Consider the following 55,291-nt stretch of genomic DNA (forward strand, 5'->3'; position numbering starts at 1 on the left):
CTCGCGCTGATGCGGCGACTGCTCCGCGACCGGCCGGGAATCTCCGGTGTGGTCAGCTTCGACGTCAACTGGCGTGAACAACTGTGGCCGGACGGCGACCCGCGGATGGTCGTGGAACTGGCGAATCTCGCCGATCTGGTTCTCGTCGGCGCGGACGAGGCCCTGCGCGTTCTCGGCACCGCGGATCCGCACGAGTTGCGGCTCATCCTGCCCGCCCCGGCCACCGTCGTCGTCAAGGACGGAGCGCACCGGGCGCTGGCCGTCGACCGAAGTGGCCGCAGTGTGGCGGTTCCCGCGCTGCGCGTCGACGTCGTCGAACCCGTGGGAGCGGGCGATGCCTTCGCCGCCGGATACCTCAGCGGGGTGGTGCGCGGCGAGGGCCAGGCGCGGTGCCTGCGCCGCGGGCACATCGGTGCCGCCGCCACCCTGACGGTGGCAGCGGACTCGGCACCCCCGCCGCCCGCCGAACTGCTGGACGAGCTGCTCCGGTGCTCCGAATCGGACTGGGCGGCAACGAGCGTCACCGCCGACGGCTTCTCCCCCCGAGGAAGTGGAGTGAACGGATGAGCCAGAGTGTCTCCCGCGCCCTGCACCTGCTGGTGCAACTCGGCAACGGTCCCGCCAACCTCGACCAGCTGGCCGAATCCACCGGGGTCCACAAGACCACCGTGCTCCGGTTGCTGCGAACGCTGTCCGACGAGCGGTTCACGTTCCGCGACAACAGCAACCAGTATCACCTCGGTTCCCGCATCTTCGAGCTCGCCGCGCAGGCCACCGATCAACGGGAAGTGCGGCGCATCGCGTCGCCGCACCTCGTCGCGTTCAACCGCGAATACGGGCGCACCACACACCTCGCGGCGATGGAAGGAGGTGACGTGGTGTACATCGACAAACTCGAATCGCACGATCAGATCAGGATGTACTCGCGAATCGGACTGCGCGCCAATCTCAATTCCACCGCCGTCGCGAAGGTGATTCTCGCCGACCTGCCGGATTCGGAACTGCGGCCGATCGTCGACTCGATGGACTTCTCGGCCCGCACCGCCAACACGATCACGACGCCCGAACGCTACCTCGACGAGATCCGTCTGGTCCGGGAGCAGGGCTGGGCGCACGATCAGGAGGAGAACGAGCCGTCCGTCAATTGCATCGGGGTGCCCATCCGCGGCGCGTCCGGCCGCGTCGTCGCCGCCGTCTCCGTCTCGGTGCCCGACGTCGTGCTCAGCTACGAACGCGTCCTCGACCTGCTCGAACCCCTTCAGGCAGTGGGGGCGCGGATCTCCCGCGACTGCGGATACCGCGCCCAGCCCTGACCGTCCCCCGTCCACCCGAAAAGTAACGACACACAGGAGAATCGATATGTCCGACACCACCGTCATCCGCACCGAAGGCGCCCCCGCCCCCGCGCACACGTTCAGCCAGGGCATCAAGAAGGGCAACATGCTCCAGGTGTCGGGGCAGGGGCCGATGGACCCCGTCACCAACCAGTACATCGCGGAGGGCGACGTGCGCGAGCAGACCCGTCGCACGCTCGAGAACGTCAAGGCGATCCTCGAAGCCGGCGGCGCGAGCGTGGAGGACGTGTTGATGTTCCGCGTCTACCTCACCACCCGCGACGACTTCGCCGCGATGAACGACGTGTACGGAGAATTCATCGCGGAGAACGTGCCGAGCGGACAGCTGCCGTGCCGGACCACGGTTTTCGTCGACCTCCCGCACGAGGTCATGCTCGTCGAGATCGACGCGCTGGCAGTGACCGGCTAGGTCGCTACGCGGTGACGAGGTGCCGGCAGCTCATCCGCGGCGACATGGGCAGCTCGGTGAAGACGGGCTCGGACGTGTCCGCCGTCGGCACCTCCAGGTAGAGGTGGCTGCCGTCCGCGACGACCCCCTGCGGTTGCAGGCCGATCAGCTTGGCCACCACGTACGTGGCGCTCAGGCTGGTGACGTCGCGGATGATCCCGAGCCGCAGCAACGACCGCGTCTCCGCGATCGCCTCCTGCTCACCGGCCCGCAGGACCAGCCGCAGTCCGGGTGACACGGCCTGCGCCGCCACGGACACCGCGATGTTGTCCAGGTCGTCGGAGCCGACGGCGGCCAGCGCGAGAGCTCGGCTCACACCCAGTCGCTCGAGGAGTTCACGGTCACCACCGTGCCCCACGACGGTCGGGATGTTCATCGACCGCACGAGCCGCAGGTTCTTGGCGTGGGGGTCGCGTTCGACGCCCACCACCGCGACACCGAGAGCCTGTAGTTCCCGGCAGAGCCGGAGCCCGACCTGGCCGAGGCCGACGACGATGACGTGGCCGGAGCGGGGCAGGACGCGGCTGCCCACCAGGCCGACCAGCCGGGGGCCGAGCAGGCGCTCGATGATTCCGGCGGTGAACATGGCCGTGAAGACGACGGTGAACAGCATCGCCACCGAGGCGAACACCGCGTAGGCGGGGCTGCCGTGGGTGTCGGTTCCCGGACCCACGGTGGTCACCACGCGCACCGCCTCGTTGAACGCGTCGAGCGGTGCCACGTGCTGGCCGAGCATCAGCCACAGCCAGTCGGCGAACAGCACTGCGAGGAGCCCGGCGAGCCCACCGAGCAGGATGCGCGTGCCGATGTCGTGCGAGCGCAACAGTCCGGTCGCGCCGGTCGCCGCGGTGCGCCACCAGCTCCGCCGGGGCAGGTCGACGTGGGCGCCCTCGGGGTGGCCGTCGATCATGCGGACCGTCAGCATGTGCTCGCCCGCGTGCCGGGCCGCGACGAGTTCGGGTTCCAGGCACGGACCGGCGAGCGTGGGGGCGGCCAGGTCTGCAGGTGACGTCACCTCGCACTGCGGAAGGAGCTGCGACAGCTGGTCCGCGACCGTGCGGTCGAAGATCGTCACCACCAACGGGATCGACGCCGAGATGTGCGCCGCGGCCAGCGCGTAGCGCAGTGCGACGACGTCGTCGCGCACCAGTACGGCCATCCCGCAAGGTTCGTCCGCCATCGCCAGGCGGAGCTCGTCGTCGTCGGGGGCGACGAGATGGCGTACGTGAAAGTCCCTTTCGCGGAGGGACGCACAGACCCGTCGGGCCACGGTGGTTTCGCCGATGACGAGATATGAGTCGTTCACGTGTGGTCCTTCCGGCTCGGGATCACGAGAGCGTACCCGAGTAGAACCGTAGATCCCACACGAGAATGCCTACCGGTGAGTAGCCGGCAATGTCCTGGAACACGTTATCGGCCAATGATTTTGCGAAACGTCAGCCTACTCGTCGGTAGGAGCGGCGCCCTGTATCGCCAGGACGAGTCCGATCGCGGCGATCCAGACCAGGCCGCTCGGAGCGGCGGTCAACGTGGTAGCGCTCTCCCGTCCGCCACGCGACGATGGAGGTCGACGATCATCGCCGCAGTGCCGGGAACACCTCCGCGGTGACCGTGGTTGGGTGAGTCATGAGCCTCGATGCGAATGACGACCGGCGCCCACTTCTCGACCTCGTTGCCGCACACAACCGTGCGGTCCTCGCGACGATCAAACGCGACGGGCGCCCGCAATTGTCCAACGTGATCTATGCCTGGGACCCCGGCACGCAGACCGCGAGAGTGTCGGTGACGGCAGATCGGGCCAAGACCCGGAACGCCGCCCGCGACCCGCGGGTCTCGCTGCACGTCAGCGCGACCGACTTCTGGAGCTACGCGGTCGTGGAGGGAGACGCGGAACTGAGCGCGGTCGCGGCGGATCCGCACGACGCGGCGGCGGACGAGCTCGTCGACGTGTTCCGGCTCGCGTCCGGAAAAGAGCACGACGACTGGGAGGAGTTCCGCCGCGCGATGGTGTCCGAGCACCGGCAGGTACTCCGGGTCCGCGCGACGAAGGTGTACGGCATGGCCCAGTTGCCCTGAGTGTGCAGAACGTAGCTGTGGCAGCCGGTCGGAGCCGGTGGGACGATTGAGTCATGCGCAGGAGACGGTGGCCGGCGGCACCGCCGCCTGCCACGGAGGGAATCGTGGTGCACGGGCCGGTGGAGCTCGTGACGAGCCGCGACCTGAGCTTGCGCCTGGCGGAGGTCGTCGCGCACCCGACGGGCATGCTGCTGCGCATCGAGCTGACGGCGAGAGGCAGATCCGCTGATCTGGCGCGCCACGAGACGCGTCCACTGGACGATCCCGACGACCCGTCGGCTCGGTGGTCGTATCTCGCGGTGAACGTGCATGTCGACGATATGGAGGGTGTCGCTGATCCACGCCACCCGCATTCGACGTCGAAGTCCGATGCCGCTGACGCGTCCGAGTATCATTCCGCGCCGCATTACTGGATCAGCGACTACCCGGAGTCGGGAACGATCACGCTGACCGCGGGGTGGAAGGAAATAGGACTCCTGCCGAGAACGCGGACGATCACTCTCGGCCCGAATCCGAGTATGCGACCCACCCGGTAGACATACGAACGTGCCCTTCGGCGCCGTGGGAGCGTCGAAGGGCACGTTCGTCCGGCGAGGGGAACGCAGATCAGGGCAGGGGAACCCAGGTGCCGAAGAACCAGAATCCGTGCGGGCTCGGCGCGGGTGCCTGCTGCTGCGGAGCGTGCTGCTGCTGCGGCTGAGGCTGCGGTGCCTGCTGCTGCTGGGCGGGGACGGGTTGTGGCCCACCGGGTCGGCGCTGGCGACGCCGGCTCCGATGCCGAGGGCCGCGAGGGCGATACCACCGGTTGCGACGGCCTTGGTCACGACGGACTTCATGCGGTTCCTCCTGGAACGTATCGGATGCGGTGTCAGAACTTCCTGACACAGACCAGATTGCTGCCCGTCCCTGCTGAAACTCTTCGCTCAGTCTGTCAATCTCCTCGGTGTCAGCGCGGCTGCTCCGCCAGCTTGGCGGCGATCACGCCGTTGAGCCGTTGCAGACCGCTCGGGGTGAGGCCGTGGATCTGGCCCTCGATGCTGCGCACGACATGCGTGTCGCTGAGGACCTTCTCGCTCGACTGGATCAGAACCGTTCCGGCGCCGGTGAAGTCGAACTGCCGTTCCTCCCCGGAGTTGATTCCCATCATGTGGGCGCCCGCCGCGAGGAAGTTGCTGATCCACCCCTGGTCGTAATGGTGGCTCGGGGACGGGCAGTCGGCCCACCCGACGAGCGCCTCGGGGTCGATCCGCAGCGGCGGCTCGGCGAACATCACCGGGCCGTTGGACGACGCAAGGAACTTGCCGGTCCCGATGAGCGTCAGGAAGCCCGGCACGATGGACTGGTTCAGGGCCAGACCCGGCTCGAACGCAAGGAGATTCGACGCCCGGATCGTGAGGTTGCCGTCGTCGAGGTCGTACGAGTTGATGTCGTAGCCGCGGTCGCCGATGATCAGCTTCCCGAATCCTTCGGCCACCGCATAGTCGCCCATGTACAGCGGCGCGGAGAACTGGTTGGCGACCATGTGCAGTGCGGCGCCGTGCAATCCGTGGGTCAGTGCCTGGAACTGCATCTGCCCGTAGTAGGCGATCATCGCACCCTTGCGGATGAACCAGGGCGCGGTGAGGTCGATGCAGAACGCGTAACTGTTGTCGGGAATGTTGTCGCTGGCGCCGAGAGTAGACGGATTGTGGATGGCGGTCACAGTTTCTCCTCCGAAGCCTGAACGTAGACGATGCCCTGACCGGTGCACTGCAATTGCATCGCTTCCCCGACGCCGCGGCCCATGGCCTCGCGCCAGCCGACGGCGGATTTCAGTTCCACCTGGACGCTCCCATACGTGCCGACGAATGCGTCGGGGTCGACGAACACCGGATTCGGTCCACCCACAGGGAGTTCGATGAAGCCGCCGTGCGCGAGGAGGACCGCCGACCCGTACCCGGACAGCTGCGTCGTGAACATCCCGGTACCGGCGAGGGCGCCTGCCGCAGCGCCACGCAGGGCGCCGAGCATGCCGCGTCCGCCGCCGCCGCCCTGACTCGTCACGGAGATCACCGAACTCTGCAGTCCCGCATTGTGAGCGAGCAGCCGGGACGCCTCGACACACAGCGCACCGCCCTGCGACATGTCGACGACGTGCACCTCGAGCCCGGCGTGGCCGTAGTGCACCTCGCCCTGCCCCTGCGCGAGCATCGTGCGTTCGTGCTCGCCCTGCATCATGCGTCCGGCCATCCGGGTGAATCCACCCATGCCCGCCATCGACTGGGAACCCGGCACCTGATGCGGCGAGAACTGGACCTGACCCGTGTAGAACAGCATCGCGCCCGTGCGGGCCACCACACCGCCGGCGGCGCCGACGTCGACCTTGACGACCTTCGAGTTCACTTTCGAGAAGACCATGGGGCTCACCGCTCTGCCGGTTGAATGGAGACGACGCCGTGACCGTCCCACCTGAGGGAGAAGGCCTCACCGTTGCCCTGGCCGACGGCGTTGCGCCACGACACGTCGGTCACGAACGACTGCGTCACCTGTCCGCGCGCCGAGACGAACGCGTCGGGATCGACCACCAGCGGGTACTGCGGCGACACCTCGAGATGGATGAGCGGCCCGCCGGCCGACAGCAGCGCCACCTGTCCCTGGCCGGAGACGGTCGTGGTGAACAGGCCCTGACCGCCGACCCCGCCGCGCAGTCCGGTGAACGTGACGTTGGTGTTCAGGTTGCCGCTCAACGCGAGAAGCTGCTGCGACTCGACCTGCAGGGTCTCGTTCGCCAAGTCGACGACGGAGACGTACTGACCGCCCACCGCGAGGTACACGACACCGTGGCCGGAGCATTCCATCAGCGACAGCGCCTCGCCCGTGGCACGCCGCTTCATCCCGGCGAGCACCCCGTCACCGCCACCGAAACCTGCCGACTTGAAACTGACATTGCCCTCGTAGGCGATCATCGAACCCTGTATCGCCCGGATGGTGGTTCCGGCGAGCTGCGCCTCCACCACCTTCTTCGACTTGTCGAGCAGCCGCCCCATGGGTGCCCTTTCCAGTGTCGAGCGGCAGTGCCCGTGACCGAGTCACGAGCACTGCCGCTGGATGTGAGTACAGGCAGAACCTAGCCGACGGACACCGGGTCCTGCTCGTCCACGTCGTCTTCCACTGCGCCGGCCGCTGCAACGGCCTTGCGGTTGCGGACGATGCTGGAGATGAAGGCGGCACCGATGAGGGCGACGCCCACGAGTCCGGTGACGTTCTCGTTGACGTGGTAGCCGATGGACACCAGCAGGATCACGGCCAGTGCGCCGATGGCCCAGTGGGCGCCGTGCTCGAGGTACACGTAGTCCGACAGGGTGCCCTTGCGGACCAGGAACACCGTGATGGAACGGACGAACATCGCGCCGACGAAGCCGAGGCCGAGGGCGATGATGATCGGGTCGGACGTGATCGCGAACGCGCCGATAACACCGTCGAAGGAGAACGACGCGTCGAGGACCTCGAGGTAGAGGAACAGGAAGAACCCGGCCTTACCGGTGGCCTTGGCCAGCTCGGTCGGTCCGCCCTTGGACCCTTCGACCAGTTCTCCGTCTTCGTCTTCCCCCGGAGTGTTGAACAACTCACCGAGACCGTTGACGGCGATGTAGGTGACCATGCCGAGGACGCCCGCGATCATCACCGTGGAGACCGTGTCCGCGGGGGCGATGTACGCGGCGGTGATCAGCAGCAGGGCGCCGGCGATGATGACGGCCAGCTGGTCGAGCTTGCCCGCGCGGGCAAGGGGCTTCTCCAGCCAGGACAGCCAGGTGATCTCCCGCTCTTCCAGGATGAAGCCGAGGAACAGCATCAGCAGGAACATGCCGCCGAACGCCGCGATCTGCGGGTGCGCGTCGGTGAGCAGCGTTTCGTAGCTGGCGCTGCCGTCGGGGAAGTACGCGGCACCGTCGGCAGGCGGGTTGAGAGCCAGGTCGAGGGCGGCGACGGGGCCGAGGCCGGACGCGAGCCACACGATGACGAGGGGGAAGACCAGACGCATACCGAACACCGCGATGACGATGCCGACGGTGAGGAAGATCTTCTGCCAGAACTCGCTCATCCGGCGGAGCACGGTGGCGTTGATGACGGCGTTGTCGAAGGACAGTGAGATCTCGAGGATCGACAGGATCACCACGAGGAGGACGGCCTGGGGGCCTCCGTAGAGCGCCGCAACGATGATGGAAATCACCGTCACGGCGAAGGAGAGACCGAATATTCGCAGAACCACGAAGCGTGGCCTTTCTCTAGTGGGCATGCAGGGTGGCTACTGCAGGTGGACGAGCACCGGGGGAGGGTTTCACGTCAGGGCCGTGAAACCCTCCCCCGGCTGGAGAACGTGACGACTGTCAGACGTTGACGCCGTAGTCGCGGGCGATACCGGCCAGCCCGGACGCGTAGCCCTGTCCGATGGCGCGGAACTTCCACTCCGCACCGTTGCGGTACAGCTCGCCGAAAACCATAGCGGTCTCGGTCGACGCGTCCTCGGACAGGTCGTAGCGGGCGAGCTCGGTGCCGTTGGCCTGGTCGACGACGCGGATGTAGGCGTTGCGGACCTGACCGAACGACTGCGAACGGGTCTCCGCATCGTAGATCGAGACGGGGAACAGGATGCTCTCGATGTTCGCGGGGACCGCCGCCAGGTTGACGTTGATCACCTCGTCGTCACCCTCGCCCGCACCGGTGGTGTTGTCACCGATGTGCTCGATCGAGCCGTCGGGGGAACGCAGGTTGTTGAAGAACACGAAGTGCTGGTCCGACACGACCTTCTTGTCGGCACCCGCACCGATGGCACTGGCGTCGAGGTCGAAGTCGGTGCCGGTGGTCGAGCGGGCATCCCATCCGAGTCCGACAGCCACCGCGGTCAGGTTCGGCGCCTCCTTCGTGAGAGAAACATTGCCGCCCTTGGTCAAGCTGACGCCCATTCAGGGGTCCTTTCGAGAGGAGGTGGGTGGACCCTCGACAACTGTCGAAGTTCCGGGTTCGTCGTGCAACACCACGATAATGAATTTGTCCGACTTGTCCCATCCCGCGAACTGTCCACAGGTTTGTGCACAGGCAATTCCGGACCACTCGGGGTTGTCGGCCCGACCAGTACGATTCAGGACGTGACGAGCGGATGGGCGGGACGCTTCCGAGGAAGAGCCCGGGGCGACGACTCGGCTCGTCGCGCCCACGACACGATGGTCGCAGCGTTTCTCGATATGGACAACCGGCAGAGCATCGCCGCCGCGGCCGTGGACGCCTCGGAACAGCTGACTCCGGAACGCGGAATCCGGCGGGCCTGGGAACCGGTTCGCGACGGGTGCTACCAGGCCGCGACGGCGTATCTGGCGGCCGAAGACCAGTTCGAGAACGTGCAGTCACCCGCCGCCACCGCCGCGTACGAGCAGGTGACGCGGCAGTTGGTCGCGGCAACCCAGACCCTCGACGAGTTCTATCGCACACATCGCGGCCATCTCGAGGAGTCGACCGCAATGCTGGCGGCCGTTCCCCAGGTTGCCCAGCAGGCGCTTCAGGTCTCCTCCGCCGCGCAGCAGCGGGTGCAGACCGAGGGCGCCGCGTACGCCGGCTACCCGTCGGTACGCGACCGGGGAGCGGCACTCGACGCCGCGGTCGTGGCGCTGCAGGGCGCCCGTGGCGCCAATCCGATCCGCGAAGCGGCGGCGCGCGTGCGGGAGGAGTCGGCGGCGCTGGAGAAGGCACTGGCCGCGGCCCCGTCCAGAGAGCAGGACGCCGCTCACGCGGTGTCGTCGGTGACGACGAGGATCGCCGCCGTGCAGACTCGGGCGGAACGCCTCGCGCCCGCCTACTCCGCGCTGCTGCGCGAGTTCAACGCGGCCAGTTCGGCGGATCTCGTCCACAACGACCGCGAGAGCCGCAGGCACATCGAGCAGGCGCAGACCGATCTGCAGCAGGCGCAGAAGGCTCTGACCGCGGGTAATCCCGAGGGGGCGCTCGAACTGACCGCCGCGGCGCGGACCCATCTGGTCGACGCCGAGGCGAACGTCGACGGCGTCACCGATCGCCTGCGGTTGCTGCGCGCGGTCCGCGAAAACCCGCGGGCCAAGGAAAACGAGATCAGATTTCGTCTCCGCGACGCCCAGATGTTGGCTGTCAATCGTGGGCTCGTGCGGGAATGGGGGTCGGTCCTCGACGCTCAGCTCGAGCGGATAGACCGAATTGCAGGGACACTGACCGGGAGGCATCCCGACTACTGGGCATACGTCGCCCAGCTCGATGCCGTGTCGGCGTTCATAGCCGAGGTGGTTCAGAAGATGAGAGGACACACAGGACAGCGATGACACGGGGGGACGATGAGCATTAGCGAAGAGATGATGCCGGCTGCGGTAAAGCATGTTCGGCACTTCCACCACCTCGATCCCGAGACGCACGGCCGGCTGTTCCTGCACGCTCCGCAGGCGCTCGGGCCGGACGAGGATCGTACGGTGCTGGCCGTCGCGCTGGGCGCGACGCTGTACGTGCCTGCGACGAGGTCCGACCTCGCGGACACCATCCTTCGACGGTCCGGTGACGGTGTCTGCTCGATGGTCCTGGACCTCGAGGACGCGGTGGCCGACGACCAGGTGGAGGCGGCGCTGCTCAACGCCGTCGACGCGCTCGACCGGCTCGCAGTCCACGGTGGTGCGCGGATGCAGTTGTTCGTCCGGGTGCGGGCCGCCGAGGACCTTCGGCGGATCGCCGATCTGCTGACCACCGGCGTCGAGGTGTTGTCCGGATTCGTGATTCCGAAGTTCGGTAGTGCGACGGGACGTGTATTCCTCGACGAGCTGGCCGCGGCATCGGAGCGGCTCGGCAAGCACCTGTATGCGATGCCGGTGCTCGAATCGCCCGCACTGGTGCACCGCGAGACCCGCGACGACGAACTGGCGAAGATCGGCGCACTGCTCGTCGAACACCGCGAGCGGATCCTCGCCGTGCGCATCGGCGCCACCGACATGTGTGCCACGTTCGGCATCCGCCGCGACCGCGACCTGACGATCTACGACGTGCGGGTGGTCGCGGACGCGATTGCCGGCATCGTCAACTTCCTGGGCCGCGCCGACGACACCGGACACGTCATCACCGGTCCCGTGTGGGAGTACTTCGCCGACCACGAGCGGATGTTCCGGCCGACCCTGCGCGCCACGCCGTTCGAGGAGCACAACGAGGTGCGGTTCCGCCAGCAGCTGGTCAGCCGGGATCTGGACGGCCTGCTGCGGGAGATCGCCCTCGACCGCGCCAACGGTATCCAGGGCAAAACCGTCATCCATCCGACGCACGTCGCGGCCGTGCACGCGCTGTCCGCGGTGACGCACGAGGAGTACCACGATGCGCTCGACATTCTCGGCGCCGAGAATGTCGGCGGCGTCCAGGCGTCGGGGTATCGCAACAAGATGAACGAAATGCGCCCGCACCGCAGCTGGGCCGAGAAGACACTCGTCCGGGCGAAGGTGTTCGGCGTGACAAACGAGGGAATCACGTTCGTGGATCTACTGACCGCATTGGCCGTCCGATGAGCTCACCCACCGCCGTGCGCGCGGTGCCCTGGGCCACGGAACATCTGGGGCTGACGCTCGCCCACGTGGGTTCGGACACGGGGCTGACCATCCCCGAACTCGTCGAGCCCGGCCTGCGGCGCAACCCGCGGCGTGCCCATCTGCTCGTCTCGACGGTCCTCGGCAAGCACGTGCCCACCGACCCGGCTGCCGTGATCGGCGCAGGCGACCGCCTCGGTGATCTCGTCGCCGACCTCCTCGGCCCGGACGCAGATCCCGTCGTGCTCGGATTCGCCGAGACCGCAACAGGTCTGGGGCATTGCGTCGCGGCCCGGCTGCGCGCCCGGTGTTACCTGCACTCCACGCGCCGGGACGTCCCCGAGATCGGGACGTCCGCCGGGTTCGAGGAGGGGCACTCGCACGCGACCAGTCACCAGCTACAGCCGACGTCCGTCGAGTTGTTCACGGGCGATCGTCCACTCGTCCTCGTGGACGACGAGATCTCCACCGGCGCCACCGCGGTCGACGCGATCCGAGCGCTACACCGGCAGAACCCGCGCAGCCGTTACGTCGTGGCGTCGCTCGTCGACATGCGCGAGCAGGACCACCGGGACGCTGTCGACGCCGCCGCCGCCGAATTGGGGGTGCAGATCGACAGTGTGAGTCTGGCGGTGGGACGCACCGAGCTTCCCGACGGACTGATCGACTCGGTCGGTGCCCTCCCTGATCCGGTGCTCAACCCCGTCGGTGAGCGAACCGGGACCGTCGAGCGCGCCGACATACCTTGGCCCGCAACAGTTCCGGAGGGCGGGCGTCACGGGTTCCTGCAGGAAGACACCGAGGAGTTCGATGCGGCCGTCGCGTCGGCGGCTGCGGTGCTCCGTGACCGGCTCGACCCGCAGCGCCCGGTGATCGTCGTCGGACACGAGGAGCTGATGTACCTCCCTCTGCGAATCGCGGACGCGCTCGCCACGTCCGGTGTCCGGGTTCGTTTCCAGACGACCACGCGGTCGCCCGCCTACGTGCTCGACCAGCCGGGGTACCCGCTGCGCCGCGGATTCCGTTTCACGGCCCCCGAGATCGGGGAAGAGCAGCCGCGTTTCGTCTACAACGCGCAGTGGCCGGACGAGGACGCCGTCGTGGTCGCGGTGATCGACGCTGCGGCCGACACCGACCGGCTCACGGAAGCCGGCGGACTCCTCGACGTCCTCACCGCGTCGGGGACGGATGTGCTCCTGGCCGTCGTGTCCGGCGCCGACCCGCGGTCGCTGCGCGCCGCGCGTGCGGGAGCGTCGACGTGACGGCGCCGCTGACCGGCCCGGCGTTCGGTTCGTACGCCGCCGACGAGGTGGGCTGGCTGCTCAAAGACCTGTCGCACGTCGAGCTCGAAGCCGATGTCGCCGAGCGGGAGCGCCGCATCCAGTCGGGTGAAGCCCACTACGCGGAAACGCTGCCCATCGAATACCAGCCCGATGCGGAGTACCGCGAGCTGTTCGAGAAGGTGCTGCAGGACAGCTCCATCCGGCTGGCGCGTGCCGTGGGGACGGTCACCGACCTCGTGCTGGCCGAGCGCGGCCGCGACGTCACTCTCGTGTCCCTGGCGCGGGCGGGAACCCCGGTGGGTGTGCTCATGCGCCGCTGGGCGCGCGACGTCCACGGGTTGACGCTGCCGCACTACGCCGTCTCCATCGTCCGGGACCGGGGGATCGACGCCGTCGCGCTCGACTACCTTGCACAGCATCACGACCCGACGAACGTGGTGTTCGTCGACGGATGGACGGGCAAGGGTGCCATCGCCCGCGAGTTGTCGCAGGCACTCGCCGAGTACCGCGCCGCCGGGGGCGCCGAGTTCGACGACGACCTCGCCGTCCTCGCCGATCCCGGGCACTGCGTTCGCACGTTCGGCACCCGCGACGACTTCCTGATCGCCTCGGCGTGTCTGAACTCGACTGTGTCGGGCCTGGTGTCGCGGACCGTCCTCAACGACACGCTGATCGGCCCCGGTGACTTCCACGGCGCCAAGTTCTACGCGCACCTGGCGGGCGAGGACGTGTCCAATCACCTCCTCGATTCCGTCAGCGCCTCCTTCGGGGATGTGCGTGAACACGTTCCCAGCGACGTCGAGGACTTGCTGCGGTCGGACCGCACCCCCACCTGGGACGGCTGGAAGTCCGTCGAGGCGGTTCGGGAGCAGTACGGAATCTCGAGTGTGAACTTCGTGAAGCCGGGCGTCGGCGAAACCACCCGCGTGCTGCTGCGCCGGGTGCCGTGGCGGGTGCTCGTCCGCGACCTCGACGCCCCGGAGCACGCGCACATCCGGCTCCTCGCCGCCGCGCGTGCGGTCCCCGTCGAAGAGGTTCCCGGCCTGGCCTATTCGTGCATGGGCCTGATCAAGGATGTGACATGACCGCGCTGATCGCGACCGACCTCGACCGGACCATGATCTACTCGCGCGGGGCCATGGAACTCGCCGTCACCGAGAGCGACGTGGCCGAGCGGCCCGGCGACGAGGACCTGCTGTGCGTCGAGGTGTACGACGGCAAACCGCTGTCCTACGTCACGTCGGCCGCCGAGGCCATGCTGCGGAAGCTCACCGCGTCCGCCGTGGTCGTGCCCACCACCACGCGCACCGTTGCCCAGTTCCAGCGCATCGACCTGCCGGGGGCGCCGTGGCGGTACGCGATCACGACCAACGGCGGCAATATCCTCGTCGACGGGGTGCCCGATGCGCGGTGGCGGTCGGGTGTCGACATCGCGATGGCCGACGGTGGAGCCTCGCTGGTGGAGGTCGGCGCCGAGTTGAGCCGACGGATCGACGACGGCTGGGTGCGTTCGTCCCGGGTGGCCGACGAGTTGTTCTCCTACCTGGTCGTGGACCTCGACGCGATGCCGGCCGGCTTCGTCGAGGAGTGGAACGACTGGTGCGCGGATCGGGGATGGGGAGTGTCCCGGCAAGGCCGCAAGATCTACACGATGCCCGACGCGGTGTGCAAGAGTCGTGCGGTCGCCGAGGTCCGTGCAAGGCTCGTCGACGACGGAGTGCTCGAGGCGGAAGCGCCCGTGCTGGCGGCCGGGGACGGGGCTCTCGACGCCAACATGCTCAGTGCGGCCGACGCCGCCATCCGCCCCCGGCACGGCGAACTCGAAACCATCGACTGGCAGCATCCGACCCTGTCGGTCACCGGAAGCAGCGGTATCGCCGCTGGTGAGGAGATCCTGCGCTGGTTCGCGGACCGTGTCGCGCGGGGTGCGGGGACGACGGCCGTCGGCTCTCTTTTGTAGGTTGTAGGCAAACAGACCAAACGGGACAAACCCGACGCTCCCACAGTGAAGGAACTACCGCAGTGTCCACTCCGCTAGCCAAGGGTCAGAACGGCCCGCTGAGCGTCGACGACGTCATCGTCTCCCTCGAACTGACGGCCGCCGCCGACCTGTCCGCGCTGCTCGTCACGGACTCGGGGAAGGTCCGCTCGGACGCCGACTTCGTCTTCTTCAACCAGCCGGCCGGTCCCGGCGTGCAACTCGTCCCCGGAGCCACCGGACAGGCGGCCTCGCTGAAGGTGTCTCTCGGCGCGGTGCCTGCCGACATCGCCCAGGTGCGCGCGGTCATCACCCTCGACGACGCCACCAGTAACTTCGGCCGCTCGGCGCCGCCGACCGCCCGGGTCTCGGACGGCACCGGAAACTCGCTGTACGAGTACAAGATCGAGGGACTGAACTCCGAGTCGATCGTCATCGCGCTCGAGCTGTACCGACGCCAGGGCGCCTGGAAGGTGCGGGCCGTCGGGCAGGGCTACGCCGGCGGGTTCGCCGCACTCGTCACCGATCACGGCGTGTCCGTCGACGACGCTCCCGCACCCGCCGCCGCTCCTGTCCAGCAGCCGCCCGCTCCCGCACCGGCACCGCAAGCCGCCTACCCGCCGCCGGCCGCACCGGTTGCGCCCCCGGCTCCCGCTGCACCCCCCGCGCCCGCTGCTCCGGCCGAGGTCAGTCTCACCAAGTCGCGACCGGTCAGCCTCTCGAAGGGCCAGAAGGTGACGCTCCGCAAGGACGGTGGCGTCGCACTGACGTACATCCAGATGGGGCTCGGCTGGGATCCGATCGAGAAGCGCGGCATGTTCGGGAACCGTTCCGCCAACGTCGACCTCGACGCGTCGGCGGTCCTGTTCGCGGACAACAACATGGTCGATGTCGCCTACTACGGGCAGCTGACGTCGAAGGACGGGTCGATCCGGCATCAGGGCGACAACCTCACCGGTGAGGGCGCAGGCGACGACGAGGTGATCCTCGTGGATCTCACCCGCATTCCGCCGCACATCTCGACCATCGTGTTCATCGTGACGTCGTACCGCGGGCACACGTTCGAGCAGGTGAAGAACGCCTTCTGCCGCCTGGTGGACACCACGTCGTCGGCCGAACTCGCCCGGTTCACGCTGCAGGGCGGGATGCCGTTCACGGGAATGGTGATGGCCAAGGTGTACCGGGTGGGCGGCGAGTGGAAGCTGCAGGCCATCGGTGAGGGCATTCAGGCCAAGCACGCCGGGGAGGCCGCGCCTCAACTCGCCCGCTTCCTCGGCGTCTAGGGGCGGCGGTGACGGTCCACCTCGTTCCGGGGCAGAACGCTCCGCTGCCGTCGCGCGAACTGCGTTTCCGCGCGGTCGATGCGACGCCGATCGACGTCTCCGCGCTGATCGTGGGCGGCGATCTCCGCGTGCTGTCCTCGGACCATTTCGTGTTCTACAACCAGCGCCGCGCCGCCGGGGTGGAACTCGACGCGGACGGAACGGTCCGGCTGCAGCTGGACGAGGTGGACGCCGCTGCGGTGGCCGTGCTCTGCGTGGTCAGTGTCGATCCGGCGTCCCCGAACGGTCCGGCGACGCTGGCCCGCGAGGGGCTGTCGGCCACGCTCGCCGACGAAAATGGTCTTCCCCTGGTCGTTTTCGACGTCCCGCTGGTCGGTTCCGAGGCGGCCGCGATCTGCCTCGAGATCTACCGGCGCGGCACCGAGTGGAAGGTGCGGGCCGTCGGGCAGGGATACGACGGCGGCCTCGCCGAACTCGTCACCCGGCACGGCGTCGAGGTGGACGAACCCGCGCACGCTGTGGCCGAGGAGGTTCCGGCGATGCCCGGTCCTGCGGGCATCCCGCTCGACCCGGCCCACTCGTTCGAGAGGGCGTGGATGATCTTCGAGGACGCCGCCCGGTCCGCGGCCTCGTTCCGATCCTCCCGCGACTACGCGCAGGCCCGGCTGGACGACGAACTGTCCGAGTCGGTGGCCGACCCGTCCACACGCAACAGTCCGGCGGTCGTGCAATCGCAGGCCAGGGCGCAGGAGCGGTGTGATGCCCTCGTCGCCGAGGCGCAGCGCAAATTCGACGGCGAGACTTCGCAATTGGCCGACGAACTCCGCGCCATCGATCCTCTGCTGCCGCGGTCGCTGGCCACCTTCGAGTCCGCCGCGTGGACCAGCCCGGTCACCGGCAGCGCCGTGACGGACGGGCTGAGGCTCGGTGAGTTGACCGCACCCGACCTCGGTGAGCTGCGGGTGCCGTTCTGCGTTCATTACCCGTTGGGGCGTCCGCTCTGGATCGTCGGCGATCCGGCCGAGGCCGCACCGGTGGTCGCGGCGCTGGCGGCGCGCATGCTGGTCGCATCACCTGCGGTGGCACAGCGGTTGGAGGTGGTCGACCTCAGCGGCTCGCTGCGCACGTTCACCGAACCCCTCGGTGCTCTGCTGGCTTCGCCCGTCGTGTCGTCGGCTTCCGACATCACCGCCCGCCTCACCGCGCTGTCCGAGAGCGTCGACCTCGCAGAAATGGCGGCCCGCAGCGGAATCCGCGACAGCCTGCCGGAGCCGCGGCTGGTGATCCTGGGCGACTTCCCGCACGGGTACGGCGCCGAGGACGCCGCCCGGATCGTGCACCTCGCCGATCACGGTCCCGCACTCGGGACGTCGCTGATCATCGTCGGCGACAGCGCCTCCGCCGATTCGGATCCGGGCGTCGCGGTGCTCGAACGCATCGCGCAGCAGGTTCCGACGTCCGGGGTCCTCACCGTCTCCGACCCGTGGACGGGCAACGACTGGATCCTGACACCCGACCGGTTCCCGGACCACCCCCTCCACCGGGCCTCGGTGCTGGATTCACTGACCGGGCAATAAAACCCTCGCCGCGAGCTAGCGTCACTCGTCGGGCAGTTCGACCCCGAGTTCGAGGGCCTTCGTGGCGACGGCGTCCGGAAAGACGTTGCGGAACAGGAACAGGTCCTGCCCGATCACCCAGCCGGGGGCGAGTTCCGTGGCGTAGCGCTCGAAGTAGCCGAGTTGCTTTCCGAACAGGACAAGTTCCTCGGGGCTGGCGACGCCCCATTTCTTGCCGATGCCGATGAGCGCCATGATGAGTTCGCTGAGCCGCAGCTCGCCGAGGTCCCGGCCCAGCAGGGGTGCGAGCGCGGCGGCCACCTGGAGTCCGATCTCGTCGTCGGTGGCGTCGTTGTCGGTCGCGTAGCCGAGGCTCCGGATTCCGCGGGCCATCCGGGAGAAGTCGCCGTCGATCAGCGTCGCGTAGAACATGTCGCGCAGGATCTGCCGCCACGACTCGGGGAGCTCACCGACGATGCCGAAGTCGAGCATCGCGATGCGTCCGTCGTCGAGGACCCACAGGTTCCCGGCGTGCACGTCGCCGTGGAACGGGCCGTGCAGGATGACGGACTCGATCCACACCTTGACGCCGCGGCGGATCAGCATCCGGGTGTCCATGTGGACGAGGTCGGGGAACCGGTCGAGCGGCAGGCCGTACATGCGTTCCATACAGATGACGTGCGGACCGCAGTAGTCCCAGTACACCTCGGGGGTGGTGACGCCCTTGTTGTCGCCGAACGCCCCGATGTTCGTCCGGAACCGGGCCTGGCGGTCGGCCTCGACGGCACTGTTGAGTTCGGTCATCGTGGCGGCGTGGAGGTCGCGGATGATGGCGGTGGCGTTGGCGATGCGGAAGAACTCGAACAGTTTCTCGAGGATCCGCGCGCCCCAGTAGGCGGTGCGCAGGTCCACCACCATGCGGCGGAAGATGTCGGGGCGTTGGACCTTGATGACGGCTTCCCTGCCGTCGGGGAGAACGCAGCCGTGTACCTGCGCGACGGAGGCGGCGGCGAGGGGGACGTCGTCGAACGACGCGAACAGTGCGTCGACGGGATGCCCCAGGTCGGCTTCGATCACCCGGCGGGCCTCCTGGGCGGGCACCGGCGGCACGTCGTCGAGACATCGCAGACAGGCGTTGGCCAACGGGGCGGGGAACACGCCGGAAGACGACGCCATCAGCTGCCCGACCTTGACGAACGTCGGGCCCAGCACCTCGAAACCGTTGACCAGGCCCTCCGACGCCGCGTCCGCAAGGGTGCGGCCGCGGCGTCGGACAGGCCAGGTGACCAGCGCGAACAGGGTGTAGGCGACGACGACCACGCCGATGACCAGCGCCCGCCACAGCTCCGCGGCGCGGAAACGGTCGAGGCTCGCGGAGTGCACGGTCAGGGCTGCAGGTGGCGGCCCCGAAGCGTACGGGCCGACCGGACGTGCCGTTGGCTCTTGCACAGTTCCTACCTTGCGTTCAGTGCTGCCTGCCGTTCAGAAGGGGACCATACCCCGACCGTTTCGGCGAACCCCTTTCAGTATGCGGTACCCGCCATCACACCATTTCGTTAGCAGAACTCAGAGTCCCAGCGCGCCTGCGAGTTCCCGCAGGGCAGGCACCGGATCGTCGCCGGCGGGGAGTACCTGGACGGCCACGTGATCGGCGCCCGCGTCCAGGTGTTCCCGGAGGCGGCCGGCGACGTACTGCGTGTCGCCGTGGGCGACGAGCGCGTCGATCAGGTCGTCGCTGCCGCCGTTCTCGATCTGCTCGTCGGTGTACCCGAGCCGTTTCAGGTTGTTGACGTAATTGCGCAGGTGCAGGTACGGATTCTCGACGGCCGAACGTCCGATGGGGCGGGCGCGTTCCGGATCGGTGTCCAGCACGACCTTCTGCTCCGGCGCGATCACCGGACCCGGGCCCAGCAGCTCACGCGCTTCACGGGTGTGCTGCGGAGTGGTCAGGTACGGATGGGCGCCGGCGGCGCGGGCTGCGGACAATTCCAGAACCTTCGGACCGAGTGCGGCGAGGACGCGTCGTCCCGCTGGGACACCGGCAGCATCGAGGGCGTCGAGATACTCCACGAGCGCGGCGTACGGCTTGCTGTAGTTCAGCCCGGGCTGTTCAGGATGGCCGACACCGATGCCGAGGAGGAAGCGCCCCGGATGACGAGCTTCGAGCCGGTGGAACGAGGTCGCGATCTCGTCGACGGGCGCGGTCCAGATGTTCACGATTCCGGTCGCGACGGTGATCATGGACGTCGCGTCGAGCAGGCGTTCGGCGATCTCGAGGTCGGCAGGCGGGGAGCCGCCGATCCAGATCGCGCCGTAGCCTGCCGATTCGATCGCCGCACCCACCTCGGGCGCCAATCCGCCGGCGTGACGCCAGACGCCGAACTGTCCGAGCTGCGGGGTTTGTGCTGTGGTCTCCGTCATGTGGCGTGCAACCTTCCGTCGTCGTCATTCATTCCGGTGTTCTCGAGTACGGGGTCTCAGGCCTGGTGCAGCCAGGAGCGGAACAGTAGCGCGCCCGCGGCGGCGAGCACGAGCGCGACGGGAACGGCCCACGCCGGACCACCGTCGCCGAGTAGACGCCGAGTGAGTCCGGCCAGCAGAGAGGCGATGGCCTTCAGGATCCACACGGCGACCGGCACGAGCAGGAGTCCGAGGACGAGATGCACCAGCCAGGCGCCGGCGAGCGTCGGACCACCCCAGCTGTACTCGTAGGAACCGTCGGTGATCAGCCCGTAGAACAGGCCCCGGAACGCGGCGATCCCGCTGAGGAACGCGAAAAACCAGGCCACCATCCCGATCAGCAGCGACAGCACCGAGTGGGCGAAAACGCTCGGCCACGACGGCGAACGCACGTCGATCCGCTCCGACGCGCTCGAGTCGGTGGCAGCGAGTTGCCACCGCCCGGCCCAGCGGTGCCGTCCGGTCATCGCGGCGCCGAGCGAGACGAGGCCGGCGGGAAACGCCCTCAGCGCGAACAGGGCACGGCGAGCGGACTCGGTGGTGAACGGGTTCACCGATGTCGAGTTGGCCTGGTCAGTTGACATGGCTCGACGCTATCGACCGACTCCGCCGCCGCACATCATCCTGCAGAACGATATTCGCTACCGCAGGGGTAGTCGATCAGCTGCCGGGCGCCCGGTACTCGGCGTCCCGGCGGACCGCGTCGTCCACCTGCTCCGGCGTCAGCAGCGCCACCGATTCGGACCGCGCCGCACCGGAGGCGGTGGTGCGGATGCCGAGCGCGGCGGCCGCGACGTCGTCCGGCACGTCACCGATCACGAACAGATCCCGGCCACCTAGTGCGAAGTAGCAGGATTCGACTGTGCCCCCGACGCTTTCGACCATCTGGGTGATCGCGTCGCGTCGTGCGGTGCCGCCTTCGGCGAGTAGTCCCTTCGCGCCTTCGGGTGAGTACGTGACCTGCCAGAGATATCTCGGCATCAGTGCCTCCTCGATTGTGGGGTCCTCTCATGGTTCTCCCGGGACGGGCCACATGCAATAGGTTCCGGCGCTAGGGTCGTGAGATGGCTGAGGCCCGCGTAGGTATCTCCGGCTGGACGTATCCCGGTTGGCGCGGTGACTTCTACCCGGACGGTCTGGCCCATCGCAAGGAGTTGGCCTACGCCGCGGGGCGATTGACGTCGATCGAGATCAACGGGTCCTTCTATTCGTTGCAGCGACCGACGAGTTACGCGAAGTGGCGTGACGAAACACCGGAAGGTTTCGTGTTCGCCGTCAAGGGCGGTCGCTACATCACGCACATGAAGAGGCTGGTCGGCGCGGAGACGGCGCTGGCGAACTTCTTCGCATCCGGGGTGCTCGCGTTGGGCCCCAAGCTCGGACCGCTGCTGTGGCAACTGCCCCCGACACTCGCGTTCGATTCGACGACTCTCGCAGCATTCTTCGACCAGCTGCCGAGGACGACCACCGATGCCGCGGCGCTCGCGTCTCGACACGACGACAAGCTCACCGACGACAGGGCGTGGACGGAGACGGACGCCGATCGGCCCGTCCGCCACGCCCTCGAGGTCCGGCACCCCAGTTTCGACACGGAGGAGGCGAGGAAGTTGCTCCGCGCGCACGACGTCGCGTTCGTCGTCGCCGACACGGCAGGCCGGTACCCGTACGTCGAGGCGGCGACGAGCGATTTCGTCTACGCCCGGTTGCACGGCGACAAGGAGCTCTATGCCAGCGGCTACACGGACGAGGCGCTGGACGAGTGGGCCCGCAAGCTCGAGCGGTGGCTCGGGGAGGGCCTCGACTGCTTCGCGTACTTCGACAACGACATGAAGGGGTACGCGCCGTTCGACGCGCTGCGGCTGATCGAGCGGCTGCGTTGACTGTCGGTGTCCCGTGGCACAGTGCGCCGTTTGTCGGTGTCCCATGGCACAGTGCGCCGTTTTGTCGGTGTCCCATGGCACAGTGAGCGTCGGTTCGATGAAGACGAGAAGAGGATCTACCGGATGTGGCCCACTCATTGGCCTGCTGTCGCGCGTGACATCGCCGAAGCGCTCGACGCCGCCATCGTCGCGGGGCGCGCGTCGGACGCGTCGGCGCTGACCGAGGCCACGGAGGAACTGGCGGCCCTGCCTGCGGAGCAGGTCGGTGCGGTGCTGGCGGGGGTGGTCCGGGAACTCCTCGAGACGTTGCACCCGGACGGTCTGACGGGCGAGGACGTGCAGGACGTTCTCACCCGCTGCGCGCGGGCGGCGGCACTCTGGTTTCCGGTCGTCGATGTCGATTCGCTGGTGACCGTGCTGACCGGTGCACTCGGCGTGGCCGATGTCGAGGAGAACCCGCGCAGACCGGAGCGTGCCGTGGAGGCCGCGATCCTGGTCATCGCCGATCTGCTGAGTGCGGCGGAGGTTCCCGCCGACGGTTACGTCCGCCGGGCTCTCGACGAGATCGCGCGCGCCGAAACCGTCGAGATGCCCTGATTCGTTCAGAGTTCGGTGCGGATGTGATCGGCCAGCCGGGCGATCCGGTCCTCGTTGCGGCGGTAGTGGGTCCACTGGCCGATCCGATGGCTGGTGACCAGTCCGGCGCTCTGTAGCGCGGCCATGTACTGCGAGGCCGTCGACTGGGAGACCTCGGCCCTCGCCTGAATGTGCTTCAGGCACACGCCCACCTCGTCGGCGGGTTCGAGCTGCGGGGGAAAGCTGTCGGGGTCCTTCAGCCACTGCAGGATGCGCACGCGGGTCGGGTTCGACAGCGCTTTGAAGACCAGGGCCAGGTCGGTCGCGTCCGGAAGCTCACTCACAGACTTATCGTACCGCTATATCGCGATTTTACGATATGTGTGCTTGACTCGGTATATCGCAACTTCGCGATATGTCGATAGGGGTGAGTGATGGCGAAACGCAGAGTGGCAGTGGTCGTCGGTGCGCGCGGGGTGATCGGCGGCAATCTGATCGACCACCTCGAGGCGACCGGGGAGTGGGAGATCATCGGGCTGTCGCGACGGGGCGGACCCGACACCGGCAGGGTGCGGCACATCGCGGTCGATCTGCTCGACGAGCGCGACGCCGCCGACAAGCTGGGTGAACTGCGCGACGTGACCCACATCTTCTACGCCGCCTACCAGGACCGTCCGTCGTGGGCGGAGCTCGTCGCGCCCAACGTCGCGATGCTCGTCAACACGGTGAACGCGCTCGAACCCATGGCTGCCGGGCTCGAGCACATCAGCCTGATGCAGGGCTACAAGGTCTACGGCGCCCACCTCGGACCGTTCAAGACGCCGGCGCGCGAGAGCGACCCGCCGCACATGCCGCCCGAGTTCAACGTGGACCAGCAACAGTTCCTCGAAGACCGTCAGCGCGGCAAGCGCTGGACGTGGTCCGCGATCCGCCCCTCGGTCGTGTGCGGATTCGCTCTCGGCAATCCGATGAATCTCGCACTGGTGATTGCCGTCTACGCCACGATGTCGAAGGAACTCGGAGTGCCGCTGCGGTTTCCGGGTAAGCCGGGCACGTACACGAGTCTGATCGAGATGACCGACGCCGGACTGCTGGCGGAGGCGACCGTCTGGGCCGCGACCACCCCCGAGTGCGCGAATCAGGCGTTCAACATCAACAACGGGGATCTGTTCCGCTGGGACGAGATGCTGCCGAAGATCGCGAATTTCTTCGAGCTGGATGTCGCACCACCGCTGCCGATGTCGATGGAGGTCGTCATGGCCGACAAGGAGCCGGTGTGGAACGATCTCGTCGCGAAACACGGACTGGAGCCCACGCCGTACTCGGACGTCTCGTCGTGGGCATTCGGCGATTTCGTCTTCGGCTGGGACTACGACGTCATCGCCGACGGTTCCAAGGCGCGCCGGCTGGGTTTCCACCGTCACGTCGAGACCGAGCGGATGTTCCTCGACATCTTCCGCGACCTTCGAGCCCGGAAGATCATCCCCTGAGGGGGAGGGGACTACTGGCGAATCCCGGATTCGACGTTGGCGGCGATCCGCCGGAGCAGTCCGGCCAGGACGGCGCATTCGTCCTCGTCGAGTCCGGCGAGGAATTGCCGGTCCCGTTCGACACGCTGCGGGAACTCGGTGTCGACGAGTTTCCGCCCGGACTCGGTCAGATGGAGCAATACGACGCGCCCGTCGCGTTCGAAGGGTAGCCGTTCCACGAGTCCCAGCCGGGCCAGGCGGTCGACGTGTTTGGTGGTGGATGCGCCGCTGAGCATCGTCACGGCGGTGACCTCGCTGGCTCGCAGTGGCCGATCGCTGCGGGCGAGTACACACAGGACGTCGAACTCGGCGCGCGAGACCCCGCTCGCGTCCAGGGCGCGGTCGAGTTGCTGCAGGGCCTGGGATCCGATCCGGGTGATGCGACCCATTACTTCGATCGGTGACGTGTCCACTTCGGGATGGGTCTCGGCCCATTCGCGTCGAACGCGATCGGTGAAGTCCTCATCCGGACGTGGGGCAGTGCTCATGAAATCCATCGTAGCGACCAACTTCACATTAATTCAGAACTATTTTACTAGTGAAGTATACGGTACGCTGAGGTCATGCAGGCTTCCCCTCGATACGCACCCGACCTCAGCCGGCTCCATCACTCCCGTGGGGCTTTGGCCTATTCGGTGGCGCCGTCGACGTGGCGTCGTGCGTTCGAGGTCCGGAACGCCGATGCCACCATCGCTCCTGCACTGCGGGTGGGTGCGGCGACGGCACTGGTACTGGTCATCGGTGGCCTGCTCGGGCACGGCAACCTCGCGGGTTTCGCGGCACTCGGTGCGCTGACCGCCGCGTTCGGCCGATACGAGCCGTACCCGCGGCTCGCCCGCAAGGCGGGTCTCGTCGGTGTCGCGCTCATCGCCTTCGTCGCCGGGGGAGCGCTCCTCGGTGCAGCGGGGCTGTCACTCTGGCTGCAGATAGCGGTCATGTCCGTGGCGTCGGGGGTCGCCGCGTGGCTGCTGGCGGCGTTCCGCATCGCCGGTCCCGGGCCGGTCATCCTGGTCTTCGCGGCCACCGCGGCGGTCGGGCACGCGACCCGGCTCTCCGATCTCGGACCGGCCGTCGTGGCCGTGGCGATCGGTGTCGTCGTGGGCTGGCTCGCCGCCATGACGCCCTGCCTGTTCGTTCCCCTCGGTCCCGCCCGGCTGGCGGTGGCGCGGGCACTCGCCGCGACCGCGGAACTGGAGCATGCACACGACGTCTCCGCGATCGCGGCCGCACGCAAGGCCATCGACAACGCGCGTGACGTGATCGCACACAGCGGGCGGGGCCGGGACGGGCACTCCCACCAATTGTTCGCGCTTCTCGCCGAAGCGGACACGGTCGTCGATCGGTGGGCGCACGAACGTGACCGCGACACCCTGCGCGCGCTCGTCGATCACGAGTCCGAACTGCGTAAGGTGAAGCGCCGCAGCGACCTTTCGGCGTTCGGAGCCGAGATCGCGGTACTCCCGAAGCCAGGCGGCTTCTTCGCGGACGGTCTCCAGGCGTTGCGGTCGCGAGAAGGGATCGTCAACGCGGCCCGTATCGCCGCTGCGGCCGCGCTGGCCGGATGGATCTGTGTGGCACTGGGATTGGAGCACCCGCTGTGGGCGTCGATGGGTGCGATGGCCGCGATGCAGGGTTTCAATTTCAGTCAGACCGTGCAGCGGGGAATTCAACGCCTCGTCGGAAACGTGGCAGGCGCCGTCCTCGCCGCCGGGCTGATCGCCGCAGCGATGGGGTACTGGCAATCCGTCGTGGTCATCGTGGTGCTGCAGACCGTGACCGAACTGGTGGTCATCAAGAACTACGCGTTCGCGTCCGTCGCCATCACACCCATGGCTCTGCTGCTCACGGGCCTCGGCTCGGCGGTCGCCCCGGACATCGCGGTGAGCCGCATCGTCGACACGCTCATCGGTGTGGTGGTCGGGGTGATCGTCTCGGCTGTCGCGATCAGCCGGACCGACCACCACCACGTGAACTGAGTCGGCTCAGATCCCCGTCGCGGAGACGTAACCGGCGAATCCGATGGCGCACGCGCCCGCGCAGAGGATCAGGGTTCCGCACGCCACCGGCCACGCGATCGTGCGCCGCGCGATGCGTGCGATCGTGACCAGGCCGCCGATCACGGTCGCGAGTGCGGCGACCGCGAGCGCCACGCACACCGCGATCCACGCGTTCTCGGCGCTGCACGTCTCGGGCGGGCAGTAGTCCAGGAACAGCAGCCAGAACAGCCCCGCGACCGCGGAGATGCTGGCGACGGCGACCGCGACGACGAGTGCGGCCGCCGACACGGCCACGTCCCAGCCGTTCAGCGGCGGCTGATCGTCACCCGCACGCGGGTGATTCCATGGATGTTCTCGAGGCCCCCCTGGCTGCATATGCGTCACAGTTTACTTCGGGAGGATCGGCGGCGGCAGCGGAGCCCCGTCCGGGCGCAACCCGGCGAGGAACACCGTGATCAGCCGCGGAACGAGATTTGCTGTCGTGCCGTCGAACATCAGCACGTGGGGCCGGGTGAGCATGGCGATCCCCATGATGATCTCGAGCGGCACGACGTCCTCGCGGACCAGCCCGACGTCCTGGAGCCGGCGAATGAAGTCGGTGACCGTCGACTTCGTGCGCTCCCTCGACTCGCGGACGTCGGATGGTAGCTCGTCGAGGCTGTTGACCAGCGCGGGAACCAGTGCTCCCATGCGCAGTTCGACCACTGCGTCGACGAACCGTCGCCACGCCCCCTCCGGGTCGTCCGTGCATTCGGCCAGTCCTCGGACGGCGAGTTCGCGGACTTCGGCGAGCGTCGTCCGGGCAACGGCGTGGGCGAGTTCGTCCCGGCTCGGGAAGTTCCGGTAGAGAGTGGCGATTCCGACGCCGGCCTTCGCGGCGATGGCGTCGAGGGGTGCGTCGTGCCCGCGATCGGCGAACACCGCGCGGGCAGCCTTGATCAGCGTGTTGCGTCGTTCCAGCGCGTCTGCCCGCACGATTCCACCTCTTCCGTTGACAACCCAGCATAACCGGAGGAATATTCTCCACAAGTAACGGAGAAATTTCCTCCACTTAGTTTGAAGGGGAGTCCGATGAGCACTTCGGATACCGGGACACTCGCGCCGCGCACGGAGCCGACCGGGCGGTCGGCGCACGGCCCGTCCGATCCTGCGAAACTGGCCGCTGTCGTGCTGGGACTCACCGCGGTGATCGCGCTGATGCTGCTGGCGTTCGCGTTGCCCGCCGTCAACAGCGGCCCGCACGACCTCCGGCTGGGCGTCGCCGGACCCGACGCGGCCGTCACCCGGATCGACTCCGCGCTCGCCGCGGGGCACCCCGGCGCGTTCGTCACCGAGCGCTTTCCCGACGCCGGTGCGGTCCGGACGGCGATCGAACACCGGGAGGTGGTCGGCGGAATCGTCGCGACACCGGACGGCATGAAGGTCCTGTCCGCGGGCGCCGGCGGGGCACCCATCGCGCAGACGATGAACGGTATCGCGGCGGGCATGAGCAAGACTGCGGGACACACCGTTCCGGTCGAGGACGTCGTTCCGCTGACGGCCGACGACCCCGCCGGCGTCGGTCTCGGCGCCTTGGCGCTTCCCCTGGTCTTCGGCGGCATGATCCCCGCGCTCGCGCTCGTGCGGCTGTTTCCGCGCAGTGTCGGTCGGCGGGTGGCCGGGGCGGTGCTGTTCGCCGTGAGCGCCGGGGTGGTGCTGACGGCAATCCTGCAGTTCGGTCTCGGAAGCGTCGACGGCAACTACTGGACGACCACCGGCGCCGTCGTGCTCGGCATCGCCGCCATCTCGCTGACCGTTCTCGGGCTCGAATCGGTGTTGGGCACAGCGGGGTTCGCGCTCGGCGCGGTGACGATGATCTTCTTCGCCAATCCGCTGTCCGGCCTGGCGACGTCCGCGGCGTGGCTGCCGTCGGGGTGGGGCGCATTCGGTCAGCTGCTGCCACCCGGAGCGGCGGGAACCATGGTGCGGTCGACGGCGTTCTTCGACGGACACGGAGCCGGTGCGGCAGTGCTCGTGCTGACCTGCTGGATTCTGTTCGGGCTCGGCCTGTGCCTGGTATCCGGACTGCGTGAGCGGCGCGCCGGGGAAGAACCGGCCGTCGCCTGACGCTGTGGTTTGATGGCGGCATGGGGGAACGACGGATCGTCCGCCGACTGGTCGGCATCGGAGCGGGCCTCGGCGCGCTCGCGGTCCTCGTCGTCGCGGCGTCGACGGTGTGGATATCGCGCGAGGCCTCCGGCCACGTCTACGACATCGACGACGCACCCGAAGCACCGGTGGTCATCGTCCTCGGTGCGCAGGTGCGCGACGGCAAACCCCGGGAGTACCTGGCCGGACGCCTCGACGTCGCCGTCCGTCTCGTGCAGGACGGCCGTGCGCGGGCAGTCCTCGTCTCCGGCGACGGCGCAGGCAGATCCGGCGACGAGATCGCGGCGATGACGGAATACCTGGTGGAGAAGGGCATCGACCGCAGCAAGATCGTCGGCGATCGGTACGGGCTCGACACCTACGACACGTGCGCTCGCGCCGTCCAGACGTACGGCGTGACCAAGGCGCTGATCGTCACTCAGGGTTTCCACGTCCCCCGTGCGGTCGCGCTGTGCCGCGGTGCCGGGATCGACGTCGCCGGTGTCAACGCCGGATGCGAATGCCGCCCGATCACGATGGCCAGGAACACCGTGCGCGAATCACTGGCCCGGCCGAAGGCCGTCCTCGACCTGCTGTCCGGGCGCGATCCCGTGGTGGTCTCCGAGCCGGAGGACTCACTCGGGAAGGCGCTCGCCGCCGAGGACTGATCCCGAACCGCCGCGGAGGGGAGGGTGCGTCGGTAGGCTTCTCCCGTCGACGATCGGGAGGCGGACGATGGTTGGTGCACGACCGGATCCCGGTCCGCGTGAAATCCGGAAATGGCGTCGCTACCTCGCCGACGAACGCGCCGAGGCGGCCGTCTACCGCGACCTCGCGAAACGTCGGACCGGCGAGGAACGCGAGATTCTGCTGGCGCTCGCCGACGCCGAGGGACGGCACGAGGCGCACTGGCGCGAGCTGCTCGGCGAACACGTCGGCAAGCCCGTACGCGGTGACGTCCGCACACGCATCCTCGGTGTGCTGGCCCGGCGGTTCGGATCGGTGTTCGTGCTGGCCCTCGCGCAGCGCGCGGAGACCCGGTCGCCGTACCCGACGGACGTCGACGCCACCGAGGCCATGGGCGCGGACGAGCGCATCCACGAAGAGGTGGTGCGGGCGCTCGCGGCGCGCGGGCGAAATCGTCTGTCCGGCACCTTTCGTGCCGCCGTGTTCGGTGCCAACGACGGCCTGGTCAGCAATCTCGCCCTCGTCCTCGGCATCAGCGGTAGCGGCGTCGACAATCACATCGTCCTGCTGACCGGGCTCGCAGGTCTGCTCGCGGGCGCGTTGTCGATGGGCGCGGGCGAGTACGTGTCCGTGCGGTCGCAGCGTGAACTGCTCGAGGCGTCGGCGCCGGGGCAGGGCGCCCGTGAGGCGGTGCCGCTCCTCGACGTCGACGCGAACGAACTCGCACTCGTGTACCGCGCGCGGGGCATGCCCGCGCAGGACGCCGAGAAACGCGCGGCCGACGTGCTGCGGAGAGCCGTTCAGCCCGAGCCCGTCTCGGGTACGGAAACCGCCGACGAGCACGAGGCCATCGGCACCGGGCTCGGTGCGGCTGCCGCGAGTTTCTGCTTCTTCGCGTCCGGTGCGGTGATCCCCGTGCTGCCGTACCTCTTCGGCATGGAAGGCACCGCCGCGCTCGTGGTCGCTGCTGCGCTGGTCGGCGTCGCGTTGCTCGGGACCGGTCTGGTGGTGGGGTTGCTGTCGGGTGGACCCCCGGTCAAGCGCGCGTTACGCCAGCTGGCAATCGGGTACGGCGCAGCCGCCGCCACCTACCTGCTGGGCATGCTGTTCGGGACAGGCGCCTGAGAGCGTCATCATCACCACGGGTGTGGAACCGTAGCCGGGGACGGCAAACGTGCGCACCGTGTGCCGGGACCAGGACCCGTCCGACAGGGCGACGCGGGCGACTCCGGGAAGACGAGCCGGGATCCGTTGCCGCACCGCCGCGAGGTCGTCGCCGTGCAGCAGCCCGATCTGCCCGCCCTCCGCCGCCGCAGACAGACCCGCCAGCGGTGCCGTGATCCATTTGATGGCGTACCCGTGCTGTGAATCGACCAGTGCCGCATGAACCCCGGCGACCGCGTGCACGGTCGACGCGACGTCCGAATCCATCACCCGGATCGCCAGTTCGCCGACGTCGGTCTTGTGCGTGACGTCGTGATCGACGCCCCGCAACACCACCCCCTCGGGTGTCTCGACGGCGCGGCGCACGAACCGGACGAGGCGCAGCGTTCCGTCGTCGTGGCGGGCGATGAGTTCGCCGGACAGGAACTCGCCGTCCCGCGCGTTGTCGAGGCGTTCCATCAGCACCGCGATGTCGGAGATCCGCGGCACCCTCCGATACAGGTCGGCGAGACCGAAATAGCCGTGTTCCGGCCGGGCGTCCGCGACTCCGTACAGATTCCGGAACTCACGGGTCCATCGAGTGCGTCGCGGACCCGCCGACACGGACAGATTCCATTCCCATCCCGCTACCCGGTGCGGCGGTGGCACCGGACAGTCCGCACGACCGGTGAAGATCTGCACCGCGAGGACGTCCCCACCCGGACCGAGTACCGGTTTCGCCACGACGAAATCGATATCGCCGACCGGCTCGCCGAGTGTCACCTGCACCGGCTGTCCCGACGACTTCACCGTGTCGATGGCGCCCGCCACCAGCGTCAGCATTCTGCCGCGGTAGACGTTGCCGAGTGGCCGGCACTGCCGTTGCTTGATGCCCTCGGCGATCACCGTCGGTGCGTCCCCCAGGATTTCGACCAGAATCCAGCCGTCGCCGCTTCCCCGTTGTTCCACTGGTACTGCCCCCCTCATGGCGCCCGATCATCCCACGGCGGTGATCCGGATGCTCGGCGAGACGGTCGCCGCGACGGCGTTCAGGCCGGTGCGGTCGCGACGGCGTCCAGGAGTCCCGGGAAGCGGAAGTCGATGTCGGATCTGCGCAGCTGAGCCATCCGCGAATTGCCGCGGTCGACTTGTGTGATCAGCCCGGCCTCGCGCAGGACCTGCGTCGTCATCGGACGATCCGATCGAGGGCGGCAGTCGAGGCGCTCACTCGCTGCAGGGTGACCCGGCCGTGTGCGATCTGCCGGCCCTCCTGCGCCAGAGTGACGGACAGGACGACCTGGCGGGAGCAGATTTCCGCCTCGGCGACGGCCGCGCAATCCGTCGGCAACTCCAGCTCGCCGAAGCTTTCGAAGACGGCGTCGCATCCCACGAGCACGAGCATTCGCGGGGACAGGCCGAACAATTCGTGTGCGGCGGCGAGGGCGGTCTGACGCATCGCCTCGAAGATCAGTGCGCCCGGTACGTGGTCGAGCGGGTGGTCGAACAGGCCCGGGTGGGCCTGATCGACCAGCACCTGGCTGCGCACGGTGTCGCCGTCGACCCCGATCCGGCTCAGCACCACGTTGTCGAACGAATGTCGAGCCACCTCCCGAGGCTCGACCCGCTCGTGCAACGGATGCGAACGGGCGGGATCGAGCTGCAGCGGTGCTCGACCCCTCTGCCGGAGGTGGTCCCACGCGTCGCCGGGCATCCACTGGATGGTCATGCTCATGGTGGCCGCGGCAGATCCGTCCAGCGCGAGTGTCATCGCGAGGGTGATTCCGACGATGTCGGCGCCCCGCCTCTTCTCGGCGGTGATCGTGGCATCCAGAACCCCCGCGGCGGGTGCGGGACCCACTCTCACGGCGTCGAGGTCGACGACCTCGAGCGCTCCGGCGTTGAACACGAACTTGGCGTCGAGCGGAGCGTCGACGTGCCGATGCGAGATCAGGATGGACGCCTGCCGGAACGTTTCGAGAAGAAGCAGCGGATCATACTGTCGTACAACGATATTGTGATCGCTGTAGTAGCTGTGGACCCTGGGGAGCTGCATGCCGAGACGGAATCGTGGGTAGCTCTCGCAGATGATGTCGGTGAGGAAGACCTCGCAGATCGCGGCGCGGTGCACGTGCGCGCGGGGGATGGACGACGAATAGGACAGGGTCCGTTCCAGGACGGCGGTCATGTCGATTCCTTTCGTTGGCAGCGGAATTCGCACGGGTCGATGTCGCCGGACGACGACGGCGGTGATCAGTGGAATGCGGGACCCGGGCAGAACGGTGGTTCGCGCTGGATCGGAAGAACGCGGGCGAGCCCGCAGCGCAGAGGGCGAGGAGCTCGGGGTCTCGTCGCGGGCCGGGGATCCCGGTGGATGCGCACGATCAGTGAATACCGGGCGATCCGGAGCGTCAACAGATGTAATCCTGTGTTCACCGATCCCGTGACGGTGTTCGGCAGGCGAACGTGACAGTCGAAAATCGTTGACCTGCGGTATCGGTGACTCCGCGTACGAGTAACTTCCGCTGTCGCGTGGCAGGAGTCACAGCCCCGGTTCCGGATCGGGACAGAAATGTTACTGCCAGGTATGGCGTGTGGTAACCGGCGAGCGTAGAAGGCCGATGCTATGTTCCCCTCGCCGGGAGTGGCCGGAGTTGACGGAGGGGTCGGGGATGTCGAAGAGGTGGGTCGCGTCGGTCGCGGCAGTGGCGATCGGCTCGGGCATGATCGCCTATTCGAACCAGAACGCTGCCGTCGCGGAACCCGAACCGGTATCCAACGGCATACCCGGCAGCGGTCCCTGCGCAAGCGAGGTGTCGAACGAGACGCACTCACTGATACCGGAGAAGCTCGAGATCCCGATCCCGTACCCGAAGATCACGACGGTGCCGTATCCCGCTCCCGTCACGGAGCCCGTCCGCGTCTCGCAGGCGTTGCCCGCCGACACGTGCACCGATCCGTGCCCCGACCTCACGGACGAGACCGACCAGGCCCCGGGAAACCTGTCGAGCGTGCTGAACATCCCGGACGTCAGCGTGAAGTTCACACCCTTCCACTTCGGTATTCCCGTCCCGGGCGCCGACATCCAGTTGCCCCCGCCGCCGCCCCTCGTGCACCCCGCGACCGAGGAGGCGCCGCGCAGCGCGGCCCCGGCAACCCCGAAGATCGGCGACGTGACCCGCGTGGCCAAGGTGACCGGGTCCGGTTCGGTCAGCCGCACCGACAAGCGTTACCAGGTCAACGGCACCGACCTCGGCATCATGTGGGAGAGCGCCCCTGACCAGATCGCCGTCGCGTTCGGCGACACGGTCGGCAAGGGATTCCAGCCGCCCGGTGGCCAGGGCGGCGACTGGCGCAGCAACGTCCTCGGGTTCAGCTCCGACCGCAACCTGTCCGACGGCATGAGCCTCGACAGCATGGTCCAGGACAGCCGGTGCCACGCGGCGGAACTGCTCGACAGCCGCAAACTCGACAACATCGAGATCACCACCATCCCGACCTCGGGTTTCGCCGTCGGGAACCGGCAGTACATGAGCTACATGTCGATCCGCACCTGGAACAGCATCCCCGCCACGTGGTGGACGAACTACGGCGGCATCGCCTACTCGGACGACGGTGGATCGACGTGGACCAAGGACCCGTACGCGAAGTGGGACAACATCTTCGGGGTCACCAAGTTCCAGGTCGCGTCGATGGTCCCGGCCGGCGACTTCGTGTACATGTTCGGCACCCCCAACACGAGGCTCGGCGCCATCGGCCTGGCCCGCGTCCCGGCCGCCGATGTGCTGAACACGTCCGCGTACCAGTACTGGCAGAACGGCAACTGGACGCCCGTCGGTGGTTACACGGAGGCGACGCCGATCGTGGACGCCCCCGCCGCCGAACTGTCCGTGCGCTACGAGGAGGCCACCGGCAAGTGGCAGATGGCGTACCTCGACACGTCCAAGGCGGCCATCGTTCTCCGTGAGTCCGACTCGCCGCAGGGCGTCTGGTCCGACGGGGCGCCGATGGTCAGCGCCGTCGAGTACCCGGAACTGTACGGCGGCTTCATCCACCCGTGGTCGAGCGGCGACGATCTGTACTTCACCATGTCGACCTGGTCCGACTACAACGTCTTCCTCATGAAGGCGGATTTAGGCGGCTAGCGCCCGTGCGCGGTTGACGAGTCCAGGGACTCGCTAACCGCTCACGGGTGGCGGAGCCGCCTACAGCAGGCCGTGACGGGGCGGGACGGTGCCCGACAGTGTCCACCGGCCGATGTGCTGGATCTTCCACCGAGTGGGGTCGTGCAGGGTGTGGGTGCGGGCGTCGCGCCAGTACCGGGACAGATTGGACGTTTCCGACGCACTGCGGGTGCCGCCCAGTTCGAACAGCACGCTCGACGCCTCGAGTGACGCACGGGCGGCGGCGACCTTGGCTGCGGCGGCGTCGATCGAGGCGACCGCGGCAGCCTGCTCGTTCAGGTCGCGCCGGGCTGCGTCGATGCTGCGCGCACCCTCCCGGAGGAGTGCCGTCGCGGACCGGACGCTGACCGACGCCTCACCGGCCAGTTGGATCAGCAGGGGATCGTCGACGGCGTCGGTGACGCCCGCCTCGAAATAGGGCCTTGCCTGACGTGCAGTTCGCACGCCCTCGTTCAGGGCTGCTGCGGCGATCCCGGCGTCGATCGCGGCGTGCAGGATCTGGGCCTGCGACCCGTACGTGGTGGGTGCGTCGAAGATGGGAGAGAACGGCACGACGTGGAACGCGGGCACCCGGACTGCGTCCAGCGTGACGGTTCCGCTCGCCGTGGTCTTCTGCCCCATGCCGTCCCAGTCGTCGACGATCGACAGCCCGGCAGCGGTGCTCGGCAGGTAGGCGACGGCCTTGGTGGGTTTCCCTGCCGGCGTCGTCGTCCCCGGAAGGGTGGCCCGGACCGCGATCCAGTCGGCGAACAGTGCGCCCGTGCTGTAGAACTTGCGACCGTCGACGACGAAGTCACCACCCTGCTCGGTGAGCGTCGTGGCGTCGATGTCGATCGTCTTCGTTCCGCGCTCGCTCTGGGCGTTGGCGAACCGGCGCCCCGCGAGCACCTCGGAATAGAAGAATTCCTGCTGCGCCGGCGTGCCCTGGTGACGCAGCACCTCGAGGAACGTGTAGTGGCTGTGCGGGATCTGCGCGATGCTCGGATCGCCCTCGGCCAGGAGACGGAAGACTTCGGCGAGGGTTTCGGTCCGCGCGTCGACGCCACCGTGCTCGCGGGGAACACCGAGTGCGAGCAGTCCGGACGCGGCGAGAGCGCCTACCTGTTCGTAGGGAAGTTGCCGACCGGCATCGCGAGCTGCCGCCTCCTCGGCGAATTGTGCCGCGAGATCGGCGGCGACGGCGAGGGCTTCGGCCTCGTCACTGATGCGGTGGGCGTTCTGAACGGCGGTCATGCCTGATCTCCCGGTACGGCGGTCATGGCGACGAACCTCACACGGACTCGCGAGCCGGGTGAAGGGTTGTGCGCGCAGTGATTGGAAGGGTGGGCGTGGGCTGCACGGGCGGGTTGCATGCTGGGTATGTCAACCGAACACATCGCTGAGCAGATCAAGTTCGCCTACTGGGTGCCCAACGTCAGTGGCGGGCTCGTCACGTCCGACATCGAACAGCGGACCAGCTGGGATTACGAGTACAACAAGAAGCTCGCCCAGACCGCCGAGAACAACGGTTTCGAGTACGCGCTCAGCCAGGTCCGGTACGAGGCCAGCTACGGGGCCGAGTTCCAGCACGAGTCGACCAGCTTCAGCCTCGCACTGCTGCTGGCCACCGAACGGTTGAAGGTCATCGCTGCCGTCCACCCGGGTCTGTGGCAGCCCGCGGTCCTGGCGAAGCTGGGGGCCACCGCCGACCACCTGTCGAACGGCCGGTTCGCCGTCAACGTCGTGAGCGGCTGGTTCAAGGACGAGTTCACCCACCTCGGGGAGCCGTGGCTCGAGCACGACGAGCGGTACCGGCGCAGCGCCGAGTTCCTGCAGGTGCTCCGCAAGATCTGGACCGAGGACGACGTCGACTTCCGTGGCGACTTCTACCGCATCCACGACTTCACCCTCGAGCCGAAGCCGCTGAACACGCCCGACCGTCCGAACCCCGAACTGTTCCAGGGTGGCAACTCCGCCGCCGCACGGCAGAACGCGGGCCGGTACTCCGACTGGTACTTCAGCAACGGCAAGGACTACGACGGCGTCACCGAGCAGATCGTCGACGTGCGACAGGTGGCCCGCGAGCACAACCGGGAAGTGAAGTTCGGGCTCAACGGATTCATCATCGCCCGCGACACCGAGAAGGAAGCACGCGACACCCTCCGCGAAATCATCGAGAAGGCGAACAAGCCCGCGGTCGAGGGATTCAGGTCCGCCGTCCAGCAGGCCGGCGCGTCCACCGCCGACAAGTCGGGGATGTGGGCCGACTCCACGTTCGAGGATCTCGTCCAGTACAACGACGGATTCCGCTCCCAGCTGATCGGGACGCCGGAGCAGATCGCCGAGCGCATCGTCGAATACCGCCGCCGCGGAGTCGACCTCATCCTGGGCGGCTTCCTGCACTTCCAGGAGGAGATCGAGTACTTCGGCACCAACGTCCTGCCGCTGGTCCGCGAACTCGAGGCTTCCGAGAGGCTCGCGCCCGTGAGCGGTTAGCGAGTCCAGGGACTCGTCAACCACGCACGGGCGGCGGAGCCGCCTACAGGTGCCGGGCCAGCGCGCGACCCGCGGCCCGGCCGGAGAAGATGCAGCCGCCGAGGAAGGTGCCCTCGAGCGCGCTGTAACCGTGGACGCCGCCACCACCGAATCCGGCGACCTCACCGGCGGCGTAGAGACCCTCGAACGGTGTGCCGTCGGGCCTGATCACCTGCGAGTCGAGGTTGGTCTCGAGCCCGCCGAGGGTCTTGCGGGTGAGCAGGTGCAACCGGACCGCGATCAGCGGACCGTTCTTGGGATCGAGCAGCTCGTGCGGGCTCACGACGCGGGTGATCTTGTCGGCCAGCAGGTTCCGTGCGTTGCGGATCGCCATGACCTGGAAATCCTTGGTGTAGCTGTTCTTCACCTCGCGGTCGCGGGCCACGATTTCGCGTTCGAGGTCCTCGTATTTCAGCGGTGCCTCCGGGGTGAGGGCGTTCATGCCGTCGACGAGATCACGGAGATTGTCGCGGACGACGAAGTCCGCACCGTGCTGTTTGAACGCCTCGACAGGACCGGGTGCGCCCTTCTTCAGGCGTTCGGCGAGCAGTTTGAAGTCGCGGCCGGTGATGTCGGGGTTCTGCTCGGAGCCCGACAGCGCGAACTCCTTCTCGATGATCTTCTGGTCGAGGACGAACCACGTGTGGTGGTGGCCGCTGTTCATGATGTGGTCGAGGGTTCCCATGGTGTCGAAACCGGGGAAGTTCGGGCTGGGCAGGCGTTTGCCGTTGCCGTCGAACCACATCGACGACGGTCCGGGGATGATGCGGATGCCGTGGTTCGGCCAGATCGGGTCCCAGTTCTGGATGCCCTCGGTGTAGTGCCACATCCGGTCGCGGTTCACGATGTTGCCGCCGGCGTTCTCGGTGATCTCGAGCATGCGGCCGTCGACGTGCGCGGGGACGCCGGCGAGCATGTTCTCGGGAGCCTTGCCGAGGCGCGCGGGCCAGTTCTTCTTGACCAGTTCGGGATTGCCGCCGATGCCGCCGGACGTGACGACGACGGCCTGCGCGGAGAATTCGAACTCCCCGACCGCGGTCCGCGAACTTTTCACACCGCGTGCTTCGGTGGACGGTTCCAGGATTGTGCCGCGCACGCCGGTGGCGGCGCCGTCGGTGACGACGATCTCGTCGACCTGGTGACGATGCTTGAACGTGACGAGGCCCCGCTTCGACGCGGCCATCACGCGCGTGAGGAAGACTTCGACGACCCCCGGTCCGGTGCCCCAGGTGATGTGGAAGCGCGGGACGGAATTGCCCTGTCCGAGTGCGGATCCGCGTCCGCGTTCGGCCCACCCGACGTTCGGCATCAACCGCAGCCCGAGGTCGTGGAGGTAGTGCCGCTTCTCGCCTGCCGCGAACTCGACGTACGCCTGGGCCCACAGCCGCGGCCACTGATCTTCGCGGGCGCGATCGAATGCCGCAGTGCCCATCCAGTCCTGGATCGCCAGTTCGTACGAGTCCTTGATGCCGAGGCGCCGCTGTTCGGGGCTGTCGACGAGGAACAGGCCGCCGAGCGACCAGAAGGCCTGCCCGCCGAGATTCGCCGAACTCTCCTGGTCGACGACGAGCACCTTCCGGCCGGCCTTGACCATCTCGTAGGTGGCGACGAGTCCGGCCAATCCGGCGCCGACGACGATCACATCAGCCTGTTCGGTCACGAGGACCCCTCTTTCCGGTGTGTGTGGGTGTGGGTGGTGTCGGGTTCGGTGTACGCGGCCACGACGTGGGTGAACAGTTCGAGACGCAGTTCCCGGGCGGACGCGTCGTCGTCTTCGATGAGGCACTGGACGCTCGTGCCGTCGTGCAGGGCGACGAGCGCGCGGCCGAGCACCCGGGGATCGCCGACGACGCGGCGCCCGAGCCGGTGCAGCGCCTTCTCGAGGATCGGCACGATGGTCTCCAGAATCGTGTCCTCACGTGCTGCGAGGGCCTTCTTCAGCGACGGGTTGCGCAGGGCGTGGGCGGTGAATTCCGCGTTGATCCGGTACCACTGGTCGTCGACGGGGACGACTCCGAGCACCAGTTCGGTACCGGCGCGCAGTTTTTCGGCAGGCGTGAGCCCCGAGAGGTCGATGCTGGACGAGTCGGCGGCCAGCCGGATCTGTGCGAGCATCGCGCTGGAGCGCTGTTCCCACATGGCGAAGAACATCTCGTCCAGCGATGCGAAGTTGGAGTAGAAGGCGCCGCGGGTGTAACCACCGCGTTCGCAGATCTGCTCGACCGTCGACCGTCCGAAGCCGTTCTCCGCGAACACCTCGACCGCGGCGTCGAGCAGACGCCGACGCGTCTGGCCTCGCCGTTTCGTGACCCGGCGGGGTGTGTCGGTGGCAGGCTCGGTGGAGCGCGCCGGCGACGTCGGCATGGGCACTCCTCCGATCGGTTCGACAGCAGCCGTCGATACACTAGCGTATCGGATACACCAGTGTATCGAACTCGGCTGTCAGAGCCCGTCCGGAGAGTTCTGCGGTCTCAGAGGTAGAGGTCCTGCTTTCGGATCAGGGCCGTCGCCACCACGCTGACGACCGAGGTGGCGACGAGGTATCCGCAGGCCAGCCAGGGAGTTCCGCCTGCGACGGCGATCAGGGCGGTGAGGATCATCGGCGTGATGCCCGATGCGTAGATTCCGGAGAACTGGTAGACGACGGACAGGCCGGTGTAGCGGATCTCGGTGGGGTACAGGCTCGCGTAAAGCGTGCCCTGCGCACCGTAGAAGAGGGCATGGACGACGCCGAACACGAGCACCATCGCGACACCGAACAGGATGAGATTCTCCGTGCCGAACAAGGCGAACGCGGGGAAGACCGCGAGCCCGTAGGCCCCGATCCCGACGAGGTAGATCCTCTTGGCGCCGTAACGGTCGACCAGCAGGCCGGAGAACGGCAGGAGCACGGCCATGACCGTCGCGGCGACGGTGACGACCAGGAGGACGGGGATCTTCGCGAACTCCAGATTCTTGGTGGCGTACGTGATCGCGAAGACGCCCCAGGTGTTGAACGCGGCGCCCTCACCCCAGCGAGAGAGCAGGCCGAGGACGGTGCCCCGGCGCACCCGGCCGCGAAACACGTCCTTCAGTGGAGCGGAGGAGCGCTTCGAGAGGTCGTGTACCTCCTGGAACGCCGGAGTCTCCTCGACCTTCAGCCGCACCATGAATCCGACGAACACGAGAATCAGGCTCAGCAGGAAGGCGATCCGCCACCCGTAGGAGAGGAACTGGGCGTCGTCGAAGATCACCTGCAACGCGGCGAAGACGCCGGTGCCCAGGGCCAGGCCCAGCGCCAGACCGATCTGGGGGATGCTGCCGAAGATGCCGCGCTTCTTCGCGGGACTGTGTTCGACGGCGAGCAGCACGGCGCCCGCCCATTCACCGCCCAGTGCGAACCCCTGCAGTATGCGCAGGAGGAGCAGCAGGATCGGCGCGACCACCCCGACCTGCGCAGCCGTGGGCAGCACACCCATCAGAGCGGTGGCGATGCCCATGATGAACATGGTGAGCGCGAGCGTCTTCTTGCGTCCGATGCGATCGCCGATGTGGCCGAAGACGACTCCGCCGATCGGCCGGACCACGAAACCGACCGCGAACGTGGCGAACGCCAGCATGGTGCCGACGAACGAACTCTGATCGGGGAAGAACAGCTGGTTGAACACCAGGCTGGCGGCCGTCGCGTAGAGGAAGAAGTCGTACCACTCGACTGTCGTCCCCAGGAGGCTGGCGGCGACGACGGTGCGGAGCCGCTTGCGCCGCTCGAGGTCGGATTCGGTCGAGGATGTGTACGGGGCGTCGGACAGCGTAGTCATAGCGCGGCGACCGTAACCCTGCTCGCTGCGGTCGGGCACGATTCCGAATCACGGTGATCGAAACCCTCGCGCCCCGGCTTCGTCGTTGATGAACTGGCCTGCGCTGCCCATCTGTCGTCGACAAGAGGATCGCGCGTGTCTCTGCATTTTCACTGGTTCCTTCCCACCTACGGTGATTCCCGCAACCTGATGGCGGGTGGTCACGGGAGTTCCATGGCAGGAGACCGTCCCGCCACGCTGCGGTACCTCAATCAGATCGGCGCGGCGGCGGAGTCGAACGGCTTCGAATCGGTCCTGACGCCCACCGGCGCGTGGTGCGAGGACGCCTGGCTCACCACGGCCATGATGCTGGAGACCACGGAGACGTTGAAATTTCTGGTCGCGCTGCGGCCGGGTCTGCTCAGTCCAACGCTGGCCGCGCAGATGGCGGCGACGTTCCAGTGGCAGTCGCAGGGGCGGTTGTTGCTCAACGTCGTCACCGGCGGCGAGGACCACGAGCAGCGCACCTACGGCGACTACCTCGACAAGAACCAGCGCTACGCCCGCTGCGGCGAGTTCCTCGACGTCATCCGTCAGCTGTGGGCGGGGACCGGACCGGTCGACTACGCAGGCGAATACATCCGGGTCGAGAACGCCCAGTTGCAGCGCATCCCCGACCCGGTGCCGCCGATCTTCTTCGGCGGTTCGTCGCCGGCCGCGGGCACCGTGGCCTCCCAGTTCGCCGACACCTACCTCACCTGGGGTGAACCGCCGAGCGCCGTCGCCGGGAAGATCGCCTGGATCCGCGACCTCGCCGACGTCCAGGGTCGCACGCTCGATTACGGCATCCGGCTGCACGTGATCAGCCGCGACACGTCCGAGGAGGCGTGGGCCGAGGCCGACCGCCTGCTCTCCGCCCTCGACCCGGCGACGGTCGAGCAGGCACAGCAGAGCCTCGCCCGGTCGGGTTCCGAAGGTCAGCGCCGCATGCGTGAACTGCACGGCGGGGGAAGCGCCTACTCCGAGGACGCCGGAGCGCGCACCCTCGAGGTGGCCCCCAACCTGTGGTCCGGTGTCGGGCTGGTCCGCGGCGGCGCAGGCACCGCGCTGGTCGGCTCCCACGAGGAGGTCGCCGACCGCATCGCCGAGTACGCGGCGCTCGGGCTCGATCACTTCGTCCTCTCCGGCTACCCGCACCTCGAAGAGGCCTTCAACTTCGGCGAAGGGGTCCGGCCGATCCTCGAACGCCGCGGGCTCGTGCAATCGCGCAGTCACCGCCCCGGCGACCTGTCCGGGTCGACGGCGTTCCTGTCCTCGAGTCGGTAGCCACTGCCAGACTGGGGGCATGGCGGAAACAGCGCGAGTGCCGGGGGAACTGCTCCCGCACCTGCGCCGTGCCCGCGACCTCGCCGACCGTGACTACGCCCAACCGCTCGACCTCGGAGAACTCGCGGCGACGGCGGGGGTGTCGAAGTACCACTTCCTCCGGTGCTTCGCGGCGGTCTACGGCAGAACGCCGGGCGTCTATCTCGCGGAGCGCCGCGTCGAGCGCGCCCAGGATCTGCTGCGGGCGACGAACCTGACGGTCACCGAGATCTGCCACCTCGTCGGGTACACCAGCGTCGGGTCGTTCAGTGCCAAGTTCCGTCAGCTGGTCGGCACGTCACCGTCGCTGTATCAGGCGAAGTTCGCCGAGCACGGGGCGCCGCGCATTCCCGGCTGCTATGTGTTCATGCACGGGCTGAGCGATCGAAATGCCGCAATTTCCGAGAAGCGCGGGCCGTCGCGCCGGACATAGGTTGGTCGCATGATCACCAACGTTTCTCTCGTCACCCTGTGGGTCACCGACCAGGACGACGCGAAGAAGTTCTACATCGACACGCTCGGTTTCGCCGAGGGCACCGACGTCACGATGGGCGACGGGTTCCGGTGGGTGACGATCCTGCACCCCGACCACCCGGAACTCGAGGTCACGCTCATGAAGCCCGGGCCGCCGCTCGACGCCGACATGGCGGAGGCGATCCGCCGGTCGCTGGCCGCGGGGACGATGGGCGGATTCGGGCTGACCACCACGGACTGTCGCGAGACGTACAGGGATCTGGTCGCCAAGGGCGTCGAGTTCACCCAGCCGCCTGCCGAACGCCCTTACGGCATCGAGGCGGTGATGCGGGACAACTCCGGCAACTGGCTGGTGCTCGTGGAGAAGCGGGAGTTCACCGGAGAGGACTTCCCGCACTGAGCGATACGGGTCAGCGCGCCCGGTGGCGTCGAACGGCGTCCCGGTTCGCGCACTTCGGTGAGCAGTACCGCTGACGGCCGTTGCGGGACGTGTCGGCGTAGATGGCGGTGCACTCGTCGAGCGCGCAGCGGCCGAGCCGGTGCATGCCGCGGCCGACGAGGTGCAGTGCGGTGCCGACGGAGAAGAGCGCCTCGAGCACGCCTGCCAGCGACTGCTGGTCGTCGCGGTAGTGGAGGTGCCAGCCGTCGCCGGCGTGGTTGGTCAGTCGCGGGTAGGCGGATGCCTTCGTGAGCATGAGGTTGACCTGTTCGGCCCGGGCTTCGTCGCTGGTGGTGTCCGCGATCGACGCCCACCGGTCGAGCATCGCGAGCACGTCGGCGAGGTCGTCGTCGGTGACCGGGAAGTCGACGACGATGCCGGCGTCGACGCATCGGTCGACGAGGTCGCCGGTCGAGTCGGGTGGGTGATTCGCGAGGTCGGCGGCGAGGGTGACCGCGTATTCGCCGTAAGGGTTGAGATGCACAATGCCATTACATCATGCTGGGTGCATGAGCGAACATCACGAACACGACTGGCAGGAAGTATCTCGGCATCGGACGAGCACGGGAGTCGTCACGTACCTCGGCTGCTCGTGCGGGCGGTGGCAGTTATCGCTGGTCGAGGCGTCGATAGAGGAATCTAGCCATATCTACGTCTGATCGCAGATCTGAATAGATTTGCCTACGAACCGCCGTGTGCCGGGTCGAGGGTCTGGCGTTTTCGGCACGAGGCGCACATAATCACCACGTGAGCCAAGTTACTGTTACTCCGAGTTCACCCATTCTTGCCCAATCGGGCGGAGAGGGTGGCGGTGCGGCGTTCGATCAGATCATCGGAATCTCGGTGGCGACGGCGATCATCACCGTCGGTCTGCTGTGGATCGCGTACCTGCACCGCACACGCAAGATCACGTGGCTGCAGACGACCGCCGACACGGCGGCGCGCGCGCTCGACCGGCCCCCGTGGGTGGCACTGCCCTTGGTGACGTTCGTCGGGACCATCCTGACGGCGTTCTTCGGTTTCATCTGGGACGTCAGCCTGCACATCGGGCGAGGCCGCGACGACGGGCCGCTCGCGAACCCTGCGCACTACTTCATCCTCGTCGGACTCTTCCTGCTGTTCATCACCGGGATGCTGGCGATGATCCTGCCGCGCGACGAGAAACCCGGTCCGGCGGCGATCAAGATCACCCGCACCTGGTACGTCCCGGTCGGCGGCGTCCTGGTGGCCGGGGCGGGGCTGTACGCCCTCATCGGGTTCCCGCTCGACGACGTCTGGCACCGTATCTTCGGTCAGGACGTCACGCTGTGGGGGCCGACGCACCTGATGCTGATCGGCGGTGCGGGACTGTCGCTGATCGGCGTCCTGCTCCTGGACTACGAGGGTCGGATGGCCACCCCCGGTGACACGAAGCAGGACAGCAGGCTGATCTGGTTCCTGCGGTGCGGCACGTTCGGTGGCCTGCTCATCGGCCTGTCCGTCTTCCAGATCGAATACGACTTCGGCGTCGAACAGTTCCGCCTCGTCCTGCAACCGATGATGATCGCCGGCGCGGCCGCGTTCACCCTGGTCGCAGCGCGCATCGTTCTCGGACCCTTCGCGGCGATCGTGGCCGTGGCGGTGGCAGGCATCGTGCGTGCGATCACGGCACTGATGGTGGGGCCGGTTCTCGGCGCCCCCACGAACGTGTTCGAACTGTGCCTCGGCGCCGCGGTGCTGATCGAACTGCTCGCCCTGACACCGCTGATCAAGAATCGGGTGGCCTTCGGTGCCGTCGGCGGACTCCTCGTCGCGACGGTCGGGCTGTGGCTCGAGTCGCTGTGGATCGACGCCGTGTACATCTACCCCTGGCCCACCAGCATGTGGCCGGAGGCGCTGGCCATGGCCGTGCCGGTGGGCATCGCGGCCGGGGCGTGCGGCGCCCTGCTCGGGCGGGTGCTCCGATCCGAGGGGCTTCCGCGTCCCGCGATCAGCCGCACCATCGTCGTCGCCACGGTCGTGGTGATCGCCGGTGCCACCGCCAACGGACTCGTCGCGACCGTCCCGGAGAACGCCACGGCGACAATCGCTCTCACGGAGGCCGCGCCGGACGGCGGCCGGATGGTCGACGCGGAGGTGCGCATCGACCCACCCGATCTCGCCGGCGACGATCCCGCCTGGGTGTCCATTCTGTCCTGGCAGGGTGGCCCGGGACTGGGCAACGGATTCACGGTCGACCGACTCGAACGCACCGGGCCCGGCACCTACCGAACTCACGAACCGGTGCCGGTACACGGAACGTGGAAGACGTTGCTGCGCGTGCAGGACGGGCGCACGATGACGGCCGTCCCGATCTACCTGCCCAGCGACCCGGGCATCGGCGCCGAGGAACTCCCCGCCGTCGCGTCCTCGACCCGCGACTTCGTCCCGGAAATCACGATCCTGCAGCGGGAGCGGAACTTCGATCACCCGTCCTGGCTGTTCGGTGCCGCGTCGCTGGTCGTGCTCGTGTGCACTCTCGCGCTGATCACCGCGCTGGCCTGGGGAGCGGGCCGGATCAGCAAGTACACGCAGGGTCAAGCGGCCACCGGCACCCGTGAGGACGTGACGGTGACATGAATCCGGTGAACGACCCGGACATCGTCTTCCTCGCCGATCATTCGGTGCTGCTGGCGATTCCCGCGTTCGTCCCTGCGTTCCTGGTGGCCGGCCTGGTCATCTACCTGGCGGTCCGGGACCGCAAGGCGGAAGCCGCCGAGAATGCCGAGAGTGCGAAACACGGCCCGAGTGAGAAAGACGAGGAGAATTAGGTGATCAGGCGGTTGGCCGGAGTTGTCGTGGTACCTGCTGTCGTCGTCACCCTGGTGTCGGGCTGTGGAGGCGACAACGACACTCCGGCAACGGAGGACGGTGTCGTGATCGACGTCGTGATCGACAGCGGCTCGGTCACACCGAGCAACGAGCGCATCGAGGCCACGGTGGGGGAGACCGTCACCGTGCGGATCGAGAGCGACGCCGCCGACGAACTGCACGTGCACGCCGTGCCGGAACATTCGTTCGAGATTCACCCCGGAACGCAGGAAACCCAGTTCTCCGTGGACGTTCCGGGCCAGGTGGCGGTGGAGTTGCACGACACGGGTAAGACGGTGGCCACCCTGCTCGTGCGTCCATGACCGTTGTTCTCGCGCACGGCCTCGGTGGATCCACCGACCTTCCGATTCCGTTCACGTATGCGCTGATCGGGGCGAGTTGGGCGCTCACCGTGTCTTTCGTGGTCCTGGCGTTCGCGTGGCGCACCCCGAAACTGGATCCGGACAGTCCCGGGCGGAGGTTGCCGGGCTGGGTGACGCGGTTCGCCGACGCGCCGATCACGCGGAACGTGCTGGCGGCGTTCGGTGTGGTGCTCGCGGTGTGGGTGGCCCTCGCGGCGTTCTTCGGACCCGCGGCATCGTCGGAGAATGCACTGCCGGGCGTGTTCTACGTGCTGCTCTGGGTGGGACTGGTCGCGGCGTCGCTGGCGTTCGGCCCGGTGTGGCGGGTGCTCTCCCCGGTCCGCACGGTACACCGATCGGTGTGCGCGGCGATCGGGCGCTCGCCGGCAGAAGGCAATGCGCGGTACCGCAACTCGTGGGGCTACTGGCCCGCGGTCGCGGGACTGTTCGCCTTCGTCTGGCTCGAGCTCGCCTCTGGCGACCCGGGTTCCGTTGCCGCCGTGCGCACCTGGCTGCTGGTCTACGTCGTGGTCACGACGGCCGGGGCCTTCGCGTGCGGCGAACGCTGGTGTGAGCGGGGCGATCCGTTCGAGGTGTACAGCACGCTGGCGTCGCGGTTGTCTCCGCTGAGCCGGGATCGGCACGACGGCCGGATCGTGCTGCGCAATCCGCTGGACCACCTGGGATCGATGCCCGTCCGTGCCGGCTCGGTCGCGCTGATGGCAACGCTGCTGGGATCCACGGCCTTCGACAGTTTCTCGGCGTTCCCGTGGTGGTCACGGCTGGTGGACGGAATCGGTTCGCCGATCGGCGCCACTCTCGTGCGCACGGCGGGGCTGCTGGTGTTCATCGGCTTCGTCGGGGTGTCGTTCTGGGTGGCCTCGCGGGCCGCGGGCGGACTACGGCCGGAGCAGCGCTCCGCTCTCCCCGGGCTGCTGTCGCATTCGCTGATCCCGATCATCATCGGCTACGTCTTCGCCCACTATCTGACGTATCTGGTGGAGAAGGGGCAGGCGACGGTGATCCTGCTGGCCGACCCGATGGGGCGGGGATGGAACCCGCTGGGGCTCGGCGACGCCGACGTCTGGTACGTGCTGTCCGAGCATCCGGCCGCGACGGCATCGATCAAGGTGCTGTGCGTCCTCGCCGGACACGTCCTCGGAGTGATTGCGGCACACGACAAATCCGTGCGGGTCCTGCCGCGGGGTCATCAGCTGACCGGGCAGCTGGCACTGCTGTTCACGATGGTCACGTACACCTTCGGTGGGCTGTACCTGCTGTTCGGCGGCTGACGACCCCGGCGTGCGTCAGCGTGCGAGGACGACTGCCGCCTCCGCGGTGAGCGAGGCGAACGTGAACGTCTCTTCGAGGTAGAGCGTGACATCGGTGGCGGTGTGGCTGTCGTAGCCGATCGACAGGTCCGTGCCGAGGGTCAGCTGGTTGTCGCCGCCGCGGGTGGACAGCACGTACCCGCCGCTGATGGCGGGTGCCCAGATGATGTCGCCGGTGACCAGGTCGCGCAGGTGGTGGAACACGGGATGTCCCTCGTCGCGGGTCTCGCTGACCGCGGTGTACGCGTCGGCGTCGAGCACCACCGAATACGGTCCCTCGACACCGGCGAGTCGCAGCGCCGACAGTGCGGACGCGACGGCGTCGGGGATGAGCAGCGGATCCTCCGGCAGACTGAGAACCGGGTTGTCGCTGGACGGTCCGAGTCCGCGGATCCCCGCCTCGTCGAATCCCTGGAAGATCGACTGGTCTTCGGCGAACGCGACGGCCTTCGCGGCGTCCTTGACGGGCTGCCAGTCGGAGTCGAGGGAACCCCGGGCGACGTCGTCGACCTCGGCGCGGCTGAGGGTGAACGGGAACCGGAGTTCGACGAGCGGGTCCACCTGCCGCTGCTGCGCCCGGATCCTGCTGTCCGACGTCTTGATCGGAGTGACCCGGCCGAGGTTGTGGGCCGAGTAGGAGTATCCGAACGGTCCCGCGACGTCGACGACACGCCGCCCCGCGACATGCCGTTTGAACGTGCGGGCGGCCTCTTCGCCGATCTGCTGCCAGGCAACCTCGGTGACGGGCGCCAGGTTGCGGTGCAGATTGCTCGAATCACTCATTGCGATACTCCTTTGAGACCACCGATTTTCAGGGACAGGTCGTACGGGCCGGCCGCGGCGGGCTCGACCGGGTCGTCGGGCGCCGACTCCGCGTCGGCCGGCTCGTCGCCGAGCGATTCGAGCACGTCCCGGCTCGGCACGAAGAACAACGTGCCGGTGGCCGCCGTGGAGAAGTCGAGGATGCGGTCGTAGTTGCCGGGCGGCTCGCCGAGAAACATGCGCCGCAACATCAGTTCGGTGACGGCGGGATTCTTGGCGTACCCGATGAAGTAGGTGCCGTACTCGGCCTCGCCGAGGCTGCCGAATGCCATGTTGTCGCGCAGGATGTCGTGTTCGACGCCGTCGTCGTCGACGATGGTGTTGAGGGTGACGTGCGAATTGCTGGGCTGGACGTCGTCGTCGAGTTCGACGTTCTCGAGCTTGGTGCGCCCGATGATCCGTTCCTGTTCCTCGGTGCTCAGCGTGCTCCACCCACTCATGTCGTGCAGGTACTTCTGCACGATCACGTAACTGCCGCCGCGGAAGTCGGGATCCTCGTCGCCGATCAGTGCGGCGTCCGCGGCGTCGTCGTCGGTGGGATTCTCGGTGCCGTCGACGAATCCGAGGAGGTCGCGGGAGTCGAAGTAGCGGAAGCCGTGCACCTCGTCGACCACGGTGGCGGCGGAGCCCAGCGCGGAGACGATCTGGCGGCCCAGTTCGAAGCACAGGTCCTTGCGGGCGGCCTTGATGTGGAACAGGATGTCACCCGGGGTGGAGGGCGCGCTGTGGACCGGTCCGGACAGCGGGACGAACGGATGCAGGTGCGCCGGTGTCGACGACGGGCTCACGCGGTCCCAGAACTGCGCACCGACACCGACCACGCACGACAGTGAGCCGGCGAGTTCGCGGAATCCCACCGCCTTGAGCGGTCCGTCGATCCCGGAGATCACGTCGCACACCGTCGCGCGGTCGTCGTCGGAGTCCCCGGCGACGAGCACCAGGAACAGCGAGGCAGGGCTGGGCGGAGTGAGGACTGCTTGGGGTGCCAATCTCGCGACTGGGCCTGGCATCTGTGTCTCCGTTCACTTCGACGTACGACGCTGCACTGTCCGGAACCTAGGTCCATCTAACCGTTTCGCACCGCCAGGTTCCATTCCATCGGTCCGCCGCGCCGCCGCGGGGCTCCGGAATCTGTCGGTGGGGGCTCCTATCGTCGAGGTCATGCCATTGTCTGTGTCCGAGCGCGAACAGTTCCTGTCCGAGCCGCACATCGCGGCGCTGTCGGTCTCCGCCGGTGAGGGCCGCGGACCTCTGACGGTCCCGATCTGGTATCAGTACGCCCCGGGCGGTGATCTGTGGGTGCTGACCGGCGCCGGTTCGGAGAAGGCGCGCCTCATCGAGGCGGCCGGGCGATTCACGATGATGGTCGAACGCGTCGCCCCCACCGTCCGATACGTCTCCGTCGAGGGTGCGGTGACGCGCACCGTCACGGGAACCGACGCCCAGCTGCGGGAGATCACCGAGCGCTACCTCGCGCCGGAAAAGGTCGACGGCTACCTCGATTTCGCCCGGGCCGAACTCGGCGAGCAGGTCGCGATCTACCTCAGACCCGAGCACTGGCGATCGGCAGACATGGGTACCGCCTGACCGCGGGGCCGGTCACGGCCCGGTGTCCAACATGAAAGCGGTATCTGACCGGTACTAGTCGGGAAACGTCGAGTATTTTGCTGTGAACTGTGGAAACGGGAATCCGTCCGCGTAGCTGAGAAAGCGTTTACAAATTCGGTGACGTGGGTCATAGTAGTCGGGTTCCGGCAGTTTCCCTTCACAGTCAGGAGTTCTCGATGGGCATGACCGAACTCGGCACCGAGCGGTCGACCGCGGTGCCACACGGGTCGGCAGGGCAGCAGCGCCGCCGGGTGATCAAGGCGAGCGCGGCGGGAACCGTGATCGAGTGGTACGACTTCACGCTCTACGGCCTCGCCGCTGCCCTCGTCTTCGGGCCGCTCTACTTCCCCGGGGCGGGATCCCTCGCCGGCACGATGGCCGCCTTCGGGACGTTCGCCGTCGGGCTCGGCGCCCGCCCGATCGGTGGGCTGGTGTTCGCGCACTTCGGCGACCGGCTCGGTCGCAAGCCGATGCTCCTCATGACCCTGCTCGTCATGGGCGCCTCGACGACGCTGATCGGGGCGCTGCCCACCGCGGACTCGATCGGAATCTGGGCGCCGATTCTCCTGATCGTCCTTCGCCTGTTCCAGGGCGCCGGCGCGGGCGCCGAGTTCGCCGGGGCGATCACGATGGTCACCGAATCCACGGACAGCGCCCGCCGCGCTCTCTCCAGCGCCTATCCGGGAGCCGCGATCTACGTCGGGACCGGCGGCGCCACCATGATCTTCGCACTGCTCACGCTGATGCCCGACGACCAGTTCCTGTCCTGGGGCTGGCGTATTCCGTTCCTGGCCAGCGCCGTCATCGTTCTCGTCGCCGGCTATCTGCGGTTGAAGGTGAACGAGACCGCCGTGTTCGAGGAGGCCGCGCAGCACGGCGAGGTCGACCGCGCGCCGCTGGTCGAGGCGGTCCGCAACCACTGGCGGCAGATCCTGTGCGGACTTGCCCTGTTCAGCTTCGTGATTCCGTGGGCCTACGTCATGCAGGTCTTCGCGCTCTCGTTCGTGACCAAGACCCTCGGCGTCGATTCCACCCAGGCCCTGATCGGATTGATCGTCGCCGAGTTCTGCGCCATCCCCGTCATCATCGGATTCGGCCGACTGGCCGACAAAGTCGGCCGCAAGCCGGTCCTGTTGTCCGGCGCGATCTTCGGCATCATCTTCCCGTTCCCGATGTTCATGATGCTCGACACGCGGTCGCCGTGGATGGTCGGACTGGCACTGATCCTCGGCATCTGCCTCGTCCAGGGCACGACGTCCGGTCCGGGCGGTGCACTGCTCTCCGAACTGTTTCCCACCAAGATCCGGTGGAGCGGCATCGCGATCTCCCGGGAGATCCCGGCCGCCGTGGTCGGCGGCACGATCCCGCTGGTCGCCACCGCCCTCGTCGCCGTCGCGGGCGGGACGCCCTGGCTCGTCGCGAGCTACCTCATGGGCTTGAGCGTGGTCGGGCTGATCGGCATCGCCCTGCTTCCCGAGACCCTCGGCCGGAGCGTGGGTTCGCGCACGTCCGTCGAGGTCGCACCGTGACCCGTCGCGTCGTGGTGGTCGGCGCCGGGCTCGCGAGCGCCGCACACCTCACGGCGCTCCGGGCTGTCGGCGCCGACGTGGTCGGTGTGGTGACGCGCGACGAGACGAGGGCGGCGGCCGCACGCCGGCTGGCACCGGAGGCACGGATACTCCCGAACGTCGACGCGGCAGCGGACCTGGACGCCGACACGGCGGTGGTGGTCACGCCGCCGTCGAGTCACCTGGCCGTCGCGTCGGCACTGGCCGAGCGCGGCCTGGACCTGGTGATCGACAAACCGCTGGCCGCGTCGTTGCACGATGCGCAGGCGATCGTCGACGTCGCCGAGCGGTCCGGCGTGCGGGCGGCGGTCACACTGCAACACCGCTACAAGGAGGCGGCGCGTCGCGCCCGGCAGCTTCTGTCGGACGGAGCGATCGGCGCCCTCCGCTCGGCGACCGTCACCGTCCCGCTGTGGCGCCCCGACTCCTACTACGCCGAGGCCGGACGCGGGACCTGGGACCGCGACGGCGGCGGAGTGCTGATCACCCAGGCCATCCACACCCTCGACCTGTACCTGTCGCTGGCCGGTCGGGCGCGTAGTGTCGTGGCCGCGGCTTCCACCAGCCGAGGCCGGCTCGAGGCCGAGGACACGATTCACCTCCTGATCGACCACGGCACGCATGCGGCGTCGGTGACGGCGAGCACGGCCGCGTGGCCGGGCGGTGCCGAGACGATTCACCTCTACGGCGACGCGGGACAGCTGCGGCTGGTGGGGGATTCGCTCGTCCAGATCGGCGACGGGGTCCGCCGGGTCGTCGACGGTTCCGTCGACGCGTCCGGCCCGGACCCATTGTCGATGATGGCGTGGTTCCGGTCGCTGTACGACGACGTCTTCACCAGTTGGGCGGCAGGTGCGGCACCGCTGTCCGACGCCCGGTCCGGGCTGCCCGTGCAAGCGGTGATCGACGCCGCCTACCGGTCAGCCGCGGCCGGCACGATGCCGGTCACTGTCTCCGAGGAGATGCGTGACACTGTCTCCGAGGAAAGGGAAAGTGCATGTCAGTCTTGAGTATTCGGGTCGACGGTCCGAACGAGTATCGCCTCGATCGCGGTGACGTCGCGGCACCCGGCGAGGGGGAGGTGCTCGTCGCACTCGACTCGGCCGGGATCTGCGGCGGTGACCTTTCGCATCTGCGCGGCCGGAACGCCGTCGCCGCATATCCGACGGTGCTCGGCCACGAATGCGCGGGACGTGTGTCGCGGGTGGGTCCGGGCACGAGTCTCACGGTCGGTCAGCCGGTGATGGTCTACCCGACCACGGGCTGCGGCCGATGCCGCGCGTGCCGCGACGGCCGGATCAACAACTGCCCGAGCATCCGCGTGTTCGGCCTGTCCGACCCACGCGGGTGTTTCAGCGAGGAGTTCGTCGTTCCCGAGACGCAATGCGTGCCCGTGAGCGACTCGGTGCTGGACCGTTTCGGGGCGCTCGTCGAACCGCTCGCCGTCGGAGTTCACGTGGTCCGGCGCGGCGGCGCGTCGGAGGGGGACAGCGCGCTGGTCGTCGGGACCGGTGCGATCGGTCTCGCGACCACGCTGGTGGCCAGGAGTCGGGGCGTCCAGGTGTTCGGTGTCGACCGCTACACCGAACGTGAGCAGCCCGCCCTGGCGTGCGGGATGAGCGACTTCACGACGGACTCGGGGGCCGCGCTCGAGGGCTGGCTCCGGGACCGGACTGACGCGGTCGACCTGGTCTACGACACGGTGTGCACCGACGAGTCGTCTCGGCTGGCGCTGCGGGTCCTCGCTCCGGGCGGCCGGTACGTCGCGATCGCGTCCGCGAAACCCGGGCACGAACTGACCCTCGACTACAGCGCGCTCTACGCCCGCGAACTGTCCGTCGTGGCCTGCCGGAACTACGTCCGTCAGGATTTCGTCGAGGCGGCCGAACTACTCGAATCGGGGAAGGTGGACGCGTCACCGCTGCACACCGCGACGTTCCCGCTGGACGAGTTCGGCCGCGCGGTCGAGGAACTCGAATCGAACGGCAGCAAGCACGTCAAGGTGCTGCTGACGTCGCGGAAACTGCTCGGAACGCGCGCCTTGTTGCGCACGGAGTGAGCGTCCGCGTGATCCGGGGCCGTCTTCGCGATACGCTGTAAGCGTTTCCACCCACCGAGGTGGTAGACGGTAGCAATGGCGACGAGAGATGTAGAGGCAGCTATGGCTGATCAGACCCGAGTGCCCGCGAGCCGTCGCGTCACGATCAATACCGTAGCGAAGGCAGCCGGGGTCTCGATCGCCACCGTCTCCCGTGTCATGAGCGGCAGCTCGTCGGTGACCCCGGACCTCGCGGCCCGGGTCCACAAGGTCGCCGATGAGCTGTCCTACCGGCCCAGCACCGCCGCCCGCGGACTCGTCCTCGGGTCGCTGAGGAACATGGGCGTGATCCTGCCGGACCTGGCGAACGCGTACTTCTTCGACGTCGTCAAGCAGATGCACCACGGCGCCACCGCCGACGGATACCGCATGCTCGTCGCCGACTACTCCGGTGACGCGGCCGACGAACTCGCCACCGCACTCGACCTGCTCGGCCAGGTCGACGGCCTCGTGCTGCTCTCGTCGAGGATTCCGACGAGTGGCCTGAAGGAACTCGCGAAGCAGTCGACTCCCGTCCTGCTCGTCAACCGGGTCGAGTTGGAAGTCGATCTCCCCATGGTGGCCGTCGACAACTTCACCCCCATGATGCAGCTGTGCGGGCATCTCGCGAAGCTCGGCCATCGCCGGATCGTCTACGTGAAGGGCTCGGATCTTGCCTGGCAGAACCGCGAGCGGTGGCGGGCCATCGAAATGGCGAAGGTGCTCGGGATCGAGGCGACGGCGGTGCCGTCGGACGGCACCATCGAGGGTGGCTACGACGTGGTGGAAGAAGCACTCACGCACGAGCCGACCGCTCTCGTCTGCTTCAACGACCTGACCGCGCTGGGCGTCATCTCGAAACTGCGTGAGCGCGGACTCCGCGTCCCCGAGGACATTTCGGTCACCGGCTTCGACGACATCGACATGGCGCGCCACCTGGCGCCGCGCCTGACCACGGTGGTCAGCCCGAAGATCGACCTGGGCGACCAGGCTTGGTCGCTGATGCGCGCGGCCCTGAACAACGAGGCCACCACGTCTCCGCCGCTGATCCCCGCCGACGTCGTCATTCGCGAGTCGACGGGGCCCGCCTCGCGTTGAGCCGGGTTTTCAGACGGCGGCAAGGCCGTTCGCCGCGGCGTGGACCGCGTCTTTCGGGTCTGCGGCCCACCAGCGGTCGCTGAGGATCTCGACCTCCACGAGCCCCGCGTAGCCGCCGGTGTTCCTGCAGTCGGCGACGAATCCGGTCAGGTCGATGCACCCTTCGCCGGGCATGCCGCGGCTGCTGAGTTCGCCGTGGATCGGGGTGACCCAATCGGCCAACTGCACCGAGAACAGGCGTTCGCCTGCCCTTGTGATCTGCTGCGGCAGCGCTGCGTCCCACCACACGTGATACGAATCGAGAGCGATCCCGACGATGTCGGATCCAATCGCCTCGACCAGGTCGTTGGCCTCGCTCAGTGAGGTGATCACCGAACGACTCGACGCCATCATCGGGTGCATCGGCTCGACCGCGAGCCGCACCCCCGACTGGCGGGCGTACGGCTCGAGTTCGGCGATGCCGTCCCGGACCTGCCGCCGCGCGTCGGCGAGGTCGCCGTGAGCGGCGCCGCAGACCAGCACGAGGCAGTCGGCGCCGAGGGCGTGCGCCTGATCGACCGCCACTCGGTTGTCGGCCGTGGCTTCTCGCCGCAGCCGGGCGGTCGGTTGCGGGAACATTCCGCCCCGGCAGACGCTGGTGACGCGCAGACCCGACTGCCGGAGCCGGGCCGACGCGTCCACCAGATCCACGCCGTCGAGGACGTCCCGCCACAGGCCGACGCCGCCGAATCCCCACTGCGCAGCGAGGTCGGCGACCTCGGTGAGGCCGGCACCCTTGACGGTGACGGAGTTGAGACTGCAGTGCGCGAGGTCCATGTCAGTGGATTCCGTGCACGGCGAAGTAGGCGGCGGCGCGGGTGGCGGTGAAGTCGGGATCGGTGAACAGCCCGATCGCGTCGGCGGCGCGGACCAG

General features: G+C 68.0%; 59 protein-coding genes and 1 pseudogene (2 of these 60 only partly in view). 33 read left to right on the forward strand and 27 right to left on the reverse strand.

What is annotated here, in order from left to right:
- The 3 genes in view from HGB39_RS06295 to HGB39_RS06305 are tightly spaced (at most 46 nt apart) and all read left to right on the forward strand, a layout consistent with a single transcriptional unit that may run on beyond the window.
- Positions 1-567 carry the 3' portion of a sugar kinase gene (locus HGB39_RS06295; RefSeq protein WP_005570604.1) on the forward strand. It extends 447 nt beyond the left edge of the window, so only the last 567 of its 1,014 coding nucleotides appear in the window; the start codon falls outside the window, past its left edge; the stop codon is at positions 565-567.
- Complete coding sequence (locus tag HGB39_RS06300; protein ID WP_005258913.1) at positions 564-1,313, forward strand: IclR family transcriptional regulator; 750 nt, start codon at positions 564-566, stop codon at positions 1,311-1,313. Before HGB39_RS06295 ends, HGB39_RS06300 begins: the two co-directional genes overlap by 4 nt.
- Before the next feature lie 46 nt (positions 1,314-1,359).
- Positions 1,360-1,764, forward strand: a complete 405-nt coding sequence (locus tag HGB39_RS06305; protein WP_005570605.1) for a RidA family protein — start codon at positions 1,360-1,362, stop codon at positions 1,762-1,764.
- 4 nt (positions 1,765-1,768) lie between these two features.
- On the opposite strand, the gene HGB39_RS39800 is transcribed toward HGB39_RS06305, so the two are convergent.
- Entirely contained in the window at positions 1,769-3,109 is a 1,341-nt protein-coding gene (locus HGB39_RS39800; RefSeq protein WP_005258909.1) for a potassium channel family protein, read from the reverse strand.
- A gap of 320 nt (positions 3,110-3,429) precedes the next feature.
- On the opposite strand from HGB39_RS39800, the gene HGB39_RS06315 reads away from it, so the two are divergent.
- Entirely contained in the window at positions 3,430-3,879 is a 450-nt protein-coding gene (locus tag HGB39_RS06315) for a PPOX class F420-dependent oxidoreductase (protein ID WP_005258904.1), read from the forward strand.
- Between the two features lie 53 nt (positions 3,880-3,932).
- Positions 3,933-4,415 (forward strand): hypothetical protein, encoded by a 483-nt coding sequence (locus tag HGB39_RS06320; RefSeq protein WP_039951312.1) that lies wholly within the window; start codon positions 3,933-3,935, stop codon positions 4,413-4,415.
- 70 nt (positions 4,416-4,485) lie between these two features.
- Here the strand turns inward: HGB39_RS06320 and HGB39_RS38465 are convergent.
- The 6 genes and pseudogenes from HGB39_RS38465 to HGB39_RS06350 all read right to left on the reverse strand — a co-directional run bounded on the left by HGB39_RS38465 (position 4,486) and on the right by HGB39_RS06350 (position 8,822).
- Positions 4,486-4,715: pseudogene (locus HGB39_RS38465) on the reverse strand (hypothetical protein).
- A gap of 110 nt (positions 4,716-4,825) precedes the next feature.
- Positions 4,826-5,581, reverse strand: a complete 756-nt coding sequence (locus tag HGB39_RS06330) for an AIM24 family protein (RefSeq protein WP_005251237.1) — start codon at positions 5,579-5,581, stop codon at positions 4,826-4,828.
- Positions 5,578-6,276 (reverse strand): AIM24 family protein, encoded by a 699-nt coding sequence (locus tag HGB39_RS06335; protein ID WP_005258896.1) that lies wholly within the window; start codon positions 6,274-6,276, stop codon positions 5,578-5,580. The genes HGB39_RS06330 and HGB39_RS06335 overlap by 4 nt, the downstream gene beginning before the upstream one ends.
- A 5-nt stretch (positions 6,277-6,281) precedes the next feature.
- Positions 6,282-6,905, reverse strand: coding sequence for an AIM24 family protein (locus HGB39_RS06340; RefSeq protein WP_005258894.1), 624 nt, complete (start codon positions 6,903-6,905; stop codon positions 6,282-6,284).
- 80 nt (positions 6,906-6,985) lie between these two features.
- Positions 6,986-8,128 carry a DUF475 domain-containing protein gene (locus HGB39_RS06345; RefSeq protein WP_005570611.1) on the reverse strand — a complete coding sequence of 381 codons (1,143 nt, stop codon included), beginning with the start codon at positions 8,126-8,128 and terminating at the stop codon, positions 6,986-6,988.
- A 118-nt stretch (positions 8,129-8,246) separates the two neighbouring features.
- Positions 8,247-8,822, reverse strand: a complete 576-nt coding sequence (locus HGB39_RS06350; protein ID WP_005251244.1) for a TerD family protein — start codon at positions 8,820-8,822, stop codon at positions 8,247-8,249.
- 258 nt (positions 8,823-9,080) lie between these two features.
- On the opposite strand from HGB39_RS06350, the gene HGB39_RS06355 reads away from it, so the two are divergent.
- The 7 genes from HGB39_RS06355 to HGB39_RS06385 all read left to right on the forward strand — a co-directional run bounded on the left by HGB39_RS06355 (position 9,081) and on the right by HGB39_RS06385 (position 17,556).
- Positions 9,081-10,202 (forward strand): hypothetical protein, encoded by a 1,122-nt coding sequence (locus HGB39_RS06355; protein WP_005570613.1) that lies wholly within the window; start codon positions 9,081-9,083, stop codon positions 10,200-10,202.
- Positions 10,203-10,214: 12 nt separating this feature from the next.
- Positions 10,215-11,417, forward strand: coding sequence for an HpcH/HpaI aldolase/citrate lyase family protein (locus tag HGB39_RS06360; protein WP_085999984.1), 1,203 nt, complete (start codon positions 10,215-10,217; stop codon positions 11,415-11,417).
- Positions 11,414-12,697: a phosphoribosyltransferase family protein gene (locus tag HGB39_RS06365; RefSeq protein ID WP_043791979.1), complete on the forward strand. Its 1,284-nt coding sequence runs from the start codon at positions 11,414-11,416 to the stop codon at positions 12,695-12,697. The genes HGB39_RS06360 and HGB39_RS06365 overlap by 4 nt, the downstream gene beginning before the upstream one ends.
- The gene (locus HGB39_RS06370; protein ID WP_064080048.1) at positions 12,694-13,803 is read left to right on the forward strand and encodes a cysteine protease StiP family protein; all 1,110 of its coding nucleotides are present in this window, start codon (positions 12,694-12,696) and stop codon (positions 13,801-13,803) included. Before HGB39_RS06365 ends, HGB39_RS06370 begins: the two co-directional genes overlap by 4 nt.
- A complete protein-coding gene (locus HGB39_RS06375) occupies positions 13,800-14,678 on the forward strand; it encodes an HAD family hydrolase (protein ID WP_005565666.1) in 879 nt (292 codons plus the stop codon). The genes HGB39_RS06370 and HGB39_RS06375 overlap by 4 nt, the downstream gene beginning before the upstream one ends.
- Positions 14,679-14,740: 62 nt before the next feature.
- The gene (locus HGB39_RS06380) at positions 14,741-15,979 is read left to right on the forward strand and encodes a TerD family protein (protein WP_064080049.1); all 1,239 of its coding nucleotides are present in this window, start codon (positions 14,741-14,743) and stop codon (positions 15,977-15,979) included.
- A gap of 8 nt (positions 15,980-15,987) precedes the next feature.
- A complete protein-coding gene (locus tag HGB39_RS06385) occupies positions 15,988-17,556 on the forward strand; it encodes a TerD family protein (protein WP_005565668.1) in 1,569 nt (522 codons plus the stop codon).
- A gap of 21 nt (positions 17,557-17,577) precedes the next feature.
- On the opposite strand, the gene HGB39_RS06390 is transcribed toward HGB39_RS06385, so the two are convergent.
- The 4 genes from HGB39_RS06390 to HGB39_RS06405 all read right to left on the reverse strand — a co-directional run bounded on the left by HGB39_RS06390 (position 17,578) and on the right by HGB39_RS06405 (position 20,976).
- Positions 17,578-18,984, reverse strand: a complete 1,407-nt coding sequence (locus HGB39_RS06390) for an ABC1 kinase family protein (protein ID WP_043789245.1) — start codon at positions 18,982-18,984, stop codon at positions 17,578-17,580.
- A 117-nt stretch (positions 18,985-19,101) separates the two neighbouring features.
- Positions 19,102-19,956 (reverse strand): LLM class F420-dependent oxidoreductase, encoded by an 855-nt coding sequence (locus tag HGB39_RS06395; protein ID WP_064080050.1) that lies wholly within the window; start codon positions 19,954-19,956, stop codon positions 19,102-19,104.
- 56 nt (positions 19,957-20,012) lie between these two features.
- On the reverse strand, positions 20,013-20,579 hold the full coding sequence (locus HGB39_RS06400) for a hypothetical protein (RefSeq protein WP_005569992.1): 567 nt from the start codon (positions 20,577-20,579) through the stop codon (positions 20,013-20,015).
- Between the two features lie 76 nt (positions 20,580-20,655).
- On the reverse strand, positions 20,656-20,976 hold the full coding sequence (locus HGB39_RS06405; RefSeq protein WP_005251258.1) for a GYD domain-containing protein: 321 nt from the start codon (positions 20,974-20,976) through the stop codon (positions 20,656-20,658).
- Between the two features lie 83 nt (positions 20,977-21,059).
- Here HGB39_RS06405 and HGB39_RS06410 point away from each other — a divergent pair, with 83 nt between their 5' ends.
- Together HGB39_RS06410 and HGB39_RS06415 are read left to right on the forward strand one after the other, a co-directional pair.
- Complete coding sequence (locus tag HGB39_RS06410; RefSeq protein ID WP_005569989.1) at positions 21,060-21,875, forward strand: DUF72 domain-containing protein; 816 nt, start codon at positions 21,060-21,062, stop codon at positions 21,873-21,875.
- A 123-nt stretch (positions 21,876-21,998) separates the two neighbouring features.
- Positions 21,999-22,472, forward strand: coding sequence for a hypothetical protein (locus HGB39_RS06415; protein ID WP_005569987.1), 474 nt, complete (start codon positions 21,999-22,001; stop codon positions 22,470-22,472).
- A gap of 5 nt (positions 22,473-22,477) precedes the next feature.
- Here HGB39_RS06415 and HGB39_RS06420 read toward each other — a convergent pair whose 3' ends face one another.
- On the reverse strand, positions 22,478-22,795 hold the full coding sequence (locus HGB39_RS06420) for an ArsR/SmtB family transcription factor (protein ID WP_005251263.1): 318 nt from the start codon (positions 22,793-22,795) through the stop codon (positions 22,478-22,480).
- A gap of 90 nt (positions 22,796-22,885) precedes the next feature.
- Here HGB39_RS06420 and HGB39_RS06425 point away from each other — a divergent pair, with 90 nt between their 5' ends.
- Entirely contained in the window at positions 22,886-23,941 is a 1,056-nt protein-coding gene (locus HGB39_RS06425; protein WP_005569985.1) for an SDR family oxidoreductase, read from the forward strand.
- An 11-nt stretch (positions 23,942-23,952) separates the two neighbouring features.
- Here HGB39_RS06425 and HGB39_RS06430 read toward each other — a convergent pair whose 3' ends face one another.
- A complete protein-coding gene (locus HGB39_RS06430) occupies positions 23,953-24,477 on the reverse strand; it encodes a MarR family winged helix-turn-helix transcriptional regulator (RefSeq protein ID WP_005569984.1) in 525 nt (174 codons plus the stop codon).
- A 66-nt stretch (positions 24,478-24,543) separates the two neighbouring features.
- On the opposite strand from HGB39_RS06430, the gene HGB39_RS06435 reads away from it, so the two are divergent.
- Positions 24,544-25,956 carry an FUSC family protein gene (locus HGB39_RS06435; protein ID WP_043791502.1) on the forward strand — a complete coding sequence of 471 codons (1,413 nt, stop codon included), beginning with the start codon at positions 24,544-24,546 and terminating at the stop codon, positions 25,954-25,956.
- A 6-nt stretch (positions 25,957-25,962) separates the two neighbouring features.
- On the opposite strand, the gene HGB39_RS06440 is transcribed toward HGB39_RS06435, so the two are convergent.
- Complete coding sequence (locus HGB39_RS06440) at positions 25,963-26,352, reverse strand: hypothetical protein (protein ID WP_241769564.1); 390 nt, start codon at positions 26,350-26,352, stop codon at positions 25,963-25,965.
- A gap of 12 nt (positions 26,353-26,364) precedes the next feature.
- Positions 26,365-26,952, reverse strand: a complete 588-nt coding sequence (locus tag HGB39_RS06445) for a TetR/AcrR family transcriptional regulator (protein ID WP_005258858.1) — start codon at positions 26,950-26,952, stop codon at positions 26,365-26,367.
- 96 nt (positions 26,953-27,048) lie between these two features.
- Here HGB39_RS06445 and HGB39_RS06450 point away from each other — a divergent pair, with 96 nt between their 5' ends.
- The 3 genes from HGB39_RS06450 to HGB39_RS06460 all read left to right on the forward strand — a co-directional run bounded on the left by HGB39_RS06450 (position 27,049) and on the right by HGB39_RS06460 (position 29,916).
- Positions 27,049-28,083, forward strand: a complete 1,035-nt coding sequence (locus tag HGB39_RS06450; protein ID WP_005569980.1) for an ABC transporter permease — start codon at positions 27,049-27,051, stop codon at positions 28,081-28,083.
- A 20-nt stretch (positions 28,084-28,103) separates the two neighbouring features.
- The gene (locus tag HGB39_RS06455; protein ID WP_005569978.1) at positions 28,104-28,772 is read left to right on the forward strand and encodes a SanA/YdcF family protein; all 669 of its coding nucleotides are present in this window, start codon (positions 28,104-28,106) and stop codon (positions 28,770-28,772) included.
- Positions 28,773-28,839: 67 nt separating this feature from the next.
- A complete protein-coding gene (locus HGB39_RS06460; RefSeq protein ID WP_005569977.1) occupies positions 28,840-29,916 on the forward strand; it encodes a VIT1/CCC1 transporter family protein in 1,077 nt (358 codons plus the stop codon).
- Here the strand turns inward: HGB39_RS06460 and HGB39_RS06465 are convergent.
- The 3 genes from HGB39_RS06465 to HGB39_RS06475 all read right to left on the reverse strand — a co-directional run bounded on the left by HGB39_RS06465 (position 29,839) and on the right by HGB39_RS06475 (position 32,119).
- A complete protein-coding gene (locus HGB39_RS06465; RefSeq protein WP_005569974.1) occupies positions 29,839-30,903 on the reverse strand; it encodes a GAF domain-containing protein in 1,065 nt (354 codons plus the stop codon). The genes HGB39_RS06460 and HGB39_RS06465 overlap by 78 nt on opposite strands.
- 80 nt (positions 30,904-30,983) lie before the next feature.
- Complete coding sequence (locus HGB39_RS06470) at positions 30,984-31,124, reverse strand: hypothetical protein (RefSeq protein ID WP_005569973.1); 141 nt, start codon at positions 31,122-31,124, stop codon at positions 30,984-30,986.
- Positions 31,121-32,119: a ScbA/BarX family gamma-butyrolactone biosynthesis protein gene (locus tag HGB39_RS06475; RefSeq protein ID WP_005569971.1), complete on the reverse strand. Its 999-nt coding sequence runs from the start codon at positions 32,117-32,119 to the stop codon at positions 31,121-31,123. Before HGB39_RS06475 ends, HGB39_RS06470 begins: the two co-directional genes overlap by 4 nt.
- Positions 32,120-32,603: 484 nt before the next feature.
- Between HGB39_RS06475 and HGB39_RS06480 the strand changes: the two genes are divergently transcribed.
- Entirely contained in the window at positions 32,604-34,076 is a 1,473-nt protein-coding gene (locus HGB39_RS06480) for a glycoside hydrolase family 183 protein (protein ID WP_005569969.1), read from the forward strand.
- 60 nt (positions 34,077-34,136) lie between these two features.
- On the opposite strand, the gene HGB39_RS06485 is transcribed toward HGB39_RS06480, so the two are convergent.
- On the reverse strand, positions 34,137-35,348 hold the full coding sequence (locus tag HGB39_RS06485) for an SfnB family sulfur acquisition oxidoreductase (protein ID WP_005569967.1): 1,212 nt from the start codon (positions 35,346-35,348) through the stop codon (positions 34,137-34,139).
- 126 nt (positions 35,349-35,474) lie between these two features.
- On the opposite strand from HGB39_RS06485, the gene sfnG reads away from it, so the two are divergent.
- The gene (sfnG, locus tag HGB39_RS06490) at positions 35,475-36,590 is read left to right on the forward strand and encodes a dimethylsulfone monooxygenase SfnG (RefSeq protein WP_043791510.1); all 1,116 of its coding nucleotides are present in this window, start codon (positions 35,475-35,477) and stop codon (positions 36,588-36,590) included.
- 43 nt (positions 36,591-36,633) lie between these two features.
- On the opposite strand, the gene HGB39_RS06495 is transcribed toward sfnG, so the two are convergent.
- The 3 genes from HGB39_RS06495 to HGB39_RS06505 form a co-directional block, all read right to left on the reverse strand.
- A complete protein-coding gene (locus tag HGB39_RS06495) occupies positions 36,634-38,289 on the reverse strand; it encodes an FAD-binding dehydrogenase (protein WP_005569963.1) in 1,656 nt (551 codons plus the stop codon).
- Complete coding sequence (locus HGB39_RS06500; RefSeq protein WP_005569961.1) at positions 38,286-38,993, reverse strand: TetR/AcrR family transcriptional regulator; 708 nt, start codon at positions 38,991-38,993, stop codon at positions 38,286-38,288. The genes HGB39_RS06495 and HGB39_RS06500 overlap by 4 nt, the downstream gene beginning before the upstream one ends.
- A gap of 107 nt (positions 38,994-39,100) precedes the next feature.
- Entirely contained in the window at positions 39,101-40,426 is a 1,326-nt protein-coding gene (locus HGB39_RS06505) for an MFS transporter (RefSeq protein ID WP_005569960.1), read from the reverse strand.
- A 135-nt stretch (positions 40,427-40,561) separates the two neighbouring features.
- Between HGB39_RS06505 and HGB39_RS06510 the strand changes: the two genes are divergently transcribed.
- Genes HGB39_RS06510 through HGB39_RS06520 form a run of 3 tightly spaced genes read left to right on the forward strand, consistent with a single transcriptional unit; the run spans position 40,562 to position 42,644 of the window.
- Positions 40,562-41,731, forward strand: a complete 1,170-nt coding sequence (locus tag HGB39_RS06510; RefSeq protein WP_005258841.1) for an LLM class flavin-dependent oxidoreductase — start codon at positions 40,562-40,564, stop codon at positions 41,729-41,731.
- A 19-nt stretch (positions 41,732-41,750) separates the two neighbouring features.
- Entirely contained in the window at positions 41,751-42,203 is a 453-nt protein-coding gene (locus HGB39_RS06515) for a helix-turn-helix domain-containing protein (RefSeq protein WP_037204432.1), read from the forward strand.
- A 9-nt stretch (positions 42,204-42,212) separates the two neighbouring features.
- On the forward strand, positions 42,213-42,644 hold the full coding sequence (locus HGB39_RS06520) for a VOC family protein (protein ID WP_005258837.1): 432 nt from the start codon (positions 42,213-42,215) through the stop codon (positions 42,642-42,644).
- A gap of 10 nt (positions 42,645-42,654) precedes the next feature.
- On the opposite strand, the gene HGB39_RS06525 is transcribed toward HGB39_RS06520, so the two are convergent.
- Positions 42,655-43,167 carry a CGNR zinc finger domain-containing protein gene (locus HGB39_RS06525; RefSeq protein ID WP_005258835.1) on the reverse strand — a complete coding sequence of 171 codons (513 nt, stop codon included), beginning with the start codon at positions 43,165-43,167 and terminating at the stop codon, positions 42,655-42,657.
- Positions 43,168-43,430: 263 nt separating this feature from the next.
- On the opposite strand from HGB39_RS06525, the gene HGB39_RS06530 reads away from it, so the two are divergent.
- The 4 genes from HGB39_RS06530 to HGB39_RS06545 are packed head-to-tail and all read left to right on the forward strand — an operon-like array spanning position 43,431 to position 47,166.
- Positions 43,431-45,281: a hypothetical protein gene (locus HGB39_RS06530; protein WP_043791498.1), complete on the forward strand. Its 1,851-nt coding sequence runs from the start codon at positions 43,431-43,433 to the stop codon at positions 45,279-45,281.
- Complete coding sequence (locus HGB39_RS06535; RefSeq protein WP_005258831.1) at positions 45,278-45,472, forward strand: hypothetical protein; 195 nt, start codon at positions 45,278-45,280, stop codon at positions 45,470-45,472. Before HGB39_RS06530 ends, HGB39_RS06535 begins: the two co-directional genes overlap by 4 nt.
- A complete protein-coding gene (locus tag HGB39_RS06540; protein ID WP_005258829.1) occupies positions 45,473-45,835 on the forward strand; it encodes a hypothetical protein in 363 nt (120 codons plus the stop codon).
- Entirely contained in the window at positions 45,832-47,166 is a 1,335-nt protein-coding gene (locus tag HGB39_RS06545) for a hypothetical protein (protein WP_005569958.1), read from the forward strand. The genes HGB39_RS06540 and HGB39_RS06545 overlap by 4 nt, the downstream gene beginning before the upstream one ends.
- A 15-nt stretch (positions 47,167-47,181) precedes the next feature.
- Here HGB39_RS06545 and HGB39_RS06550 read toward each other — a convergent pair whose 3' ends face one another.
- Complete coding sequence (locus tag HGB39_RS06550; protein WP_005251300.1) at positions 47,182-47,988, reverse strand: family 1 encapsulin nanocompartment shell protein; 807 nt, start codon at positions 47,986-47,988, stop codon at positions 47,182-47,184.
- Positions 47,985-49,037 (reverse strand): Dyp-type peroxidase, encoded by a 1,053-nt coding sequence (locus tag HGB39_RS06555; RefSeq protein ID WP_043791508.1) that lies wholly within the window; start codon positions 49,035-49,037, stop codon positions 47,985-47,987. The genes HGB39_RS06550 and HGB39_RS06555 overlap by 4 nt, the downstream gene beginning before the upstream one ends.
- A 151-nt stretch (positions 49,038-49,188) precedes the next feature.
- Between HGB39_RS06555 and HGB39_RS06560 the strand changes: the two genes are divergently transcribed.
- From HGB39_RS06560 to HGB39_RS06580, 5 genes are all read left to right on the forward strand, one after another.
- Positions 49,189-49,614: a pyridoxamine 5'-phosphate oxidase family protein gene (locus HGB39_RS06560; protein ID WP_043791335.1), complete on the forward strand. Its 426-nt coding sequence runs from the start codon at positions 49,189-49,191 to the stop codon at positions 49,612-49,614.
- A gap of 197 nt (positions 49,615-49,811) precedes the next feature.
- Entirely contained in the window at positions 49,812-51,164 is a 1,353-nt protein-coding gene (locus HGB39_RS06565; protein WP_043791332.1) for an MFS transporter, read from the forward strand.
- Positions 51,161-52,213 carry a Gfo/Idh/MocA family protein gene (locus tag HGB39_RS39805; protein WP_005569696.1) on the forward strand — a complete coding sequence of 351 codons (1,053 nt, stop codon included), beginning with the start codon at positions 51,161-51,163 and terminating at the stop codon, positions 52,211-52,213. The genes HGB39_RS06565 and HGB39_RS39805 overlap by 4 nt, the downstream gene beginning before the upstream one ends.
- The gene (locus HGB39_RS06575) at positions 52,210-53,262 is read left to right on the forward strand and encodes an alcohol dehydrogenase catalytic domain-containing protein (protein WP_005569695.1); all 1,053 of its coding nucleotides are present in this window, start codon (positions 52,210-52,212) and stop codon (positions 53,260-53,262) included. The genes HGB39_RS39805 and HGB39_RS06575 overlap by 4 nt, the downstream gene beginning before the upstream one ends.
- Positions 53,263-53,364: 102 nt before the next feature.
- Entirely contained in the window at positions 53,365-54,378 is a 1,014-nt protein-coding gene (locus HGB39_RS06580; RefSeq protein WP_005569694.1) for a LacI family DNA-binding transcriptional regulator, read from the forward strand.
- Between the two features lie 9 nt (positions 54,379-54,387).
- Here the strand turns inward: HGB39_RS06580 and HGB39_RS06585 are convergent, their stop codons facing one another.
- Positions 54,388-55,194: a sugar phosphate isomerase/epimerase family protein gene (locus HGB39_RS06585; RefSeq protein WP_005569693.1), complete on the reverse strand. Its 807-nt coding sequence runs from the start codon at positions 55,192-55,194 to the stop codon at positions 54,388-54,390.
- Position 55,195: 1 nt separating this feature from the next.
- Positions 55,196-55,291, reverse strand: the final stretch of a protein-coding gene (locus tag HGB39_RS06590; RefSeq protein WP_005569692.1) for a DUF993 family protein. 1,062 nt of this gene lie beyond the right edge of the window; the window shows 96 of its 1,158 coding nt (coding positions 1,063-1,158); its start codon lies beyond the right edge, outside the window; the stop codon is at positions 55,196-55,198.

The sequence above is a fragment of the Rhodococcus opacus genome, assembly GCF_012396235.1.
GTDB classification, from domain to species: domain Bacteria; phylum Actinomycetota; class Actinomycetes; order Mycobacteriales; family Mycobacteriaceae; genus Rhodococcus_F; species Rhodococcus_F opacus.

Coding starts and splice junctions, on each gene's coding strand:
- HGB39_RS06300 (WP_005258913.1), top strand. CDS start 564: ATGAGCCAGAGTGTCTCCCGCGCCCTGCACCTGCTGGTGCAACTCGGC.
- HGB39_RS06305 (WP_005570605.1), top strand. CDS start 1,360: ATGTCCGACACCACCGTCATCCGCACCGAAGGCGCCCCCGCCCCCGCG.
- HGB39_RS06315 (WP_005258904.1), top strand. CDS start 3,430: ATGAGCCTCGATGCGAATGACGACCGGCGCCCACTTCTCGACCTCGTT.
- HGB39_RS06320 (WP_039951312.1), top strand. CDS start 3,933: ATGCGCAGGAGACGGTGGCCGGCGGCACCGCCGCCTGCCACGGAGGGA.
- HGB39_RS06335 (WP_005258896.1), bottom strand. CDS start 6,276: ATGGTCTTCTCGAAAGTGAACTCGAAGGTCGTCAAGGTCGACGTCGGC.
- HGB39_RS06340 (WP_005258894.1), bottom strand. CDS start 6,905: ATGGGGCGGCTGCTCGACAAGTCGAAGAAGGTGGTGGAGGCGCAGCTC.
- HGB39_RS06350 (WP_005251244.1), bottom strand. CDS start 8,822: ATGGGCGTCAGCTTGACCAAGGGCGGCAATGTTTCTCTCACGAAGGAG.
- HGB39_RS06355 (WP_005570613.1), top strand. CDS start 9,081: ATGGTCGCAGCGTTTCTCGATATGGACAACCGGCAGAGCATCGCCGCC.
- HGB39_RS06360 (WP_085999984.1), top strand. CDS start 10,215: ATGAGCATTAGCGAAGAGATGATGCCGGCTGCGGTAAAGCATGTTCGG.
- HGB39_RS06365 (WP_043791979.1), top strand. CDS start 11,414: ATGAGCTCACCCACCGCCGTGCGCGCGGTGCCCTGGGCCACGGAACAT.
- HGB39_RS06375 (WP_005565666.1), top strand. CDS start 13,800: ATGACCGCGCTGATCGCGACCGACCTCGACCGGACCATGATCTACTCG.
- HGB39_RS06395 (WP_064080050.1), bottom strand. CDS start 19,956: ATGACGGAGACCACAGCACAAACCCCGCAGCTCGGACAGTTCGGCGTC.
- HGB39_RS06400 (WP_005569992.1), bottom strand. CDS start 20,579: ATGTCAACTGACCAGGCCAACTCGACATCGGTGAACCCGTTCACCACC.
- HGB39_RS06405 (WP_005251258.1), bottom strand. CDS start 20,976: ATGCCGAGATATCTCTGGCAGGTCACGTACTCACCCGAAGGCGCGAAG.
- HGB39_RS06410 (WP_005569989.1), top strand. CDS start 21,060: ATGGCTGAGGCCCGCGTAGGTATCTCCGGCTGGACGTATCCCGGTTGG.
- HGB39_RS06415 (WP_005569987.1), top strand. CDS start 21,999: ATGTGGCCCACTCATTGGCCTGCTGTCGCGCGTGACATCGCCGAAGCG.
- HGB39_RS06425 (WP_005569985.1), top strand. CDS start 22,886: ATGGCGAAACGCAGAGTGGCAGTGGTCGTCGGTGCGCGCGGGGTGATC.
- HGB39_RS06430 (WP_005569984.1), bottom strand. CDS start 24,477: ATGGATTTCATGAGCACTGCCCCACGTCCGGATGAGGACTTCACCGAT.
- HGB39_RS06435 (WP_043791502.1), top strand. CDS start 24,544: ATGCAGGCTTCCCCTCGATACGCACCCGACCTCAGCCGGCTCCATCAC.
- HGB39_RS06440 (WP_241769564.1), bottom strand. CDS start 26,352: ATGCAGCCAGGGGGGCCTCGAGAACATCCATGGAATCACCCGCGTGCG.
- HGB39_RS06450 (WP_005569980.1), top strand. CDS start 27,049: ATGAGCACTTCGGATACCGGGACACTCGCGCCGCGCACGGAGCCGACC.
- HGB39_RS06455 (WP_005569978.1), top strand. CDS start 28,104: ATGGGGGAACGACGGATCGTCCGCCGACTGGTCGGCATCGGAGCGGGC.
- HGB39_RS06460 (WP_005569977.1), top strand. CDS start 28,840: ATGGTTGGTGCACGACCGGATCCCGGTCCGCGTGAAATCCGGAAATGG.
- HGB39_RS06470 (WP_005569973.1), bottom strand. CDS start 31,124: ATGACGACGCAGGTCCTGCGCGAGGCCGGGCTGATCACACAAGTCGAC.
- HGB39_RS06475 (WP_005569971.1), bottom strand. CDS start 32,119: ATGACCGCCGTCCTGGAACGGACCCTGTCCTATTCGTCGTCCATCCCC.
- HGB39_RS06480 (WP_005569969.1), top strand. CDS start 32,604: ATGTCGAAGAGGTGGGTCGCGTCGGTCGCGGCAGTGGCGATCGGCTCG.
- HGB39_RS06485 (WP_005569967.1), bottom strand. CDS start 35,348: ATGACCGCCGTTCAGAACGCCCACCGCATCAGTGACGAGGCCGAAGCC.
- sfnG (WP_043791510.1), top strand. CDS start 35,475: ATGTCAACCGAACACATCGCTGAGCAGATCAAGTTCGCCTACTGGGTG.
- HGB39_RS06500 (WP_005569961.1), bottom strand. CDS start 38,993: ATGCCGACGTCGCCGGCGCGCTCCACCGAGCCTGCCACCGACACACCC.
- HGB39_RS06505 (WP_005569960.1), bottom strand. CDS start 40,426: ATGACTACGCTGTCCGACGCCCCGTACACATCCTCGACCGAATCCGAC.
- HGB39_RS06515 (WP_037204432.1), top strand. CDS start 41,751: ATGGCGGAAACAGCGCGAGTGCCGGGGGAACTGCTCCCGCACCTGCGC.
- HGB39_RS06520 (WP_005258837.1), top strand. CDS start 42,213: ATGATCACCAACGTTTCTCTCGTCACCCTGTGGGTCACCGACCAGGAC.
- HGB39_RS06535 (WP_005258831.1), top strand. CDS start 45,278: ATGAATCCGGTGAACGACCCGGACATCGTCTTCCTCGCCGATCATTCG.
- HGB39_RS06545 (WP_005569958.1), top strand. CDS start 45,832: ATGACCGTTGTTCTCGCGCACGGCCTCGGTGGATCCACCGACCTTCCG.
- HGB39_RS06550 (WP_005251300.1), bottom strand. CDS start 47,988: ATGAGTGATTCGAGCAATCTGCACCGCAACCTGGCGCCCGTCACCGAG.
- HGB39_RS06555 (WP_043791508.1), bottom strand. CDS start 49,037: ATGCCAGGCCCAGTCGCGAGATTGGCACCCCAAGCAGTCCTCACTCCG.
- HGB39_RS06560 (WP_043791335.1), top strand. CDS start 49,189: ATGCCATTGTCTGTGTCCGAGCGCGAACAGTTCCTGTCCGAGCCGCAC.
- HGB39_RS06565 (WP_043791332.1), top strand. CDS start 49,812: ATGGGCATGACCGAACTCGGCACCGAGCGGTCGACCGCGGTGCCACAC.
- HGB39_RS06580 (WP_005569694.1), top strand. CDS start 53,365: ATGGCTGATCAGACCCGAGTGCCCGCGAGCCGTCGCGTCACGATCAAT.
- HGB39_RS06585 (WP_005569693.1), bottom strand. CDS start 55,194: ATGGACCTCGCGCACTGCAGTCTCAACTCCGTCACCGTCAAGGGTGCC.